Origin of the sequence: Streptomyces sp. NPDC099050, assembly GCF_044759865.1 — a bacterium.
Taxonomy (GTDB): Bacteria; Actinomycetota; Actinomycetes; order Streptomycetales; family Streptomycetaceae; genus Streptomyces.
Genome location: NZ_JBIWAE010000033.1, coordinates 1 through 53,786, shown reverse-complemented (window position 1 = coordinate 53,786; position 53,786 = coordinate 1). Strand labels below are relative to the sequence as shown.

Below are 53,786 nucleotides of genomic sequence, written 5' to 3'. Positions count from 1 at the left end.
GGCTAGCCGGTGATGCTGGCGAGCATGCCGGCCAGGCGCCGGGCGCCCAGGGCCTCGGGCCATGTTGGCTCCTGCGGGGTCGTTTCCGGCGCGGCCGCCGTCTCGGTGAGGGTGTCCGTCATCAGTGCACCTCCGTGGTCTGCGGGTTCGTGGGGTCGGCGGCCGGCGCCGTGCGCTGCCAAGTGGGCCAGATGAGCGTCAGGAACTCCATGCCGAAGATCCAGACCCCGGTATGCACGACCAGAGAGGCGTCACCGACCTCGGCGGATGCCGGGTGTGCGGACTCTTGTCTGGCCGGGCAAGGGTGCCTCACACTCCTCGAGTTGACACTCGTCAACTCTTGATGGGGGTGGTTTCGTCATGCCCGAGAGCACTGACTCCAAGGATCAAGTCCCGCACTGGGTTACACGCGCCCAGGGAGTGGCGGATCGCCTGGCGGATGAACTGGTGGAAGAACTGCAGAACGGGGGAAAGCAGACCCGCGACGAACTCCAGCACGGCCTTGCCCACGGGGCACGGGAACTGACCCGGCCTTCACCGGCCCTGGCCGCGTTTCTGCACGACCTTGAGCATCCGCCCGCACACCTCGATCCAGACGTACTTGACCGCGGGTCCCAAGCCTGGTTCATCCATCCCGGATGGGTTCACGCGATCGCGCTGTCGGCCGGATCGCTCGTCAAGATCTACCGGTGCCCCTCGATTGCGGCCGCCTTGACAGCCACCGGCTCCCTCGTGAACACCGCGGGGACCCGTTTGGACGCGACGGGCCTGTGGGTCAACTCCGCGCTGCTCCCCGGCGCGCTGCACCCGGGGAAGCCCGGCTACATCGCCACCGCTCACGTGCGGCTCGTGCATGCCCGGGCCCGACTGGCCGCCCTCGCAAACGGCTACGACCCGGCAGTACACGGATCACCGATCAACCAGGCCGATCTCCTGCGTACCTGGCTGGCCTTCACCCACACCTCGTTCCGGGCCGAGGCCATGATCGGCTACACCTGGACCGAATCCCAACTGGCAGTCCTCTACCGGTATTGGCAGCACATCGCGCACCTGATGGGAATCGAACCCCACCTCGTAGCGCACCTGACAGGTCCGGCCGCGGCCGCCGAGGCCGACCGTCAGCTCGCCGGACGGAGCCAGTCGCCGCCTGCTCCCGAGGCCGACGTCCTCACCCACCAGACGATCGAGGCCGTAGCCGAAACCCTGCAGGCCCAGGTGAGGCTGTCGGCAGCCGTGGGCCGTCCCCTGCTTCGGGCACTCGTCACCCGGTTCCACGCCGGCTCCCCGGACCGGTCGCTTCCCGCACGTCCGCTCCAGTCGGCCCTGGCCGCGCTACGCCCCGTCGTCGGCCTCGGATACCGCTGGCAGAGCCGGCCCGCACGCCGGGCCGCTCTCATCACCGAGAACCTCGCCCTCACACGCGCCTACATCCATTCCCTCGACGCCCACCGGCCCAATCCGTGAACCCGCCCCGCTGGGCACACACCCCAGCGGCGTGAAGCACGGCCCACGACGAACGAGTCCCCATGGTTTCCATGCCGTTCCCTCCCCCGCCTCCACGACCTCCACATGACCTTCGGCGAGTGAACTGTTACGGCCTCCAGGGACCCCGCGACGGCCCGCCAGGCCGACAAGTGCGCCGGATAGCCTGACCCCATGCAGCATGCCCCAGCCGAAAACGCCTTCAGGACCCGGCGCCTGGTCCCCGAAGGCGAAGTCCTCCAAGCCGCGCTGACGGCCTTCTCCCGCCACGGATTCGAGGGGGTATCGCTGCGATCCCTCAACGCGGAGCTCAACGTCAGCCACAACATGCTCACCAAGCGGTACGGCTCCAAAGAGGCCCTGTGGAAGGCCGCCGTCGACGACGCCTGCGCGCGCCTGACCGAGGCACTCGACCGCGCCGAGGACCCGGCCGGCCCGCCGCTCGACCGCCTCCACGACATGATCGTCGACTTCATCCAGGCCGCGGCACACCAGCCGGACCTGCTCCGCCTGGTCACCGCCGAAGCCACCCACGACTCCGACCGCGTCACCCACCTGTGGACCCGCCACATCCAGCCCACCATCAACCGCTTCGCGCCCCTGTATGCCCAACTCGTCGCCGACGGCACCCTGAAGGACGTTCCCCTGCCCGCGGTCTACTTCATGATCACCTCAGGCGGCACCGCACCCTGGGTCAGCCCGGCGCTGAGCACCCGCCTCGGCCACCCATCCGACTCCTCCACCACCATCCGCGCCCACGCCCACCACATCGCCGACCTCATCCTGAGCGGCCTTCGGACCCACCACTGAAGCCGGAGCCACTCGAGCACCCCGCGGCCTCAGGACTGGTACCCGGCCGCCGCGGACCGCGATCCTCCCTGCAGTGGCTTTGACCCGGATCAGCCGTCCCCAGAACCGAAGGCGATGGGGCGGACTCGGAATGTCATGCCCGGGAGGCAGACGACAGCGCGGTCGGATCGACTCCGGAAAGCTCGATGATCCGGTGGGCCGGCACACCCGCGGCGAGCACTCGTCGCAACAGGACGTCCCTGTTGTCCTCACCCTCGCAGAAAGTAAGCAGTTCCTCCTCGACGCCCGCCACATGGTCCGTGGCCGCCGCACGACGGAGCCGCCGGCGAACAGTCAGAATGCCAAGCCGGACACCTCGCGGAAGCCGAGCGGGTAGACGGTTCCGGCCGGCGGAATCAGGCCCCGCCTCACCCTCCCAGCCGGGGGTGTCACCCACATGGTCAACGACGCGGACGATCCGCGAAGACGGCATGTGTGGCCGTCAGGAAGCCTCGCACGGTGTCTTGTTCGGCGGGGGCGAGGCCGTCGAGCACTTGGAGCACCCCGTCGATCAGCGGACCGAAGAACTCCCGGCCCAGTCGCGTCGCCGCCGGCTCCACGCGCAGCAAAATCCGCCTCCGGTCGCGCCCGTCGCGGATCCGCGCCACGTAGCCGAGCCGTTCCAGCCTGTCGATCACGGCAGTGGTGCCGGCCGAGTTGAGGCCCAGCCGGGCGCCCAGCAGCCCGGCTGTGGCCGGCTCGTCCGCGCGGGCCGCGTCGAGCAGGCAGATCAGGGCCCGTACGTCGGTGGCGTGCATCCCGTTGCGGACGGCGAACTCCGCCTGGCGCAGGCCGAACTCGACGGTCACCGCCCGCAGGAGGTGCACCAGCTGCAGGTTGTCGGGTTCCTGGTTGTCGTCCACAATGCCTCCGCCCACGATTTCTCGCTGAGCGAGATTATCGCCGATCGAAACATCGGAGCCCCGCCATGTCACCCGCCGCGTTCCGGACACGCTCCTTCCGCGCCGCCTACGACGCGGCGCTCGGCGAGTGGCCCAGGCCCGTCGAGTCCGTCGACCTACCCACCCCGTACGGGACCACCCGCGTCAACAGCTGCGGCCCGGCCGACGCCCCGCCGCTAGTACTGCTGCCCGGCGGCGGAGCCACCTCCCTCGTGTGGGGCGCCGTCGCCGCCGGGACCGCCCGCACGCACCGGATGCACGCCCTGGACCTGGTGGGCGACCCCGGACTCAGCGTCCCGGCACCCGGGCGGCCAATCCGCTCCGTGACGGACCTGGTCGACTGGCTCGACGCTGTCCTTGACGGGCTCGGCGCGCAGGGACCACTGACTCTCGGCGGCCATTCGTACGGGGCCTGGATCGCAGCCCACTACGCCGCCAGGGGCGCGGCCCGGCTCAGCCGCCTCATGCTGATCGACCCCACCCAGGTCTTCGCCGGCCTCCGCCCCGAGTATGTGCTGCGCGCACTACCCGTGCTGGTGCGGCCCACCCCGATGCGGCTCCGCTCATTCCTCGACTGGGAGACCCGCGGAGCCGCTCTCGACCCTGCCTGGCTGCGGTTGCAGGACGAGAGCGCCCACTTCCCCGCCCTCCGCCCCGTCACCGGACCGCGCCCCAACCTCACCGCGCTCGCGGCAGCGCCGGGCACGCGGATCGACGTCCTGTTCGCGGAGCGCGCCCGCTGCCACAACGCCGCCCGGGCAGCCCGGACCACCCGGGCGGCACTGCCGGATGCGCGCGTCGAAGTACTGCCGGGTGTCGGGCACCATGCGCTGCCACTGACGGCCGCCGGGGAGATCACCCCCCGGTTGTAACGGGGTGGCTCGTACGACGACGTGCCCAAGCTGCACCGCAGACCGCCCGCGCCCGCGCCGCCGGTAACGGCCGTGGTCGGGCTGTGGATCGGGGATCGGATACAGACCCGGTCCAGGCCGGGGCAGCGCAGGGCAGGGCAGGGCCAGTTGTTGGACGACGCTCTGCATGAGCACGTACGTGAAGGCTCGCGACGTTCCTGGTGGACATGAGCGTTGACCTTGGTATGCCATCTGATCCTGCTTCGTGTGCGACGACACGTTGAGCACGAAGGTCGTCGTACTCGTTGAAGTGGTCAGACGCGCTCGGTGGCGTGGCTGCAGCTCTTCTGGCCAATCACGTCATGAACCTTCGGTATCCAAGCGTTCCGCTGCGTCGAGCAGGTGGCTGGGCAGCTTCGAACTGGCTGCCAGCACCTCGATTCCGATGAGACGCCCGTCCTCGTCGAAGTCAAGGTTGATCATGCCCCCGACCTGCACGGGATCGCATGGGTACATGTGCGAGACCTTCGGTCGGGCTTGTGGATCGGTGAAGTACACATACGCTGCATTCACTGATTTGTCGTAGGTGACTCTGACATCCGCCATGGTCGGCACGCTCCCTATGATGTGGTTGATGTAGGTCATGTTGGCTGGGGCTCGCCCGGACTTACCTGAAGTCGCGAGCGGCCTTGACCATGTCGGTGATCCGGGTGGTGCTGCAACGGAGTTTGCGCGAGAGGCGCCGGTCCACGGACCGAAGATCGGTGGACGCAAGACGTACTTGTTCGCGTTCATCGACGACCACAGCCGGGCGATCGTGGGCCACCGGTTCGGGTTCGCCGAGGACACCGTCCGCCTGGCCGCAGCCCTGCGGCCCGCACTGTCTGCCCGCGGAGTCCCCGAATCGATCTACGTCGACAACGGGAGTGCCTTCGTCGACACGTGGCTGCTGCGAGCGTGCGCGTCGCTGGCCATCCGCCTCACGCACTCCAAGCCGGGACGCCCTCAGGGCAGGGGGAAAATCGAACGGTTCTTCCGCACCGTCCGTGATCAGTTCCTGGTCGAGCTCGATGAGGAACGTGTCGGTCAGATTGAGCATCTCGCCGAGCTGAACAGGCTTTTCACCGCGTGGGTGGAGACGGTCTATCACCGCACGGTGCACTCGGAGACGGGGCAGCCCCGATCGAACGGTGGCTGGGTTCGATTCCCCGGCCGCTGCCGCTGCCCAGCCCCGCTGATCTTCGGGAGGCGTTTCTGTGGTAGGAGTTCCGGACCGTGACGAAGACCGCGACGGTCAGCCTGCACGGCAACACCTACGAAGTCGACCCGATGCTGGTCGGGATGAAGGTCGAGCTGGTCTTCGACCCGTTCGACCTGACCGAGATCGAGGTCAGGACCTCGGGCAAGAGCGCGGGCAAAGCCGTCCCGCACCGGGTGGGCCGGCACACCCATCCGAAGGCGAGGCCGGAGACACCGCCGGAGTCGGCCCCGCCGACTGGAATCGACTACCTGAAGATCCTCGACGAGACGCACAAGGCGAACACCGCGAAGGGCATCAACTACTCGTCACTGATGGACGACGGGCGGGGACCGCGATGATCGACCGCGTTCAGGGGTATTTCGGTTTCACCCGTGTCCCCTTCGGCCGCAACCTGGCCCCGTCCATGCTCCACCAGCACCAGGGCCTTGACCCCGAATCCTGAACACGGGTTATGCGGCTGATGCCAGCGTAGTTGGTGGTGCTTCGAGTGCGGCTTCGTAGGTGATGGGGCTGCGGTGTCCGAGGCGGGAGTGTCGGCGTCGGGTGTTGTAGCGGTGGAGCCATCGGAAGGCGTCGAGTCGGGCCTGGCGCTCGTCCGGCCAGCTCTTTCGGCCCTGGAGCGTCTCTCGTTTGAAGGTCGCGTTGAAGGACTCCGCGAGTGCGTTGTCCGCGCTGGACCCGACCGCGCTCATGCTCCGTCGGACCCCTGCTGACCTGCAGGCTTCGGCGAAGGCCCTGCTCGTGTACTGGGCTCCGTGATCGGTGTGCATGATCGATCCGGCGAGACTGCCGCGGGTGCGGACCGCTGCCGCCAGGGCGTCGGTGACGCGGTCCGCGCGCATGGGGTCGGCGATCGCCCATCCGGCCAGTCGGCGGGATGCGAGGTCGATAACGGTCGCGAGATAGCAGAACTTTCCGCCGTCGATGGGCAGGTAGGTGATGTCGCCGACGTACTTCGTGTTCGGGCTTTCGGCGGTGAAGTCGCGGCCGATCAGGTCCGGTGCCTTGGCCGCGGCCGGGTCGGGGACGGTGGTGCGATGCCGGCGGCGCAGACGGACCCCTTCGATTCCGAACGTCCGCATGATCCTGGCGACACGCTTGTGGTTGACCGGCTCACCGCTGTCCTCACGGAGCTCGGCGGTGATCCGCGGGGCCCCGTAGGTGCCGTCCGATTCCCGGTGCACGGCCCGTATCCGGATGGCGAGGCGGGCGTCGGCTGCTTGGCGGCCTGCGCGGTCCACAGCCGTCCGGCGCCAGTAGGGCCTTGACCCAAGGCCGGGTAGTTAACGTTTTCGCAGGTCACGCAAGCCAGTTGAAAGATTTTTGACGCAGAGCAACGGAGCTCGTTGGTACAGGCAGTCGACCAAGACAGCTTGTCCCGAAGGAGCTCCGTTGCCCCACCATTGTGTCCTGCCATCTGCTCTGACGGCCATCACCCGAACGGTCACCGTGGCAGCGGGCCGGTTCGCTCCGGGCCATCTGGGGGAGCTGACCGCCGTCGTGCCGTTCGAGCTCGTGGACGCCGTCCTTGCGGAGACTCGGACGGTTCAGCGGAGGCTGCGTGATCTTCCATCGCGGGTCGGGGTCTACTTCCTGCTCGCGATGTGCCTGTTCCCCGAGGTCGGCTACCGGCTCGTCTGGGACAAGCTGACCGCCAGCCTGACCGGGATGCCGGTGCTCTGTCCATCGGCGAAGGCGTTGCGTGACCTGCGCCGGAGGCTGGGCAGCGCGCCGGTGCGGGCGTTGTTCGAGGTGCTGGCCGGGCCACTGGCCCAGCCGACGACCCCAGGGGTGCGGTTCGGTCCGTACCGGACGGTGTCGTTCGACGGCTGCAGTTCACTGAGGACTCCGGACTCGGAGGGGAACCGGGCCTGGCTGGGCAGGACCTCCCATCACGGCTACCCGACAGTGGAGTTGATGACGCTGATCGAGACCGGCACCCGTGCCCTGATCGGCGCGGTGTTCGGCCCCACCTCCGAGGGCGAGACAAGCTACGCCGGCCGACTGCTGCATCTGCTGCGGCCGCACATGCTCGTGCTGTGGGACAAAGGCTTCGACAGCAACGCCTTCCTCACAAAGGTGACCGAGACCGGCGCCCAGGTCCTGGGCCGGCTCCGCAGCAACCGGCGCACGCCGATCCTCACCCGCCTCGTCGATGGCTCCTACCTGTCGGTGATCGGCACCGTGAAATTACGGGTCATCGACGCTCAGATTGCCGTGACCTGCGCGGATGGCACATCCTTCACCGGGTCCTACCGATTGATCACAACCTTGACCGACGCCCGCCGCTACCCCGCCACCGCGCTGGTGGGCCTCTATCACCAGCGGTGGGAACACGAATCCGCCTACTACGCGCTCCGCCACACGATCATGAACGGCCGCAACTTGCGCTCGGGTGACCCCACAGGCATCGAGCAGGAGATGTGGTCCCTGCTCACCCTCTACCAGGCCCTGCGCACGGTGATGGTCGACGCCGCCGAATCCCTCCCCGGCACCGACCCCGACCGCTGCTCTTTCAGCATCGCGCTCCACACCGCCCGGGGCCAGGTGATCCAGGCCCCCGGCATCGTCACCACCGACGCCGATCGAGACGCCATCCTCGGGACGATCGGCCGCCGGATTCTGACTGGCCTGCTCCCTCACAGGCGGCAACGGCTCAGCACCCGGAAGGTCAAATCGCCGATGTCTCGCTACAGCACCCGCCACGACGACGGCAGGCCCGACACCAGCCGCACCGTCACCGGTCTCGACATCACCATCCTCGAGCCTTCGGAATCCCACCCTCAGCTCCCCGCCACCTCTCGCGACGACCGGAACACCGCCCCCACCGACCGCCGCCGTCACCGGATCCTGGCTCTGCTCGAAAAGGACCCGACCCGCCTCTGGCGCCCCCGTGACATCGCCTCCCACTTCGGCGACATCACCATGGAAACCATGTATCGGCAGCTCTCCAGATGGGCCGAGACCGGCCTCATCCACAAACTCGGCCCCGGCCTCTACGCCACCACGGCATGGACCCCGACACCCACTACGTGACCTGCGAAAACGTTAACTACCCGGCCTTGGGCCTTGACCCCGAATCCTGGACACGGGTTATGCGCCTGATGGCAGCGTAGTGGGTGGTGTTTCGAGTGCGGCTTCGTAGCTGGGACGATGCGCTCGCGGAATCGTTCTTCTCGACCCTGAAGATCGAGCTGGCCGACACCGACCCCTGGCTGAGCCGGGCTGCCGCACGCACCGCGATATTCGAGTGGATCGAGAGCTGGTACAACTTGCACCGGCTCCACAGCAGCCTTGGCTACCGCAGTCCCGCCGAATACGAGACCGCCCTCGCTGCCTGACCACCACACCAGAGGTGTCCGTCAGAGCGGAACAAGCTCAGGTGCTGGGTCAAGACGCCTGGCGTGCCACCGGGCTCGGATCCCCCGCCGACGTCAACGCCCCCCAACAAAAGATCGCTGACCTCGAACAGGGAATCGCCGGCCTCTCGGCGCGGCTCGGTCAACGAGACGATGATCTGGCAGCCTCGCGGGCCGCCAACCGCGAGCTGATGACCCAGCTCAACAACATCCACTCCCGACCCCGCTGAGCCCTAGGTTCCTTGCGGACGGGCCGCGTTGATGCGCAGGGGGCGCGGCTCTCAGGTGGTGATCTGCGGGCGCGCCGGGCTGAGGTAGTGGACGGTGCTCTGGGCGGAGTGCGCGCCCAGCAGGTCCTGCAGTTCGCTGGCTGCGGCCTTGAGGAGGTGTCCGTCGCGGGTGGCGTGGAGGGTTTCGAGGACGAAGGCGACGTGGGTGGAGTCTTCGGTGACGCGGGTGCGGTGGGCATCGCGGTGGTTCCAGTGCCGTGTGAGGACGTCGGTGGTATCGGTGTAGATGATCTCGCCAGGCTTGGGGTTCTCGACGGTGTCGGGTTCGCCGAGCGGCGTGAAGGTCTCGGTGCCGTCGGCGTAGCGGATTTCTACGTCGCCGGTGACGTGGTCGAGGTCGAAGGCGCCAGAGGGCAGGCCGTGGCGGACGGAGACGGTGTTGTAGGAGTCGACTGCCGGGTTGATCCGGGGCAGGGTGCCCTTCTTCGCTAGGCGGCGGCCGAGGGCGTCGACACTGGGTCGGATACGGCGGGGGTTGGTGCCGAACGAGCGGTAGGCGGCGTGCCATGCCTCGATGCGCGGATCGCTCTCATCGGCCGGCTGCCAGGCGCCGTCGGCGAGCTGCTGCTCCAGGTCCTGCTGGGCGGCGGCCGTGGCCGGCCAGGGCTCGTGGCCACGCAGGCCGGTGGCGGTAACGACGCCGATCAGGGTGTCCGGGAATGCTCCCGCGACGGCGGAACTGAGGCGGAAGGTGGTCATAGAGGGGGTCCTTTCCAGGATGGTGCGGGCGCGGGCGGGAAGGCGCGGGCGGGAAGGCGTGGTCGGGTCAGGCTTTCCAGGTGCCGAGGCGGTCCAGGCGGCGCAGTTGCTGGGTGGCGGTGGGCACGTCCAGGCGATTGCCGCGCTCGGTGAGCCGGCGGGCGATGTCGGAGCGCTGCTCGGCGGGTTTGTGGTCGTCGTACTTGAACTTCGCCCGGACGTCGATGACGTTCAGGCGCAGGCCGCGGATGCCGGGCAGCATCCGGCCGTAGGGGGTCTGGTCGGGGTCGATGGGTGCGTGGTCGCCGTCAGGCTGGAAGTGGGCCATCTGGCCGCGCAGCAGGGCGGCCTTGGCCTGGGGGTCGTCGATGATCGCGGCGTGGCAGGCGAACTGGATGGCCGTGTAGTAGCTGGTGGGGACGCCGTCGGTGGGCGGGACGTCGGGCTTGGCGCGCCAGGGGCCGGGGATGAAGGCGTAGTCGCTGGTGACGGTGAAGGTGACGTGCGGGTCGGTGTCGATCGCCGTCCAGACGGGGTTGGGGCGGGCGAGGTGGATCAGCAGGGTGCTGCCCTCCGCCGTGAAGTGGGTGGGCACGACGACGGGCGGCTGGCCGGGCAGGCCATTGACGCTGAGGATGCCGAAGTCATGGCCGTCGGCGATCCAGGTCTGCCATTCGGCGTCGTCGAGGGCGGCGTCCCAGGGCTGGATGAACATGCCGGGCTCCTTCCGGGGTGAGGGGTCAGGTGAGGGCGAGAAGGCTGACGGCGACGGCTGCCGTGCCAAGGCCGATCAGCTGCCCGCGGTGGATCCGCTCCGCGAGGACGCTGCGGGCGAGCAGCACGGTGCCGGCCGGGTAGAGGGCGGTGATCACGGCGACGACGGCCAGGTCGCCGCTGCGGGCGGCGAGCAGGAACAGCAGGTTCGCCACCGAGTCCAGCACGCCGGCCGTGGCCGACATCGCGTACGCGGGCTTCTCCGAGCCCAGGTGCCGGTGCATCAGCCCGGCCGCGGCCAGGATGACCGCGGAGGAAATGGCACGTCCGACGATCAGCGGGCCGACGCCGCTGTCCGCGGGCGCCTGGTGCAGGAAGACGAGCTGCAGCGCAATGGCGCCCCCGGCTCCGAGGGCCATCAGCAGCGCGGTGCGCGACGGGCGCGCGCTGCCGGCGCCGTGTCCGGCGCTGACCAGCACCACCGCCGCCAATGCCAGCGGCAGCCCGATCAGCCCGGCCACGCCCAGGTGCTCGCCCTGGAGCAGCCCGACGCCGACCGGCAGCATCGCCGAGATCAGCGCCGTGACCGGGGACAGCACGTTCATCGGGCCGATCGCCAGCGTGCGGTAGAGCAGGGCGAACGCGGCGGCCGACGCAACGCCGGACGCCGCGCCCCAGGCGAGGGTCGCGGGTGCGAAGGAGGCGCCGAGGAGGGGCCACAGCAGCAGTTCTACGGTCAGCGAGGCAGGGGCGGCGATCATCACGGTGCGCAGGACGTGGGCCTTGCGGGAACCGAGGCCGCCGAGGAAGTCGGCGCATCCGTAGGCCAGGGAACTGCCCAGGGCCAGCAGCAGAGCTATCACGTACATCCCTTACTATCAATGGAACGACTACACCGTACAACGCACCGACCGGAAGTTGTCAACCAAACGACCGGGTGGTGCATTGCACTGATCCATCCCTGGAGGGGTTACGTGATGGCCGAGACCGAGGCGGCGCTGCGAACGCTCGCGCACAACGTCCGCGCGGCCCGAACCCGCGCCGGACTCTCCCTGGACGAACTCTGCCGCCGCGCCAAGGTCAGCAAGGGGGCCTTGGCCGGGCTGGAGAAGGCGCAGGGCAACCCGAACTTCGCCACCCTGGTCCGCCTCGCCGACACCCTCGGCATCTCAGTGTCCGCACTGATGGAAGGGCCCGCCGAAGGCCGCGTCCGGGTTGTGACCGCAGATGCCGTCATGCCCCTGTGGAAAGGCGAACGGGGCAGCGAAGCCCGGCTCATGCTGACCACCTCGGGATCAGCCCCGGTCGAGGTCTGGCGCTGGACCCTGGAACCCGGCGAGGAATACCCCAGCCACCCCCACCAGGCCGGCGTCGTGGAGACCGTCAGCGTCACCGCCGGACAGATGGTGCTCGTCGTCGACGCCACCGAGCATCCCGTTACGGCTGGACAAACTGCCACCTTCGACGGCGACACCACCCACACCTACCGCGGCGCGGGCACCGAAACCTGCCACCTGATCATGACCGTCCACATCCCACCCGGCCCCGCGTAGCACTCCATCGTCCACGACACCTGTCGCGCATCGAACCGACCGCTGCCAAGCAGTTGGCCAGCACAAACGTCGCTTGGCCAGCGAGCACTTACCTTGCCAGCCCAACAGAAACGGCGTGGCAGCAGGCGGCCGGAGGTCCGCCGAGCGAGACCCGCGAGCAGCAGGCCCAGCTGAAGGACCTGAAGGAGATCCCGGACTCCCGCCGGTGGCAGGAGGGGCGAAGACGTGGAACTGGACGGCGCCATCGACTACTCCCTCAAACTGGACCTCAACGCCCCCGACCAGATCGCCGCCCTGCCCGCCCCGGCCCTGCTGGAGGGCCTTCGTGTGCGCATCGATCCGCGGCGGTCGGCCGAGGCGATGCGGATTCTCGGTGTGCGGCTGACGGACAGCGGACAGGACCTGGCCCTGCACGTGCGCCGAGGCGTCCTGGAAGCCGTCGAAGGCGTCCCTGAAGAGGCGGACGTGGTGATCGAGCTGACCAAGCCGGTCGTGCTGGGCATGGTCTACCGCAGCCTCTACGGCGCCTTCGCCCAAGCCGAACGGGCTGGCCAGGCCGCCGTCACCAAGGGCACCCTTCAGGAGGTCCAGGAGTTCCTCGCCTACTTCGACGACATCGACCCCGCCCCCATCCGCCTCTCCGACCGCTGACAGCAACGCGTAGCAGGCTGGTGACGGCAGTCCCTCAATCGCTGGGCGAGGCCGCCCTCGACATGCCCCGCCCACGCGCCAACTGGTTCGCCTGCTCCTGGCCTTCCTGAAGATCGGCCGACGGTTCACACAGCGGTCTGCGCCCGGCTCCGGGCGGGCGCAGGAACGCATAGCGGCCCAGGAAGTTGATGTGGTCGAACTGAAGCGGTGACAGGCGGGCCAGGAGGTCGTCGGTGACGGGGAAGCCATCGCCAGCGAGCTGCTTGGCCGCACGGTCGAGGTAGAGGCTGTTCCATAGGACGACAGTGTTCAGGGCGAGGTCGAGCGCCCCTGGCTGGTCCTCCATCCCTTCGCGGTAGTGCTGGCGCAGTTCGCCGCGCTGCCCGAAGAAGATCTTCCGGGCGAGGCGGTGGCGGGCCTCGGTGATGCCCCAGTGGGCATGGACGCGGTCCAGGCGCACAGTGTGCCGGGAGGCTTTCGGCGGTGGTGTGGGTGCGCCACAAGCGGGCGTCGCCGATATCGGCGATCCGGGGGAGAACTGGTAGCCGCAGATCGCGAAGAGCCCGAACACGATGTCGGAGTACGGAGCAGTATCCGTGATCGCGGTATGCGGCCTCGGGCCACCGTCCCGGTTGTGGAGCGCGTCCAGGATGAACAGGGAGTCCCGCAACGTACCCGGGACGACGACGCCACCGAGGCCCATGACCTGGTCGTTCACTGGCGAAGTGCCGGTATTTGAGAGTTGCGGTATTCGCCCGTCCGGCGAGGTCCAGGGCGGTGCCCCCTTTGGCTGCGGTTCCTCACGAAAGCAGCTGCGCGCCGCTTCACGGTGACGGGGCAGGTCCGGGTCATGAGTCGTGCATCCCACCGGCCCCGCACGCTTGCGGGCGGTCACCACTACATCCGTCGCGATCCTCACCGACTCGACCACGACCGCGTCGAGCTGCGGTAACAACCCCTAACCTCGCCGTTTCTTCACCGATAACGTCCCCGGTCCAGGTCACCGGTCGCCGAGAACCCGCACCACGCGGACGTCGACCGTGAACGGGCTCCGCCGGCTCTCGGTGAACTCACCGGCGTCCCCAAGCGCCGGGGCCTGCCAGCGCACGGTCGAGGTGGCCGTCGCCGTACCGGCGTGCCGACCAGAACGTGGAACCCCGCCGAAACGGCTACGGCAAGATGGCTCAAGTGAGCGAATCAACTGAGCAGGTGCAGACCACAGATCGTCTCTGGCAGGAATTCCGCCAAGAGCCGTTCCCCGACAGCCTGCGACATGCCGCCTTCGGCGTCACAGACGTGTGGCTCCTCGAGTTTGGCATCGCCGGCTGCGTTGTTCGCTGGCTCGACAACAGCGGCCCTCTCGACTCGAAGAACAGCAAGGACCTGGTCACCGCCCAGTAGGGCATCGCGGGCGTCTGCGGGGCGCAGGCTCGTTTCTGCAATCCGGCGGCCCGCGCGGGTGAGTTATCCGCCGAAGGCCTTTCGGGGCGGGTGTCGGGCCCGCTATACCCCAGTACGGTTGATCACGATGGCCGCTCGGACCTCGCCATCGTCGCCACCATCCGCTCCAGGCGGGCCAGCCGGGTCTTCGAGGTGCGGGCGGTGACGAGGCTGAGATACAGGGCGAACTGGTCGGACTTGCCGAGCGTCTCGTAGAACGCCCGCGCCACCGGGTTCACCTCGAGGGCCTCGACGAGATCCGGCGGTGCGGTGGCGTTCTTCTGCGAGGCGTACGCCGTCGCCCAGCGACCGTCCGCACGCGCCGCCTCGACCTCCGCGAGGCCGCGGGGGCGCATCCGGCCCTCGGCGATCAGGGCCTCGGCCTTGTCGACATTCACCTGCGACCAGGGCGAGCGGGGGCGGCGGGGTGTCGTGCGCTGCAGGAAGTACGTGTCGTCGAAGCCGCGCCGCAGACCGTCGATCCAGCCGAAGCAGAGCACCGTGTCGACCATCTCTTCCCAGGTGAGCGACGGGATGCCGGTATGCTTCTTGGCGATCTTCACCCAGAGCACGGTCCGCTCCCCGTGATGCTCGTCGAGCCATGCCTCCAGCTCGGCCGGGCTCGCGGGGACAAGAATCTCGACGCCGTCCTCGTATTTCTGCATAGACCACAGGCTAGAGGCCATATAGGACAGATTCCGACCTACTACCGACCTGCACAAACACCCGAAACCGCGAAATGACGCCTCGGTGGTTTTAGACCCAGACGTCATCCGCATCACTCAGACAATTCCCCAACCAACCCACAACAACCCCAGGCCAAGCAGCACCTGACGCCGCGCAGCCGTTCTCACATAGACCTTCAACATCCCAGCTCACCGAAATTTCCGATACCCCGACCACCCTCCCCCTCGGCGACACCAAGGCCCCAGGCAATCCCAGATCCCGCGCCGATCACCGCATGCCGAAACGATCACTGAACCCGCACGTCAAGGCCCCTCCATCGACCACTAACCCCACAGCCTCAAATCCCAAAAGCTCACTAGATCCCCAGTTCAGCGCCTCACCCAGCCAGTGAGCTTCTTCGATGTGGCCACCGATCGGGTGACGGTCCGTGAAGCGAAACGAGCGAGGCCCCCGGGCTGTCGATCGAGATGTCTCACGTCTCAATTACGTTGATCCAGCGTCTTACGGACTCCCCCGGAACCGGCCACTTCCCCCGTTCCGGTTGAGGAGTTCTCGTGGGTCAGGCGGCTGATCCGCCCCGATGGCGCTAACGTCGTGCGCGGCTCCGGTGCCTTTGAGCGGTGACACCGCTCGGCCGGCCGGGCCTGCGCCTACGTACGTGTTCCGCACCCAGAACCGACGACGCAAGGGGAATCGATTCCATGACCGTCACAGCAGCACGCCGCACCATGTCACCGCGTCGCTCCGCCGCCCGCACGGTGGCCGTGGCGGCCCTGTCCGCCGCCGCGCTCCTCGGCGGCGGCCTCACGGCCCAGGCCGCCGCACCCGCCCGCACGACGGGCGCGGCCGTGGAGCTCGCGCCGGCCGGTGCGCTTGCCACCCAGTGCTACTACAGGGTCAACGCCAGCGGCGGTCTGCTGATCCGCAGCGGTCCCAGCACCAGCTACTCGGTCGTCGGGTCCTACGCCAACGGCTCCACGATCCTCGCGTCGGCGTCCACCACCAACGGCTTCCGCAAGGTGGGCACCAACCGCTGGGTCTCCTCGGCGTACACCGTCCGCATCACCAGCTATCCCTGCGAGTGACAGGGACCCGCGCCGAGGACACCGTTCCCCAGCCCTTCAACGGGCCGCCGGCCGCCGGAAATCCCTCCGGCGGCCGGCGGCCTGTCCGCTACCTCCGACCGGCCTCCGACCGGCCTCCGGATTCATCACTGAGCTGCTTCAGCGTTGCAGCTCCAGTGTGAGGACGGCCTTGGCGATTGTCGTCATGCGGTTGGGACGACATCGGGACCTGTGGAAGATCCGCCAGGACTTCAGGCGGGCGACGCCGCGTTCGACGGGTGCCCGTGTGGCGGCCAGGGCACGGTTGCGGGTCTTCTCAGTGGGGGTCAGTTCCTGCAGGGGCCTGCGTTCGATGCCCGTGGTCAGCCACGGACCGGCGCCCTGGTGGGCGACATCGGCCACGATGGGAACGTCTTGGCGTTCGCATATGCGGATGATCCAGTGGGTGCGGGCGGCGGTCAGGTCGTGAGTGCGGCCCAGCAGGGCGGGCGAGAGCCACAGCAGCCGGCCGCCGGGATCGGTGACGACCTGCACGCTCACGCCGTGGCGCCGGTGCTTGTGAGAGTAGTCGGCCCGGCCGTCGCCGACCCAGTGCCACCATCGCGCGATGCGACGGACGGAGCTTGCAGCGCCGGTCACCCTCACGGGTGACGATCAGCATGGTGACTCACTCTACGAGTGCGTGCGGCAGGTCGATTGCGGCAGGATGGACGACCAACGAGGCCCCCGAGCAGAGTAATTGAGACGTCAGACATCCCGATCAACAGCCCGGGGGCCTCGCTCGTTTCGTTTCACGGACCGTCACCCGATCGGTGGCCACATCGAAGAAGCTCAGTGATCACCAACGGATTTGGCACAGTGGGCGCGCAGTTGCGCGAGGGGGCGGGGCCTTCTGCTTGGGCGGCCGGGTCGTGTGGGCTGCTACTGAACTTGATCGGGTGAAGTCGGAGCTGTTCGCCTGACAGTTGGGTGTCCGCACCGGTAGCCCTGGGGTGTGAGGTACGCGCAGGGTGGCGGGCTTACCGACGCCGAGAGCTACGCGGGAGCGGTTACGGCTCCAGGCCGTGAAGCGTTTCGAGGGCGGGCAGAAGAACCCGGAAATCGCCGCCGCCCTGCGGATCAGCGTGCGGTCGGTCGAGCGGTGGCGCCGGGCCTGGCGCGAGCTGGGTGAGACGGGAGTTCTGTCGAAGGGATCCCCGGGAAGAGCTCGGCTCAGTGAAGCCCAGATGGCCAGGCTGGCCCGGGAGTTGGAGCGTGGCCCGCTTGCCCACGGCTGGGCAGACCAGCGGTGGACGCTCGCACGGATCAAATCGCTGATCGGTCGGCTGTTCCATGTCTCCTACACAGTCGAGGGCACCTGGCGACTGCTGAAGCGGCACGGCTGGAGCTGGCAGCAGCCCGCTCGGCGGGCGATTGAGCGCGACGACGCTGCGGTCGAGGTGTGGAAGAAGGAGACCTGGCCGCGGGCAAGAGGACCGCGGCGGAGCGCGGTGCCTGGATCGTCTTCGTGGACGAGGCTGGGCAATCGATGACTCCGCCGCGTGCCAGGACCTGGGGGCGGATCGGACAGACCCCGGTCGTGAGAGTCCGGGGCCGGGGCTCGGGGCGGGTGTCGATGGCGGGCATGGCCTGCTACAAGCGGAGCGAACGGTCCCGGCTGATCTACACGATCCGCGAGTGCCGGGGCCGCAAAGACGAACCGAAAGGCTTCAGCTGGCGTGACTTCCGCGACCTAACCGTCCGCGCCCGCAGCAAGCTCGGCGGCCCGATCGTGCTCGTGTGGGACAACGTCCGCCTGCACCTGACTGCGGGCATGCGGGAGTTCATTGCCGCGAGCGCCGATTGGCTCACCGTGTTCCAGTTGCCCACCTACACGCCGGACCTCAACCCGACCGAGGGCGTCTGGTCGCTGGTCAAGCGCGACATCGGCAACCTCGCCGCGGCCGACCTCGGCCAGATCACCCGCCCGGTGTAACGCAGGCTGAAGATGCTGCAGTATCGACCAGAAATCATCGACGGCTGCCTCGCCGGCGCCTGTCTGCCTCTCAACGCGTGATCGGCAAGAAGATGCCGTGCCCTTGGCCGTACCTTGGAATTCGATTGCCGCAGGCCCATCGGGTGCGCAGATACTGAGGCATGAGCAGACTCGCTGAGGTCATCGTGCTGGCACGGTTCGCGGACGAGGTGATGGAACCCCTAACACGGCCGGACGACTCGCGCGACTGGGGAGGCCACTTCGAGCGGCTCTACCAGGTCGACGGGTGGGTGAAGGAGTTCAACCGTTCGCGATCCGGCCTGTTTCGACACCTGGAGTCCCTGGCGTGGCCGAACCCGGCGAGCGTGCAGGTACTCATCCATGACGAGGAAGACGACTGCTTCGGGCTGTGGATGATCCAAGACGGCGTGCTGACCGAGGTGCCCCTTCCTGGCCATAGGCGTCTACACCCTCCCGCGCCGACCACTGAGGAGTACCCACCCGCGCCGAGCCTGCTGTGGCGAACGGAAACGACCGTTCCGCCCGGCTTCTCCACCGAGCGCCAGGATCCACGCCCGGTCTGGTAGGGCTCACTCATCCACCCAGATCTCCGGTCATGACCCGAAGACAGCCGACATCACGGATTCAAGTTCAGTATCCGCATCAGTTCCACCCGGGCCCGCTCGGAGACCGCGGGCAGGTACTTCAGCTCTCCGTCATCGTTCACGGCGGTGACGTACTCGGTCTCCCACTCGATGCCGTCCTTGCCGTACCGGATGACCGCAATCTCGTCCTCGATCCACTCCAGCCCCCGCTCGATCGCGCGCTCGTGCGCGGGCTCGATCCCCCGGCCGGGTCTCGTCATCACCCAGCGCCCACAACAAGTAGATCGCCGGCTGCGGCCGGAAGACGAGAGCGAACCCGGTGACCGTCACCCGGCGTCCGAGAGCGCCGGCCCTCGCTGCCGCCTTCGGGGACTTCCCCGCGGCGAGCTCTTGGGCGTCGATCTGGTCCGCGTAGGGGTGTCGTCCTCGCTCCCCGAAGAGATTCCGCAGCTGCTGCTCGGTGACCGCCTCCCCCGCCGACAGACCGAATACGGTCAGGCCGCGGCCCATCCATCGCCCTGGCCGGGACACCCGCCTCCTCCTGCGCCTTGCGGAGGGGTGTACGCGTTGGACTGCGGCCGTCACCGACGACGACCTGGCGCAGGTAGCAGCGGTATATCTGACCGGCTCGAATGATCGCGATATCCATCATGGAGACCACGCCACACGGCCCTGATCTGCAAGAAGAGACCGATCAGCCCTATGTCCCGCCAGGCGGGAGCAGCGGCCGAACTTTGTTCACCGGCGCCCGCCAGACGGGAAGCGGCCCCGAGCCGGAAGCATCGGGTGGGGCCAGGCCCGCACCATGCTGCTCGAGGCCGTCGCACGCCACCACCATGCTCAGCTGCTCGCCGCCATCGTCGAGCTCGGCGGTGAGCTGGAGTTCCCAGCTACCCGTAGCGGGTGCTTCAGGGGCGCGGTCATCCCAGAAGGCTGCGCGGTCAGCGCCGGCCGCCGCCGATGCGGCGGTCGTCGGCCAGTGCGGTCAGCGGGCCGAACTCGCGGGCAAGCTCGTTCCACGTCAGAACCTCGCCACAGCGGGCCGGGAACTCCTTCGGGTTGAACTCGGGCATGCTCCAGGTGCCAGTGCCCCGGTCCCGCAGCCACAGGTCCCCGTCACCGTCGACCACAGTCGGCGGGACCGGTACGGGCTCGGCCTGATCTGTGGGCTCCCAAGTGACCCGGCCCGGGTGGGAAGCGCGGCGCAGCTCGGTGGTGGCCAGCCGCGCGGCCAAGTCACGGGTTGACTCTTCGGCGTCTTTGACCGACGCGAGTCGGAATGCGTCGTCAAGTACGGGCAGGGCTGGATTCTTGCTGCGCTTCGAACTCATACGCTGACTACCTCCGGTGGGGGGCGTCACATCCGATATGGCACCCCGTAGAGAACACGATATCCGAGGCGGGAGCCGGGCCGGCCACTACCACTGCCCAGGTGGAGGCGCTGGCACACCGGGCGGTGGGGGTAGGCGGTGAGCTGGTCCTGGACGTGGCGCAATCCGTGGTGGTAGCGCTCAGATATGGCGGTCCGGGTCTGAGAAGGTGATTCCGCCGGGGGCGAGCGGACGTCGGGCCGGGGCGGCTACGGGCTCGGGCTCGGTCTCGCCGGGCGGCTGGCGGAAGTCGGCGCCCTGCTCGAGCGGCATCAGCCGGCGCCCACCCGCCTGGGCGGGTACGGGAGCGTCGGATGCGGGTTCGGAGAAGACGGGCAGCGAGAGCGGTCGATGGTCGTTCATGATCCCTAGTCTCCCAGGTCCGGCCCTGCGGGTAGGGCCAGGCCGCTATGGCCAGGCCGCTATCAGCGGTGACAGTGCTCAGGCCCGGCCAGCAGGGCCAGGCTGGTTGTTTCAGGTCACCAGAACAGAGCGGTTAAGCCACTGCCACCGCCGGTGAACCGGCCCGTTCCGCCGAGGCCGGGCGGCACACTGCGCGGGTGACCACGACCCCGCCTGAACCGGGTTCTCCGTGCCATCCCAGGCACCCGGGACCCCGGAAGGAGTCAAGCGGCAGGTCCTCTCGCCTGGGGCCCAAACATATACGAAGATCCCGAAGGTCAGCCAATGCGCTCACCTGAGCCGAAGCTCAGTAGTTGTCAGCGGGAGAGCCGGATGACGTGGCGCGCGGGACCGAATGAAGCAGCGTGGTTGTCACCAACAAGGCACGCGGCTTGTCACACATGCTCATGCAGCAGCCCCTCTGCCGCGAGTACCGCGGCTGGCTCCGGTCACGAGAGACACTGCCCGTCGACTACGGCACCAGTGATCATTCCACTGTCCGTAAGAAGATCACTGTGCCCAGGCAGAGGAAGATCCCGCACAGGAAGACCGCGATGAAGAGCGTGATGGCGACACGAGGAACCCGGGTCCGCCGGCGGCACTGACATCAGCAGCGCCTGCTCCCTTCGTGCGCGGGGATGATCCCGCTGATGCCCGGTTCCACGAACCGCTCGCAGGCTGCGTCCGATCGCCGACGAGGCCATCCATCGCTGGTGCGCCTGGCGGACTACGGCGAGGGGGCTTCTGCGTCCCTTGGCCGCAAGCCGCAGGCCCGCAAGCCGCAGGCCCGCAAGCCGTGGGCCGCGGGCCGCAAGCCGCCGACCAGCGCACGGCGGCGGGCTCCCTCTGCGAGCAGGGTCGGCGCGGACGCACGGCCCATGAGGCTGCTTGGGGGGAGCCCGTCCGGCGGGCCGAGGGTCCGTTCGAGCGGATTCCGTTGCTGCCGGGTAGCGCCCCAGCGCCCTTTTCGTCCTCTTGACGATATGGACACATCCCATTATCGTCGCATTGACGAAATGAAGGGGGTTCGCCATGGCCGACATCACCCGGCGCTTCGGCTGGCGTCATCTGCGCTCCGCGCCCACCACCCACATCCGCCACCACAAGCGCGGAAAACTCGTCCACGACGGGCTGGGGCTCAGTTTCTGGTACCGGTCACTCTCAGCGGCGCTATCTGAAGTCCCGGTCGACGACCGGGAGCTGGCCATGGCATTCCACGCCCGTACGTCCGACTTTCAGGACGTCACCGTGCAGGCCACAGTCACCTACCGGATCAGCGACCCGGCCGAAGCCGCGGCCCGACTCGACTTCTCCGTCGACCCTGACACCGGGAGCTGGCGCGGAGCCCCCTTGGAACAGATCGCCACCCTCCTCACCGAAACCGCTCAGCAGCACACGCTGGACGTACTGGCCCGGACTCCGCTGGCGGTCGCTCTGGTGGACGGCGTCGCCTCCGTGCGGGGGAGCGTCACCGCCGGTCTCACCGCCGAGCCCAGACTCCCGGCCACCGGCATCGATGTGGTGGCCGTGCGGGTCGTGGCGATCCGCCCCGAGGCCGAGGTGGAGCGCGCCCTGCGCACCCCGGCCCGCGAGCAGATCCAGCAGGAGGCGGACAGGGCCACCTATCAACGGCGAGCCGTCGCCGTCGAGCGTGAGCGTGCCATCGCCGAGAACGAGCTGGCCAGTCAGATCGAACTGGCCAGGCGCGAAGAGCAGCTGATCGACCAGCGCGGCACCAACGCCCGCCGCGAGGCCGAGGAGAAGGCGGTGGCTGACGGCATCCGGACCGATACCGAGGCCACCCGCAAGGTCTGCCTGGCCCGCGCGGACGCCGAGGCGGCGCGCGAGACGGGCGCGGCGCGCGCCGACGTTCAGGCAGCCTGGCTGCGCGTGCACGACGAAGCCGGCCCGGGCACGCTGCACGCCCTGGCAGCGACCCGGTTGGCGGAGAACCTGCCGCGGATCGAGAGCATCACTCTCTCTCCTGACGTCCTCACCGGGCTCCTCGCCAGGCTCGGACGCCCGGAAGGCGGCACGGGCGCGTGAGCCTGGCCCCAAGGGCGGTGCTCGTGCACCGAAGAACCGAGTACGAGGAACTGCTCGCCCGGCACGGGACACACGGGCAGGCCGCGTTCTTCCTTTCCGGCCGGGGCCGGTCGATCGACGAGGTGGTCCGCCGCCACGAACGCACGCGGCAGGCGCTGCGGGAGGTAGGGGCGGCGGTGCCGCTTACCTGGCGCAGCTCCCGGGTCGAGCGAGCGGACCTGGACCGCTTCCTGTTCGCCCCGGAGGACGTGGTGGTCGTGGTTGGCCAAGACGGCCTGGTCGCCAATGCCGCGAAGTATCTGCGCGGACAGCCGGTAGTGGGCATCGACACCGACCCGGGGCGAAACCCGGGAGTCCTGGTCCGTCACCGCTGCGCCGACGCGGCTGCGCTGCTGCGCGCGGCAATCGCTGGAGGCCGGGCAGAGGAGCTGACCATGGTCGAGGCCGTCGCCGACGACACCCAGCGTCTCCTGGCACTGAACGAGATCTACCTGGGCTCGCATGGTCACCAGACGGCCCGCTACCGCCTGGGTTCCGACGGCGACAGCGGCCCTGGTGAGGCCCAGGCATCTTCCGGGGTGCTGGTGGGCACAGGCACCGGCGCCACCGGCTGGCTGCGTTCCCTGTGGCTGGAGCGCGGCAGCTCCGCAGGGCTGCCCGCACCCTGCGAGCGGCGGCTCCTGTGGTTCGTGCGGGAGGCCTGGCCCTCTCCCGCGACCGGTACGACGAGGGTCGCCGGGGAGCTGGGGCGGGGTCAGGGGTTGCAGCTGACCGTGGAGTCGGACCGGATCGTGGTATTCGGCGATGGGATGGAGAGCGATGCGCTGGAGCTGACCTGGGGCCAGAGCGTACGGCTGGGCATCGCTGGAACATCGCTGCACTTGGTGACGTGAGCGTCCTGCCCCAACCGGCTGTCGCCACCGCAGACCCCACCAACGCTGTCGTCCGCACGAGGTTGGAGGTGCTGGAAGACGTTGCCCCACCGATCCAGACGGTGACGGCGACGAACGACCGGGACCCCGCCCTGGTCTGGTACGAGGCTCTCCAAGAGCAACGCATTGAGGGTCGGTGGCCGAGACCGTGGTGCTGTACGCGCGGTCGGCATGACCGTGACCTCGCCATGGATGGACCTCGCCGTGGATGGACCTCACCCTGACCGCGCGGCGGGACCTGCCGCCGGTCAGGGTGCTGGCAGGGGACGCGGTGATCAGGACCGTCTACGGATACTTCGCCGCCCGGCAGAAAGACGGCGTATTCGACCAGCTCAACGACCTGCTCCGCCGTCTGGTCCGCGAGGCCGCAGGCCGGGACGCCGAACCGGGCGCGTGCGTGCTGGACGCCCAGAGCGTCAAGACATCCGCCAACGTCCCGGCCACCGGCCAGGGCATCGACGCTGGCAGAAGATCGCAGGCTCCGAAGCCCTGATCCGCATCGCGATGATCGACCTCATGAGCCACAGACTCACACGAGAATCGACTCCGAACTGGAAGGACTCATAGCCGACGGGCCACGCTGACACGCGCGTCCTCGCCCCTCATTGCCTGCGGCCAGCGGCCATCGATGGCACCCGCCGCTTCCCGGCAGGCGCCGCAAGCGTTCTCCCGCGCCGGCTCCCGCTTGTGGTCGAATGACGGCGACATGCCGTCTTCCTGGAGCCCGCACAGCGCTCTGTCGGAGCTGGCGAAGGCGTGGGACAAGTCGGTGGGAACGCTGCTGTCCGTGACCGCCAGGTCCCATCGCATCTCCACGGGTGAGTAAGGCGGCCGCGCAACCTCGAACCACTCAGCACCCAAATAGGTGGTGGCGTGGCACCAGGAACAGGACCAGATCTCCGAATAGGTCACTGCTGGCAGCGCCCGCCATCTCCACATCGCCCGTTCACACACATCGCAGTCCACCGGCGCATCCTCACACGCCTCCGTACGTGGACCCAGTCCGCTGACACCGTGCGGCTTACCCAACACTCCGGCCGGGACAGAGCGCTCTTTACGGGATAAAACACTCTTTGAGCGAGAAGCGGGTCGCACGGGCGGTTCCGCCGCTCGCCCTACGCACCAGTGGGCTGTCACACTCGGACCCCAAGGGAAGTTGGCGCGAGGGGGGCGCGTTGTTCATAGCCGGGGGGCTGCCACCGTTGTGGCTGTGGGTTGTCACTGTGCCCTCCTTGGTGTTGTTCCTCATCGTGCTGATTTTGGTCCGCGCTGTGATCCGCGCTGTGATCGAAGCCACGGACCCTCCGCGCTCGGCACCGGCCCACAGGTCCACGCGCCCTCCCCGCCCGGTTCACGCCCCCAAGGCCGTCAGCCAGGTCTCTGCCTGGGAGAAGGCAGAACGCGCTAGGCGGAACGAGGACAGGGACAGACGGAAAGACGCCGCTCAGCGCATGTATGCGCACCCGGACTGGCCCGATCTGCTGTACCGCTCGGTCCTTGAATGCCTGCTGAGCGAGAAGAACCCGCAGCGCGTTCACCGATTCTCGTTCGAACTCGACGGCTTCAGCATCGGCCCGACCAGGGATCAGGTCAACGAGGCCCTGGAGCGGTGCCGGCGCGAGGGACAGGCCATCTACGACAACAGCCGCAGGCACCAGCCCGGCGACCTGGACTTCACCTGCTGGCGGCTCACCACCCGTGGGCGCCGCTTGGCCGAGGAACACGGAGGGGACATGGAGCGGATGAACGAAGCCGAAAAGCAGCGGCCCACGATCGACGCTCGCGGAGCTGGGATCGTCGCCGGAACGATCTCCGGTGGCATTCAGCACGCGACGGTGAACAACAGAATCGGCAAGCCACTGCCCGACGGCGTCGACCTCGCCGCCGTACAGGAGCTCCTCGCGCATCTGTACCAGGCCCTCGCTGCCACCGACAACGAAACGCTGACACAGCTCACCCGCGAGCGCGCCGAGGACGATGTACGGCAGGTCTCCCGCGAACTCGAAGCACCCGAGAACCAGCGTGACCCGGGCCGCGTGGCCCAAGCACTGAGCCGGCTGAGCCTCACCCTGGCCGGAGTCGACGGCCTACTCGGAGTCGTAAACGAGATTGCCGACCGCCTCAAGGACTGGTTCTGACCAGCCACACCTGAGCTTGGCCAGGCGGACCGACCTGTCGTCCGCCGGCCGGCGGACGACCTCTCGCGGTACCGGTGCGGCGGTCTCTGTCGGGCCGTGACTGTGGCAAGACCACCAGCTCCTCCCCCAGCTAGGCCCCTGACTCGGGAAGAGCTCTTGCGAGCCGCGGACCCACAGCGTCGGAGAAGTTGGCGGCGGATTGATCTCGGCTGGGAGAGACAAGCACGGGGGCGCGCGGCGCGCCCCCGTGATGGTTGCAGCGCTGCTGGAGTATCAGGTCAGGGACACCCCCTGGTCAGCGAAGAACTCTGCGAACTCTGCGAACTCGGCCGCGGGCAGGGTCGCGGTTCGGGCCTGTTCGGTGTGGCCGGAGGGGTCGCGGAAGTACTGCGTGTCGCCATGTCGGCCGGTGACGAGGACGAGATGCCCGCCCTTGCCGGGGGCCGGGCTTTCGGGGCGGCGGATCTCCTTGTGGACGGAGGTCATCACGAGCCGTCCGGAGTCGAGCATGGCAAGGAGGTCGGGCACCGTAAGGGACGGGTGCACCTCGGCTTCAACCCGGGGGTGGGCGTCTGCGACGTACTGGGCGAACGGGGCGTAGATCCCGTCCGCGGATCGCGCCGGTGTCCGCGTCCTCGGTGTAGGCGCCGCACTTCCGGGCGCCGCAGGTCGCGACGGTCACGGCCGGGGCTCCGTCGCAGTAAATCCGGCATTTACTGCGGCAGTTGCGAATGCGTCCCCGGGGAGGGGACTGCCAGCGCCCGTCGCGGACCAAACCCGGCGCCAGGCTTTTTGCCTGGGTCATGCCCCAGGTCCTCCGTCACGGGCAGGCACTCGGCGAGCAGGTCGACGACGTCGAGCCAGGCTCGCCGCGCGTGCTGTGGGTGGTAGGCGACACCGGGGACCGTGGGGTGGTCGACCGGTGGGTGGTGGAAGGCGTGCGAGGCGCCGCCGTAGACCGTGAGGCGCCAGTCGACGCCCGCGGCCTGCATCTCGGCGGTGAACGCGTTCCGTTGCGCGGGCGGCATGATCGGATCTTCCGACCCGACCCCCGCCCACACCGGGCAGCGAATGCGCGCCGCCTCGCCCGGTCGGCCCGTGGTAGTTGCGTTGACTGTCCCGATGGCGAGCAGGTTGACGCCGCCGCGCCCGAGTTCCAGCGCGATGGCACCCCCGGTGCCGTAGCCGATGGCGGCGATCCGGTCGGGGTCGGTCCGCGGTTCGGTGCGCAACACATCGAGTGCCGCATGGCCGATGCCCCGCATCCGGTCGGGGTCGGCGAGCAGCGGCAGGCAACGGGCCAGCATCTCCTCGGGGTCGCCCAGATAGCGCCCGCCGTGAAGGTCGAAGGCCAGCGCTACGTATCCCAGCTCGGCGAGAGCATCGGCCCGGCGGCGCTCGACGTCGCTGAGTCCCATGCCCTCTGGTCCGAGCAGCACCGCGGGCCGGCGGTCGACGCCGGCCGGCAGCGCGAGGTGCCCGATCATCGTCAAACCGTCGGCCTGGTACTCGACCGTACATGTCGCGATCGTCGTCATGAGACTGGACTGTAATGATCGTCGAGCCCTGTTCGGCCGGTGTTCTGCCGCTGGCAGAACGGCGCGACGTGTGCGCCCGCGTACCTCAGTCTCGCCCCATGCCCGTCGGTGCCGACACGCCCCAGCCGAGCCCGCTGGGCACTGCCCATCCGCTCTCCGCTCTCCGTTCGCACCTACGAAGCCACGGACCCGGCTGACGCCCAGTGACTGCAGTCCCCGCAACACCCCCTGAACAGCAACAACACCAGGGCACAGTCTCTCTCGCACCACTGCCACCAAACCGAGAGATCGCACACTGGATGCCGGATGACGGCCCGGTATGAACAGGCACGCCTAAGGCAGCCAGCCGTGCCCACGGGGGGGCGTTGGGCGTCAGCTGCTCGGTCACCTCGTGACAGCCATGACCACTACGGGTCGGCAGCCTGAGCAGGGACACCCGTCGCGTCCTGGCTGCCACCCACCCAGTGTCAACGCCGTACCCATTCACAGTGAGCGCGGACCAAGGCGGCAGGAAGGAACCCAAGGAGAAGGCGGCGAGTAGGACACCCACACCGCGCCACGCGCCTCTGGTTCCCGTAATCGCGGGTGCCGGACAGAGACCATGGCAGGCATGACCACTGAGCATCCTGCCGAGCGGGGCGGCACCGGGCGCGACTTGTTCGCCGCCTTCTCCGAGCGGGCATCGAACGTCACCAGTTCACCGCTGTTCTCCGCCCTGTGCGTACTCCTGCTCCTCGGCATGCTCGCCATGCACCTTCTGCACCTGCCAACGCCCTGGCTGATCTTCGCGGGAGACGTCGTAGCGGCCGGCAGCCTGCTGCTGCTGGCTCTGCTGACCAACACCGAACGGCGTGACGCGCGCGCGGTGCAGCGCAAACTAGACGCCATCGCGGCGGCAATGCTCGAACAACGCGAGGGCACGACCCACACAGCAGCCGACGAACTGCGGCGAGTCATCGGCATGGAAGAACAGCAGTAGCCGGGCCCGGGCCACCGAAGACGCCCGCGGCACCCGCTTCCGGGCAAGGAGCAGCCGGCTCTCCAGACCGGTACGCAGGCCCTTGGCTTTGACGGTCTGATTCGATTCAGGCACGGACTCCGTGAAGGTGACCAAGAACCGGTTACGTTCTGCAGTCGGGCGGATTGAGCCGCAGTTGGTCGTCGTCGCGTAGATGGTCGGGGTGGCTCGTGATCCAGTGGGTGGCCTCGCGGCGAGAGGGGGGCCGGGCCATCAGCGGCCGGTTGGCTGCCGACCGGCGTCTGGGACGCAGCGGATGGACATGGCAGCGCAGGGTGCGTAGGCGCAGCGGGCCCCACGTTCTCGCAGCTCGAGGTGGAGGGTCGACCGATTCCCCGGCACCATCAAAGTGGCCGTCGTCGACGCCGGCCCCCGGCTCCCCGACCTGCGGCACGGCACGGCACGGCGCCGGAGGGTTCGGCTGGCACGAGATGTTGAGGATGTTCTTGCCGCAGCTCGGCAAGGTTGCGGTCGAGTCGGTTGTGGTCGAGGCGAATGTGATGGTGGTGACCGCACGTACTCGTGCGGGGCCTGTGGGATGTTCGGGGTGCGGGCAGCGGTCGGCATGGGAGCACAGCCGCTCTGCAGCACGTGGCTGAGGCCGTCGCGGTCGCCCTGGCCGGCAGTGCGGGAGCCCGCCTGCTGGTCCGCCTGCATCAGAGGGCCGCTGGAGCGCCCTGCTGGGTTGCGTCATGGCGCTGCCCGACCCTCCGGCGGCGGTGCCCCGGTTCCTGGGTGTCGACGACTTCGCCCTGCTCCGGGGGCAGAGCTATGGAACGATTTTGGTCGACACACCGACCCGGTTGCCGATCGAGGTGTGCAAGGGCCGTACCGCCGAGGCGCTGTCCGAATGACTGCGCGCGCACCCTGGTGTGCAGGTGGTGTGCCGCGACGATTCGGAGGTCTGGCGTGCGGGGATCACGGCGGACGCGCCCGAAGCGGTGCAGGTCAGTGACCGTTTCCACCTGTGGAAAGGGCTGACCCGACGGGTCCGGGACGCGGTCGCGGCCCACCGCGCCTGTCTGGCGCCCCCGCCAGTTGGCACCGTACCGATGGCATACCCCGGTCCAGGAACCGTGGCTCACAGTGCCGTACTGCCCGAGCCCGCCGGCCGGGCCGCGGACCGGACGCGTGCCACCCACACCGCCTTCCACGGCCGCCTCGCCCAGGGCGTGGGCCTACACGGGCGGCGGCCCGTCAACTGGGCCTCAAGTGCAAGACGGTCCAACGTTACGCACGGTTGGACCACGGGCACGACACGCTCCCGCTCTGGCCCAGAAGGCCGAGCCTGCTGGACCCGCACCGCGACTACCTGCTGCGGCGATGGGGCGAGGGCGAACACAGCAGCACCGCCCTGTGCCGCGAGATCACCGGGCGCGGCTACACCGGCGGCCATGGCACCGTCCGCGACTTCCTTGCCCCGCACCTCGCCGCCGACCTCGATGCTGTCCGAGCAGGACTCCCCCTCACCTTCAACTCCGGCGTCAACGAAGGCCGCGTCACCGGCCTCACACTGATCAAACGCCAGATCGGAGGCCGAGCTCGGACCCTTCTGTTGCTCAAACGCGGCCTGCTCGTCGCAGCCTCCCGCCGCACCGCCCCACCAGCCGCAGACAATCTCAGCGCCGACCCGTGGCTGATCCGCCCAGAGGCTGGTGGCGTGCGGGAACTCACCCACTCGGACAGTACTTTCATCAACTCTCGCGACCATGGCTACCGCTGGATCGACATCAAGAGGTTCAGCCTGCCGGCTGACGCGCCCGGCGATCTCGACGTGATCGCGGCCTTGATCGCCAGGAGTCGTCCCATGACCCTGCTCGTCGCCGCCGACGACTGACATCACGGACGCCCTCGAAGCACCACCGACGGCACCTGATCAACGCCTAAGAAGATCCTGTAAGAACCCAGTTGTCACTGACACGGCCAGCGGGGCGCAGGTTGGCGGGGACAGTCTGGATGCGGCTCGCAGCGTCCATGTCCGGGTGCCGGCGCTGTCACCGCGTACGCCCCGCGCTTGGCGGGCGTGGCCTACTGCCAGTGGGAAGGAGCCGCGGCCTTGTCGGGGGACGCCTGGCCGGCAGCGGCCCGCCACAGCAAGGCACCATACGGTGTTCCAGGCCGGATACCGCTGTCGGTGGTACCTGCCGGTCGACGTGGCGCGACGCCGCGTTGTCGATGTTTTCGGCCTGCCCGCAGCGATGATGGCGGTGTTCCTCACGGGCAATGCGAACGGGCCCCCGTTGGCGGCCGTCCTCATGGCCGGAACCGCTCTGTTGATGGCGTGCGTAGCGGGACTGATCAGCGGAACCTTCCTCTCCAGCCGGGACGGAACAGGTGCGGGGGATACCGGATCCACCGGTCACGGCGGCGACGTGAACGTCGGAGACTTCGGTGACGGCGACTGAGCCATGGAGCTGTTCCGACCCTCCTGCCGGATCGCCTCCCACCTCCGTTGGGGTGGTGGGGGCCCGGGCCGGACGCGGCGTACGCGACTGTGGCAGGCAGGCCGCTCAGTGCGATCTCCCGTGTTCCTGTCAGTAGGCGACCCGCATGTGTGCCGGTGTGTGCCGGTATGTGCCGGCCCATGACAGTGACAGCCACCCCGGACACCACCCCCTGTCAGTGATGTGTGAACTGGCACGACCATGGCAGCCAGCCGTCCTCGTGATGGGCGCCCGACGGCAGCAGCTTGGTCATCCAGTGACAGCCATGTTCTCGGCCTGGCACTGCGAGCAGTGGATCGGGGATGCGCACCCGGCACGTCGCGGTTCAGGCGCTGCGCGGCTCGCGGCCCGCCTCTTGGGGGGAGGTCGTGGACGGTGGCGTCCGGGCCGGGCGGCGAGCCGGGAGTACGGCTCGGCGAACATCCGGCGGGGACAGTCCGCCACTCCGCAGATGAAACGCCGGATCGTCAATCGGATCACGAAGCCCTGTTCAACGAGCGGAAGGTCCTTCAGCCTGCGTTGGTACCGGTCGTGGACTCGGTCCGAGAAGCGACCGCAGTCCGGACACGCCGCCCCCTCCGCGCGGCCTCTCGCCATCACCTCGGCTGTGCCGAACGCGGCCGTAACCGCCTCGACATCCACCACATCGATCCCGTCGACACCAGCGAGTCCCAGAGCGGTGCATCGGTCTGCATGACCTGCACCATCACGGTAAACAACCGACCACGGCAGCCGTCAGCCCGCACCTGAGGGAGCGTCAATTCCGATGGTCGGGCGACAAGGCGTACGCGATCTCACGCGACGATCCAGTCTCCTCGCAATCGAACAGCGAGGTATTACTCCGCGACGACTCCCCAAGTTATGTGCCAGAGCCCAGTTTTGATGTCGATAGCGTGTGCGGTCGAGGGCTGCGGTCTGGTTCATAATCCAGCTGTGGACATATCCGATGAGGGACAGCCGCTCGCTCCCGTCTGGCATGAGATCAACAACAACGTGTGTGGTGGCCTCGCAGGTGCCCCGAGTGCTTCGTTGGTGGCCGAGCGGTTCATCGGGGCAGGATGGAGTTCCAGATCGGCGTCGTGGGAGTCGTATGAGGTCGAGACTGGTTGGTGCCGCATTGAGGTGGACCCGGCCGAGGGCGGCACGCTCTTGAACGGAGTCGTCGATCCTCAACGGTTCGAAGACCTGGCAGCGCTGCTGACCAGGTTCGGCCTGCGGTTCAGTCTTGAGCTCTATGACGATGGAGGCGAACTGCTGAGGAAGATCGAAGCTGGAGCTCCGTCAGCGCCACAGGACGCAGTTCCTCGGCCGTTCAGCCGACTGCTCGCTCCGCTTGGGCTTGGGTCGCAGCGAGGCGGTAGGACTCGGTTCCGGTCTGGATGATGTTGCCGCCGCAGGTCAGGCGGTCGACGATGGCCGCGCAGAGCCGAGGGTCGGTGAAGGTCTTGGTCCACCCTCCGAACGATTCGTTCGAGGCGATCGCCACACTGTTCTTTTCCTCGCGTTCGGTCAGAACCTGGAAGAGGAGTTCGGCGCCGCGGCGGTCGAGTTCCATGTAGCCGAGTTCGTCGATGCAGAGCGGGTCGACGCGGCCGTAGCGGGTGATGGTCTTGGTCAGCTGCTTCTCGTCGGCCGCCTCGACGAGCTCGTTCACGAGCTTCGTGGCGGGGATGTAGCGGACTCGGTGGCCCTTCATCGCGGCCTCCCTGCCCAGCGCGATCAGCAGGTGGGACTTGCCGGTCCCGGAAGCCCCGATCAAGCAGAGCGGCTGGCTTTTGCGGACTCACTCGCACCTGGCCAGCGTGTGGATGGCAGCGGGGTCGACGTTGGGGTTGGGGTTGGGGTCGAAGTCGAAGGCCCGCAGGGACTTGTCGCGGGGAAAGGCGGCGGCTTTGATGCGGCGCTCGGACCAACGTCGGGACCGGTCGTCGCACTCGGACATCAGCAGCTCGGCCAGGAAACCCCGGTAGGACATCTGCTCTCGGGAGGCCGCGGCCGCGAGCTCTTCCGCGCCGTCCTGGAGGAGATGCAGCGGGAAGTGAGCCGACGCGTGGCCGCGGCCGCTGACGCCCACGACGATCCCTGGACCCAGCTGACCGTCGGCTGCCAGGAGTTCCCCACCGCGACCACCGATCCGGACATCCAACGGGTCATGCTGGTCGACGGGCCTGCCGTACTGGGGTGGAGCCAATGGCGGGCGATGGACGAAGCCGCCTCGGCCCGCCACCTCACCGACGCGTTGTCCTCCCTCATCGACGCAAGGATCACCACCCCGCAACCGGTCGCACCACTGGTCCACCTGCTGTCGGGGGCAATGAACGAGGCCGCCCTGTGGCTCGCGTCCTCTTCCGACCCGGAAGACCTGGATCACACCAAAGCCGCACTGACGCAACTGCTGCAGGCATTGCGCGCCGCCTGACTTGACGACCACATCACAGGGCGCAATCACTCCGCTATCGGCGCGGGCTGCCCGGCTGCGGGCGCGGGAGGCTGCCCGGCTGCGGGCTGGGGTCCGGGCGGCGCCTGGGTTCCGGCCGGTGCGGCCGGGCCGTCCCCCTGCGGGGCCTCCTCCGGAGCTGCTTCCACGATGCGGCCGTGGACCGCCGTGAGGCCGCGGCCCGGCTCCATGCCCTGCTCCTCGATCAGGGTGCGGCGCACCCGCGGGAACAGGGCGCGGGTCTCGGCGCGCCGTCCGGTGGCGTGCAGGGCGCGCGCGCATCAGCACCCCGTGCAGCCGCTCGCGGCCCGGGTGCTCGGCCGCGAGGGCGGTCAGGTCGGGGTTGACGGCCCGATGGCGGCCCTGTGCCAGCTCCAGGTCGTACTGCTCCTCCAGCAGGGCGGTGCAGCTCGCCCCACCGCTCGCGCTGCTGGTCGGCGAACGGCCCCGGCACCTTGGCCAGCGGTTCTCCGCGCCACAGCCCCAGGGCGGTGGCGACGAGCGAGCTGGCCTCCGCGAGCCGGCCCGCGCCGCGTGCCACACCCGCCCGTTTTGCCAGCCCGGCCGCTTACGGGGCGTCCACGGAGCAGCCCGTACGTCGAAGCGGTAGCCGTCGCCGGCCGAGACCACGATCCGCGGCGCGGAGGGGTCGGGGGCCTGCCCCCGGGTCGTTTCGGCCGTCGTTGCGGTGACGCCGCCGGGTGGTCAGTCCCGGCGGGTCGGACGTGGCGGCGCGGGGGTGGCTCGTCGCCGCCCCTCCCCCGCGCCCTCGACGCTTCTCGGGCGCGCGGCCGGGCGCGGATGATCCGCCACGGAGCCCGCCGTGGTACCCAGAACGGATCTTCCCCTTCCGCCTCGAACGGGATCGGGGGTCGAGTACAAGCCATGCAGAGGGCGTTGTCACGTTGTCGGCAGCATGGTCGTTCCATGGTGGGTCAGGGTGTGCCGGGGCCCGGTGGGGGTGTGGTTCAGGCAATGACGGGCACGCCGGTGCTGCTGGTGCTGTGGCTCCAGACGCGGGGTGCTGGCGGTGGCGGATGGAGAGCAACAGGCCGTAGGCAAGAGTGCGGCCGGAGAACGGCTGGCTCCCGCCATCGGCGCGGTCTCCGGTCGGCGCCACCGCGTACCCGATGCCGTTCCGGCCTCACGGAGGGGATTTCCGGTTGACTCCGACGGGTTTGGTCACCACGCAGGCGATGTCATCCGCCCACTCACGGAGTGCGGTCTCCGAGCCAGGTCAGGACCGGCCCGACCGAGTCAGCGGGAATCCGTTGCGTCGCCCTCGGCCGGGCCGGGGGCTGCCGTGCTGTCGGCGGCCTGGCCGGCGGCGCGTTCCGCGCGGAGTTCTTCGGCGACGTCGTAGGCCCGGCCCGGGTCGTAGACGGTGACCGAAGTGGCAGGGCTGAACATCGCGTCTGCCCGGGGCGTGTACCGGTAGCTTTCGACGCCGCGTTGGGCGGCTATGCCGTCGACCTCGCCGACGGGTACCGCCACCGCTCGGCGGTGTGGGACGGGGTCCACCACTCGTCCGGACGCAGGAAGTCCCGCTTGACCTCAGTCTGACGCTCCACCGCGACTTGGACCTGGCCGAGTTGCTCGGTCAACCAGCCGGTCAGCGCCTGTGCGTCGACCCGAGAGAGCGGTGCGGACTTCGCCGGTTCGCACTCCACCGTCTCGCTGCCGGTATGCAACACCACCTTGATCGACTGTCGCTGCCCCAGCCTGAGCCGCTCGATGACGACGACCCTGCAAAGGAGTTCGTAAGGCCACAGCGCGCTGTACCTGCTCGAGGACGGGAACGGCAGTCGAAGCCGTCACCGACCGTGCCCGAGCCCGGTACGGGCCCGGGCCCTCCGCACTGCCGCCCTCGCCGGGCCGGATATCCGACCCGTGCCGGGCAAGACGGCGCCCATGCCCGGCAGACCGGGCCGGAAGGAAACGACGCAATGACCCTGCCCAAGCCTCCCGCGAGCCATTCGGCGCCGTCCCCAAGGAACCCGTCGCCCCTTGAGGCGGGAGGCCGACGATCGCCCCGGGGGCTGAGGGTAGATTCCTCGTATGTCTCCTCACCTCAGTTCTGGCGCTTCGGGAGCCCTGCGACGCTTCGCCGGATGGCTCGCCCGGGGGTCGGTAGGCCACCCGATGCTGGAGGGGATCGAGTACTGGGAAGAACTGCGCGAGTCGCCCTCTCAGATGGAGGTCTGCGTCGCGATCTTCGCCAACGTCCTCGAGTTGGATGAGCACGGAGAACCGCTCAACGAGGAGCACGCGGCGCGGCGGGCTGCGGCCTGGCTCCACCGATACTGCACGGGGGAACTGCCTGCGGGGGAACCGGATTTCGAGCCCTGGGAGTGCCAACTTCATTGACCGCTGACGTGCGGCGTAGGACCGCGCTCTCGATCCCCTTCGTAGTGGGGCTATCCGGTGAAGGCGAGGTTGTGCAGACGTGCGATGCCGAGCATCGCGTGGTGTGTTCCGTCGCCTCGACGCCGGCAGTCGCGCAAGATCTTCCAGATCTTCATTTGGGCGAAGGCGTGCTCGACGCGGGCGCGGACCTGCTGGTGGAACTTGTCCTGGGCCTGTTCCCAGTCGGGCAGGCCCTCTCCCTTGCGGCGGCGGGGCGGCATCACGAGCCCCGTGCTCGGGTAGCCGCCATCGGCGATGGTCATCGGGGTGCCGACGGCGGCCTTCGCACCGGATTCCGCCCAGGCCCGGTAGTCGTTGCGGTTGCCCGGTGGCGAACCGACGACGGGGTTGCAGCGCGAGCTTCGGGCCGAGGTCGGCGATCACCCGGCCCGGGGAGTCGACACCCTCAGGGCGCGCGCCGGTCAGGTGCGCGCCGGCCACCAGCTTGCCGAAGGTACGGGGCCCACCAGCAGCCTTCCACTGGAGCCAAAACCCATCAACACGAACGCACTGAAGCCACGCAGTCACTTGCCTCAGGAATGATCTTCATTCATGGGGCGGGGTGATCTCACTGATGAACAGTGGGCGGTGTTGGAGCCGTTGTTGCCGATGGGGACGAAGGCGGGGCGGCCGCCTGTCTGGCTCCGTCGGCAGTTGATCGACGGCATACGGTTCAGGTTACGAACGGGCGTTCCGTGGCGGGACGCGCCCGTCGAGTACGGCCCGTGGGGCAGGATCTCCGACTTGTTCCGCCTATGGCAGCGAAACGGTACCTGGCACCGGGTCTTCAGCCTGCTCCGGTCCCTGGCCGATGCGAAGGGTGCGATCGTGTGGGCTCCGAGCATCGATTCCACGGTGTGCCGCGCCCATCAGCAGGCGGCTGGAACCCGGAAGCAGGGGGACCTTCAGAAGGAACCGCCGGGTGGTGTCTTCACCGAGCTCCGTGATCACGGACTGGGACGCTCTCGTGGCGGGTTCACCACCAAGGTGCACCTGACCGTCGAGCAGAGCCAGAAGCCCATGTCGATCGTGGTCACGGCCGGGCAGCGCAGCGCAGCGACTCGCCGCAGTTCGAACCCGTGCTGCGGAAGGTCCGCGTGACCCGCATCGGGCCGGGCCGGGCGCGCGTCCGCCCCGATCGGGTGCGTGCTGATAGGGCGTACGCCTCCCGCAAGAACCGCGCGCTTACCCGCGTCGCCGAGGGATCCGCTGCACCATCCCGGACAAGGTCGGCCAGGCGCGCCACCGCGTACAGCGCGGCTCTCGCGGCGGCCGGCCGCCGAAGTTCGACCCGGTCGACCCGGTCGACTACCGTGACGCCACGTGGTCGCGTGTGGGATCAACCGCCTCAAGAGGCACCGCGTCGTCGCCGCGCGATAGGACAAGCTAGCGGTCCGCTATGAGGCGACCGTCCTCATAGCGGTCATCGGCGAATGGCTGTGACCAGCACGCATCAAGCGCGTCCAAAACCAGCCCGCAGGCATGGAGGTGCTCTCACTCCACGGCAGCATCGAGGAGAATCCGCGCCAGCTCGCGCGGCTGGGAGAACATCGGCCAATGGCCGGTGTCCATCTTGACCAGCCGCCAGCGCTTGCTGTTCAGCAGCTCGGCCACATCTTCGTCGGGCTCCGCGTCGTCAGGCTCGGCCCCCGGCATCACGCACAGGATGTATGTCGCCGGCAGTTCACCCAGCGGCCCCGACAGCACAGCGGGCTCGGTGAGCGTGGCACCTGGGTGAGGCGTCGAGCCACGCACGAGCCGTGCGATCTGCTCATCGGTGAGACCTTCGCCGTCGTAATGAGCAGCTGGCGCGAGCGGCCAGAACCCTCCGCTCTCGGCGATCGATGCCTCCACCGCCGCCCCGCCGTCCGGCCAGGCGGAGACGAACGACTCGCCGTCAGTTGGAACACTTGAGTCGACGAATACTACGCGGGCCAGTCGGTCACCGATCCGCTCCGCGGCCTGACCTACCGGGATACCCGAGTAGCTGTGACCCACCAGGACTACGTCACGCAGACCCTGGCGTTCTACCTCGGCAACGATGTCCTGGACGTGAGTTGCTTGCCCCGCCGGAACACCCTGCTTGTCAGCAAGACCGGACAGCGTCAACGGATAGACGTCGTGGTCGGCCGCGCGCAGATAGGGTACGACCTCGCCCCACGCCCACGCCCCGAGCCGTGCACCTGCAACCAGCACGAAGTTCACCATGCCCGCACCGTAGCCGGGCAGCCTGACGATCTCCTGGGAAATACTTTCGATACACGCCCTAGATGCGGATGAGCCGCTCCGTGCCCCGCAGCTCCTGGCCGAACCCGAGGAAGAAGCCTCCGCCATGGCTGCCGACCTCGGAGGGTCGCGGTCGTGGCTGAGCCTACGAGAGTTCCTTCCGCATCAAAGTGCACATCGTTTCGTAGCGGCGCAACGATCCATCAGGGGCTTGTTCGTCCCACGAGTCCGGCTGGCGGTCGTACTCGACATAGCCCAGTCGTTCGTATAGTGCACGTGCCCGGGGGTTGCTTTCCTCCACAGCCAGTTCGGCCTGCCGCAGACCGCGGTCCCTGATCCGCAGTTCTGCGGCTTCGACGAGGAACGTGCCGATCCCACACGACCGCAATGCGGGGTGGACTGCCAGCTGCCACAAAGTGCCGACGCCCTCCTTGACCTGGTAGTCGACAGCGCCCTTCGCCACAGGGATGTCCGTTGCAGGGCAGACCGCCAGGTAGTCGACCTCACCCGTCCGGGCAAGTTCCAACTGCTCGGCGACGCCGGCCAAGTGATGGTCAGACCCTGCCCACCCGCACAACGCCAGGTCCACATGCACCAAATCACGGGCTGACAGCTTCAGCACAACATCGATCATCTTCAGTACCTCCGGTCAGTCAGCATCCACGCCGATCACACGGGGTGCAAAGCCGTTTCCTCAGCCCGCACTCCTGGCTCACCGCCACTCAAGCAACCACACGAACGCTGCTGCTGAAAGCGAACGAAGCCAGCCGCTCGAGGCCACCCCTCGAACGGCGCCGGCAGCTGAGATGCTCTCTCGCTGTGGCTGGCGTGATCACGGCGTCGGAGCCGTCCCGGATAGCCCGGTTCGCCGGGTTGAGCCCGCGCTGCTTCGGGAAGCTGGTGGCCATGATGCGGCGCGAGGGTGCGGACGCGGTCCGCAAGGGCCGGCCGTGGAGCCTTCCGCTGGAGGACCGGGTGCTGCTGGTCGCGGTCCGTCGGGTCGGCTCCGTGGGAGTGCGCGTAGCGTGCGGCCGTGCGCGTACGCCAGAACACCGAGCACCGAACACCGGGGACGTCACCGGCAGGCGTCGGCCGGCCTCCGCCGGGGAAGGGCCCGCCGTCAGCCGCGGGTGGACCTCCCGGTCCACCCGCAACCGCAGATCAGACGCGGAAGACCGATCCCACGAACTCCGCCAGGAGGCGTTCCTTCAAAGGCCGCGGCAGTGCGTCCAGCAGCATGAGGACGGGGGCCGTCCGGGCGGGCAGCTTCCCGTCGCCGCCGAGGCCCGCGAAGGCCAGGACGCCGGCGATCTCGTCGGGCCCGAGGGTCTCCGGGTCGAGCCCGACGGCCAGCTCGACGAGACCCGGGTCCACCGTCACCGGTGGGAGGGTACGGCTCGCGGCGAGGGCGGCAGTGAGGTCCGCGACCAGGGCATCCACCTGGCCGACGGTGGCCGGGGTCAGAGTGAGGTGCAGGTTGGGCGGCAGCCCGTCGAAGGAGAGCTGGGGCTGCAGGTACCAACCGCGCTCCCGCATCTCGTCGGCGAAGTGCAGCAGGAGGCTGAGGTCGGGGGCCGCCTCGTACTCCGGGCCGACACCGTGCCTGCCGGCGCCCTCGACGGCGTCGCCCCGGGGAAATCCGGTCGTGAACGCCACCAGTCCGGCGGCCGGTTCGCCCAGGACGCGCAGGCCGTCGATCCCGCGCAGCCCTGCCAGCAGCCGGTCCGACGCCTCGGCCACCCGGGCGGCCAGCGCCGTGTAGCCGTCCTCACCGACGTACTGGAGCACCGCCCATGCCTGGGCCAGCAGGCCGCCGGACTTCGTGCCCTGGACCGTCGGGTTGACCACCGGGTAGCCGGGCCAGCCCGCGTGGGCGAAGTACTGGTACCGGCACAGTTCGGCATCCCGGTACAGGACGACGGAGGCTCCCTTGTCCGCGTACCCGTACTTGTGCAGGTCCACGGAGAGCGAGGTGACCCCGGGCACGGACAGATCGAACGGCGGGACCTCCCGTCCGGCCCGCCGCAGGTGGGGCAGGAGCCAGCCGCCGATGCAGGCGTCGACGTGGCAGAGCACGCCGCGCCGGGCGGCGGCCGCGGCGATCTCGGGCACCGGGTCGATGACCCCGTGGGCGTACGAGGGCGTCGAGGCGACCACGAGCGCCGTGCGGTCCGTGAGGGCGGCGGCCATGGCGTCGGCGTCGGCGCGGAAGGTGACCGGATCCACGGGGACGACGACGGTCTCCAGGCCCAGGTAATGGGCGGCTTTGTGGAAGGCGGCGTGCGCGGTGGACGGGAGCACGAGCTGCGGCGCGCTGATCCCCCGCACGGCCCGCGCGTGATCCCGTGCGGTCTTCACCGCGAGCAGGATGCTCTCCGTCCCGCCGCTGGTGAAGGTGCCCTGGGCGCCGGGCGCGCCGAGGACCGACGTGACGGCGCCCACCAGGTCGTTCTCCGGTCGGGCGACGCTCGGGAAGACGGTCGGGTCGAGCCCGTTGACGGTGGCGTACGCGGTGTACGCGGCGGCGGCCAACTCGTCGAGGCCCTCCAGGCCGGCGTCGTAGACGTAGGCGAAGGTCCGGCCGCCCCGGGTGGGCGCGTCGCCCTCCCGCAGGGAGCGCAGTTCGGCGAGCACGTCGTCCGGGGTACGGCCGCCCGGCAGGGCGCGGGTGGGTTCAGTCGACACGGGTGTTGTTCTCTTCCTGCCGGGGCGATTCGGACGGTACGGGTACGGATAGGGGTGCGGGTGCGGGTGCGGGCGAGGAGTCGGGCTCGGTGGCCCCGGCGGGGTCCTCGCGGTAACGGTGCAGCAGCCACAGGCTGGCGGCGGTGAGGACGGCGGGGAGCACGCTCATGCCCGCCGTGATGCCGGTGAGGGCCGCCTCGGGCTGGGCCACTTGGTGGTCCGCGTCGGAAGAGCGGAACCCGGTCACCGCGAGGACGAGGGCGAAGACGCCCGCGCCGAGCGCGAACGCCAGGGTTTCGGCGGCCGTCCACAGCCCGGTGAATGTCCCGGCACGGCGCTTGCCGGTGCGGGCCGCGTCCGCGGCGAGGGTGTCCGCCAGCATGGTCAGCGGGAGCAACTGCAGTCCGGCGTAGGCCACTCCGACGACCGCGACCGCCGCGTAGCCGAGCCCGGGACCGGCCGTCGGGGTGAGGGCGAGCAGCAGGGCGCCGGCGAGGAACAGCAGCGAGGCGGCCCACTGCGCGTTCTTCACGCCCCACCGCCGGGACAGCCCGCTCCACAGCGGCATGTAGAGGACGAGAGGGCCGATCAGACAGGCGAAGAGCGGGGTGACGGCGGTGGGCGAGCCGAGGGTGTACGTGGCGAAGTACTGCACGCCGGCGAGCATCACGCCGACGGCGAGGGCCTGGAGCGTCCACATGCCGGCCAGGTAGAGGAAGGGCCGGTGGGACCGGGCGGTCGCCAACTGGGCGCGCAACGAAGGCTCGGACTCGCTGCGGGCGGCCCGCGGTGCCCACCGGGTGGTGAACCAGGCGCCGAACATGCCGAGGGCCAGCAGTACGGCGACGGCGGCCCCCATCAGCCGGTAGCTGGCCGGACTGCCCCCGTCGGCCTGCGCGAGGGCCGGGGCGAGCGCTCCGGACAGCAGGATCGCGACGCCCAGGAAGCCCACCCGCCACCCGAGGATCCGGCCGCGTTCGGCGGGGTCCTCGGTCATCTCGGCGGGCATCGTCACGTAGGGCACCTGGAAGACGGCGTACGCGGTGGCGGCCAGCAGGAAGACCACGGCCACGTACCCGGCGGCGGCCGCACCGCGCAGCGGAGGCGCCGCGAACAGCAGGACGAACAGTGGGGGGTTGCAGCGGTAGGACTGCGCGTCCGCTTCGGGCATGACCTGGAGGAACATCTTCCGTCTCGGGCAGTCACCCGGCCGTGTCGAAGTTTCACGCCCGGAAGGTCCGCGATCCCGTCGGCGCGCCGGCTCATGATCCGGCCCTGGCGGGGAACACGGCCGTCACCAACCGAAAGGGGCATGGACATGCTCGGCATTACCGCCGCAGTGCTGTTTTTCATCGCGTTCCTGATCAACGCGGCCGACATAGCCACCAACGACGTTCTGAGTTCCACCAACCTGATGCTGCTCGGTCTCGCCGCTCTGGCACTGCACGTCGCCGGCATCGGCACCGGTTGGGCCTCGCGCCGTCGCGGACGCAGACGCTGACGCTGACGCTGACCTGCGACAACGAGGAAGGGGCCGGGCGGGAGGCCCTCACGGCGCGGCATTCGCCGGACCTGCTCGCCGGACCCGCTCGTCGGGGTCCGGCGAGTGCCGCGCCGTGGTGGGACGGTGCTTCGCCCTCCCGATGACCGCATGATGGCGTCCGCGGCCCACCTCCAGCCGGGGACTCCCCGTGCGAACGGCCCGATCAGGTCACTGCGGCAGGTCCGGGGAGATCTTCGCTGCGTGCATGGTGAGCCGCCCGATCCTCGTTTCGCGACTGGTCGCCGTCGTGCTGTCGTCGGTGACCGCGTCCGGCCTGGCGTCGCTGAGGTACCACGTGGTGATCGGGACCTCCAAGCCGGGCCGGAATTCCTCGATCTTGATGTGGCTCGGCTCGGCCGGGGCGTCCACGGACAGGGCCCACTCCCGCGCCCCGGGGACGTCGGTGAGTACGCAGTCGTCGAGGACGACCGTGAGTTCCTGGCCTGGCAGGCCGAGGTCTCCTTGGGGCCCCAGGCCGGTGACTCCGCCACAGGTGAACCGCTCTCCGCGGACGGTGACGTGGTAGCTGCTCGCGGTGTTCGCAATGGATTCGTTCATGCTCCCCGCCTGCCCCGCACGCTCCCTCCCAGACATCGTGGCGGGGCGCCGCGTGGCCGTCGGTCCGCGCGATCCGGCTCCGGACCTACGGCTGACACCTGCCCAGGCGGAGCACGGCGAGGTCGCCGGAGCGGCGCCCGGAACTCGCTTGGCGCGGCTCGGCCTCAGCGGCGCTGTTGACGTTGTTGATCGAGCCGTAGCGTGCGGCGGCGTAGTGGGCTGCCGCGACGATGTTGGCGACCGGGTTGTACTGGGACTTCGCCGTGCCGGGTAGGCGGTAGGCCAGAAAGGTCGGGCGGATGACCTGGAGCAGGCCGATCGAGGGCGAGGGCGGCGGCGCTCAGGGCCGGCACACCGGCGATGGAGAGCTTGTACGTCTTCGCCGAACGCGGTCGGGAGTACTGGTCTCGGGCATCCGGCAACCTCATCGCATCTGCTAGGCAGCTTCGTAAGTGACCTTCGGCCCTGTGCCCGGTGTCACGTATCCGGGCCCCCTGAGGCCCTGAGGCCCTGAGACGGGCGCCGAGGAGGGGTCGGGCACCGCACGGGTGACGGCCTGGCTGTACATCCTGCCCCGGTCGCATCGGATCACCTGGCAGACCCCGTCCAGCTGGTCTTCAGACAAGCGCGCTGGCCTTCCGGTGGTCGAGGCGGCGGAAGGCGTACTGCGCGTGCAGCCGCGTGACGATGACGGAGGGCTGGGGCTCTCCCCCTCACTCCACAGGGGATCACAAGCCGCTGTCGATACCGGTCACGGCCGGCGGGCCGAGCGGGGCTTCAGACTCCGAGAGGCCTGCCTCCTTCAGCGCCGCCGTGACGATCCGCATGGCGTCGAGCTCCGCCTCGTACTTGTCCGGGGCCTCGACCTCGAGCCGGATGGAAAAGGTGCCGTCGTCGTTCACGGCGAGAAGGCGCAGCCCCTCGTTCTCGCTGACCTCCGTATGCCGTGATGCCAACTTCCGTTCGACGACGAAGCGCACGGAATCGGCAACGTCCGACACGAACGTGCCGGGGACAGTGATGACAAAGCTGGTCACGGCAACTCCTCACATAGGGCGAACTCCAGTGACACCCGGCTACCCCCGATTCTTCATGCCGAACTCGCACCACGCGATCCCGGCCACGCGCGGGCCTGCCGCTCCGCTCCCCCGGCCACTTCCTGGCGCATGCCCGGCCGGCGGCGCCGGGGCCGGGCGGCACATGGACCCACCCGCATCCCGCCAGTAGGAGTTCCGGCCTGGCTCTAAGGGACGCGCCAGACGTTGGCGAAGGCCGCGTTCTCGATGGAACGCCGCTGTCTTACGGCCTCCAGCTCCGTCACCGCGTCGTTGACGATCGCCAGCACGGTGATCACCGCTTCGTCCTCGTGGACCGGCTCGCTCGCGTGCTCGCTCGCGTCCTCGTGGCGGGTGTCCGCGATGCCCACGGCTGTGGCGAGGGCGATGAGGGTGGGCTCGCCGGCCTCCCAGCGGCTTCGGGCCCGGCGCCGAGCGGGTGTCTCGGCCACTGCCAGGCGATCGTTTCCGAAGGGCAGCAGGGCGCGCCGTCCCCGGGTCAGCTGACCGCCGGCTTCCAGGGCTGCCTGGTAGGTCGCGGAAAGGTCCCGGCCGCGGCGCCACAGCCAGTCTTCGACGCTTTCGTACGGCGTCTGCCGGATGAGCGCCGACAAGGCCTCCGCCACGAGTTCGTCATGCGGCTCGTACGGGCCGCCCGGCACGATGGAGTCGCCGTCCAGGGAAGCAGCCTGCACGGCGAGGAGATCGATCAGTTCGGCGCCTGCGAGCGCGAGCGACAAGTCACCCTGCCCGACACCGGCCCCCGGCCGTTCGTCCATGGCGATGATGTACAAGTCCTTCGCCGTACTCATGGGCGCTCCCCTCGAAAGCTTCGGACCTCGGATCCGCCGGGCCGGCCGCGCTGCCTTCGGCCCACTCCCGGCGTTGTGGCAACGCCCACGGGGACACCATCGTTCCCCTGTCGGCGCTGACGAACCAGGGACGGCGGCTTGGCTTTTCGCCGCCCCGTGGGACCAGGGGCCGGTCCCTACGGGTACACCTCTGGGTCCGGTGGAAGCCAGACGCGTTCGGCCGGCTTGCTGGGCCTCGTCACAGCTGGGGGATGTAAGGGGCGAGGCCGACGATGAGGACTGACCGTTCGCCCGGCCCCGGCTCGGATCCTGTGCTGACCGGGCCGACGTAGTGGCTGACTCGGTGGTCGTGGACGGCGTAGCCCTCCAGTGGGTCGGTGAGGGTGAAGCTGGCGTGGATGTCCGCCCACGGGTCCTCGGGTTGCAGGCCCGCGCTGCCCGGCGTGGCGATGACGTTCCGCCCACCCGTGACGTTGGTGCGGCTTATCAGGTGGGCGAATGTGAACGTGCTGGCTGAACTTCCGTCCTGATGAAGGCAGTTCGGGGAAGAAACGGCATTCTGGCCCGGACCGTCGACGCCGAGTCTGATCAGGTGGACCCCCGCCCACAACGGCCTTCTGCTCAAGTCCCTCAGGGACAGGACCTGCTCGATGTCCCAGCGCAGGAGCCGCAGCAGCAGGGGGTTGGAGCGCAGCGCCTCGGGGATGGCGGGGAGCACACGGAGTTTTCGCGGGTTCTCAGGGTCGTCCTCGCCCTGAGAGAAGTTGGTGACCGTGCCGTGTACGGGGTCGGGAGTCCCGGGGATCCAGGACAGTTCGTCCTTCCACGGCAGGTACACGGCGTGGGAGTACCGGCGGAACCGATTCGTTCCCGGAGCGTACGGGTCGGGCGGCAGAGCCGCGAAAACCTCCTTGATCCGGGCCAGGTCCCTCGCCCCGGAGCCGGCCAGGGCGACGCCGAGTTGCTCGGCGCCGTAGCGGGCAAACCCACGCTCACGCAGCCCGGTCACTCCTCCTGCGCCGGCCACTTGCGCATCACGGTGCGGCCGGCCCTGGGCCTCGGTATTTCCCACGTGTCCTCCAACAGGTCGCCACCGCGGCCGGCCATGACGGCGGCAGCCCGTTCCGACCTTACGCACAGCTCCCCCTGGTCCCCGCACACGGTTCCCCTCCCACGCGGGCCCCACCGACGAGCAGGCCCGAACCGGCGCCCGGTTCACGCTCTCGGCCGGCCGTGCCGAGGGTGCTCCACCCCCGTGGCGCGGCGTCGCCAGGAGGGCGAGCGCCAGGGCCGCGATGTCCTCGACCGGGCGCTGCTTGACCGCCGTGTGCAGGAGCCGCTCGGCAAGGGCGGATCCACCCCCGGCCTCCAGCCGGGCCACGAGCACCGCCGTCTCGGCCGGGGGCCGGGTCACGGCGGCCTCGATCAGGACGTCCGGCGGTGCCAACCCGTCCGCATCCGCACGGCGTTCACCCTCGCGGGTCTCGGTCTTCGGCCCCCGGAGAGCGGGGCCGGCACCCCACGGATGGCCACGACGCGGACCGGATCCTCCCCGCTGGCGCAGAGGGTGCTGCGAGCGGCACGGGTCCACGGGCCCGCCTCTCCGCCGCACGCCTTGGCGATGGCCCCACCACGCGCGGCTGCGGGGGCCGCGGAGAGCTCAGGGCGTTGCCGAGCGTGCTCCCGGGCACGCCGGAGAGGTAGGACAGTTCACGGACCGACAGCCCTGACTTGGCCACCAGCGCCATCAAGCTGTCCTGCAGGCGCTCCACATCGGCGTCCGGCTTGTGTGCCCGGCCGTCGACCGGCCGTGGCCTGCGCTCCAGCGCCCAGGGCCGCTCGCGCTGCCACGCCCTCCTCGCCCGGTCGTACAACCCGCCGACCGCTTGGGCCCCGTTCTCGTCGGTCAGCGCCCGTCCGTGGCCGGCACGGCGCCCGCGGACGGCAGGATCTTGCCCGGGAACAAGCAGCGACCACCTACTCATATCGCGCGCACTTCTCCCGTTTCTTCTCTTTTGCTGGCACAGATGCTTTGCCGGGAAAACAGGAAGGGAGAGCTGGCAACCCCCCATCGACTTCCACGATTACTACATACGCATGGGGGCCGCGGCAAGTTCTTATGGAACGCCCCCGAGCCCCTCACGCCAAAGCGCGAGGGGCCGAGAAGAGCGGAGCTATTCATTCCACGCTTACGCCTACCAGCGGAGGCGGTATTTTCCCGGCGATCTGGACCGACGGAAGCCATGGGACCTGTACGGAGACATAGGGGCGGGGCCAAATGTGGGCTCCAATAGGAGGAAGCGAGTCACGTCAACGCCTTGGTGCAGACGGTCCGCGGCGGCGGCCATGTTGGGCCAGGCCCGCCACGCGGGCGTACTTCAGGCCACTCAAATTGGGCCAATAAGTTCCATGAAGCGGAATTGCCGCACCCCCTTTTGACCGCCCGGCTCAAGTGTCACTTTCCGGAGCAATTGGATAATGCCTTGCGCCCTGCTGACGGTGAGGCAGACTAGGTGGGTGAAAATCCATTTCAAGCGCGGTTCCCTCATAGCCTCCGTAATCGTGCTGCTCGGCACACTGTTCACGGCGAGCCCGGCCGGGGCCAACACGGCCTACGAAAACTGTGACGACAACCGCCTCTGCCTCTACACCGCCGAGTCGGGCCAGATGAAACCGGACGGCTCGGGCTCGGCGCCCCTCCCCCGCACCTACGAGGCGCACATCAGCCCCCCGGGCTACCCCGCCGACTTCGAGAACGCGACCATTTCGTTCTGGAACAGAACCGGTTACTGGGCCTGCCTCTACTCGGAATCCAAGTGGGGTGGCACCGTGCAGGCGGTGCCGCCCCTGTCGAAGGCCGACGGCGAGAACGAGCTGAGCCCGGCGATGAAGGCGGCGGGCGTCAGCTCCCACAAGTTCGCCCCCAGCATGGCGCTCTGCTTCACCGGCTACGAACGGTGCGCAGACGGCTACCTGTGCCTGTTCAAGGAGAAGAACGGCAGGGGCGAGATGGTCATGCTGGCGAACGACGTCACAACATATGCCCCGACCTGGGACAACCAGGTGGAGTCCGTCCGCAACCGCACCGACAAGATCGCCTGCTTCCGGCCCGGAACAGCCTCCTCGACCGAGAAGTGGACGACGGCAGCACCGGCCGCCACGTACAGCAGGTACCTGGTGCACGCCGGGGACCTCACCAACCTGACGGCCCCGTACGCGGACTCGATCAGCTCCCACCACCTCGACCCCAACTCTGACTTCGACGAGGACTGCAAGCCGTGACCCTGAACCGAAACATGCGCAGGCTGACCGGCACCGCAGCGGCCCTCGGCGGCCTGTTCCTGCTCGCCCCCGCACCCGCGTCGAGCGCCGCGGAACCGGCGGTTCTGCTGGAACGCTGGACGTACGACGCCGACAGCGCGCGGCTCGCCGATGGTGTCGCCTACTTCAAGTACGTCGAGGACCCGAGCAAGCTCGTCGGCAGGACGACCCCCCGCGTGCTCAACATCGTCCGCGTCGCCCCGGACGCCGGCGCGACACGCCTGGAGACCTCCTTCGGCCAGAAGGGCTCCGGGGTCCCCGAGACCGTACGGGAACAGTTGGACACCAGCACCCCGCCGCTGGCCGGCATCAACGCCGGCTTCGGCTCGTACGACGTCCGCAACGACGACGTCCGGTCGATGATGTTCAACGGAATCTCCGTCCGCGACGGCGTGATCAACGGCGTCAGCTGTGTCTTCCCCAAGGGCCAGAAGGACCCCGCCTCCGGGAAGTACACCCAGGTCAAGGAGGGGATGCGGGCCGCCGTGCTCCAGTACGGCGTCCCGTACATGTCCCTCCTCAAGACCGAGCTGAACATGGAGATCTTCGAGAAGAACGCGGACGGCACCGACAGGACCGTGGCCTCCCACCGTCTGGACGACGTGAACCGGACACCGGGCCGGGCCACCGGCTGCGCCCGGGACCTGGACGACCTCAACGGCGAGGGGAAGGTGACGTACGGCACGAACGTGCCCCTGCCGCTCTTCCAGGATCCGGACGAGCTGGTCGTGTTCAACGGTGACTACGGCATCATGACCCCGTCCAGGAACCTCGACGCGAATGCCGAGGTCCCCGGAGACAACGACACCGGCGTCGAGATTCCCGTCGACGGCAGCGGTGTCATCGGTGCCGCCAGGACCGCGCGGGGAGGCCACCCCGTGGACAGGGGCGCTTACGCGATCCAGGCCATCGGCACGGACGCGACCTGGCTCACGACCAACGCCACCGCCGGCCGCCACCTGCGGGTCGTGCAGAAGGTCGTCGACCTGGGCGCGCCGCCGGTCAAGTCAGCGGCATCGCCGAACGTCGAGCAGCCCCGTCTCGTCGCTCTCGACGAGTCGACCGACATCGTCAGCAACGTGCACTGGCTCGTCGAGGACGGCAAGTCCAACCCGAACCTGACCACTTGCAAGCGGGTCTACAGCGTCAACAACATCGCCGTGAAGCCGGAGGACGAGCGTCAGCCCGGCGACTTCTGCCGCGACTCCCGCACCGCGATCGGCGTTGACCGGGCGGGCGCCACCCTGTTCGTCACGATCACCGGACCGCGCGACGCCGCCGCTCCCCCGGCCGACGACAAGGAGGCGGAGAAGCTGGTCGACGGTGCCTTCATGTGGGAGATGCGAGACGTCCTCCTCGCCCTCCATGCGCAGGACGCCATGAACCTCGACGGCGGCGGCTCCACCACCCTGATCACCAACGGCTACCGCAGGACGGGACTCACCGACACCACGACCGCGGGCGGCAAGAAGGAGTGGACCGAACGCGAGGTCGGCGACTCCGTTTACGTGGGCAAGGGCGGCACCCCGCTCCCGTAACCCGGGCCCGTCGCCCGCGGTCCTAGGACCCGTCTTCAAAGGGATCTTGCCCAGAGCAGGAACGACACCAGGCTGACCGCCGCTTCGTAGGAGGCGGTGGTCTTGTCATACCTGGTGGCAATGCCGCGGAAGTGCTTCATCTGGTTGAAGCACCGCTCCACGGTGTTGCGGCGACGGTAAGTTTCACGGTCGAAGGCGGGGGGCCGGCCTCACAGGCGGCCGCGGTTGTGTCGGTGTCGCTGTTGATCGGACTTCTCCGGGATGGTGTGGCCGATCCCGCGTCTGCGCAGGTAGGCGCGGAATCCGCGGGAGCTGTAGGCCTTGTCTGCGATCACATGATCGGGACGGCAACGTGGGCGGCCGGGACCAAGGCGTGGGACGCGGATGCCGTTCAGCAAGGGTTGCGCGCAGACACCGTCATGGCGTTGGCCGGGAGTGATCAACAGAGCCAGGGGCCTGCCGAGGCCGTCGCAGGCGAGGTGGATCTTGGTGGTCAGACCTCCGCGGGATCGTCCGAGGGCCTGATCGTCCGGTTCGTCCGGTGAACGCACCCCCCTTTTCGGCCGTTGGCGGCGGCATGCTGGTGAGCTCGCACGATGGTGGAGTCGATCTGGACGAGCCAGTCGATGTCGCCGGCCGCATCGGCTTGGGCCTGGATCTGCTGAAGGGCCTGGGCGAAGACACCGCTCAGCGCGTAGCGGCGGAAGCGGGTGTAGACCGTTTGCCACGGCCCGTATCGGTGGGGCAGGTCACGCCACGGCACGCCCGTGCGGATCTTGTAGACCATCCCGTTGATGACCCGTCGGTCGTCCACCCTGGGCCGGCCAGTCACAGCCGCGGGTATGAGCGGAGCGAGTAAATCCCACTCCTTGTCGGTGAGTTCATGCCTCTGCATCAGACCAGGACCCACTGGCAGGTGATCTTTGATATCAGGGTCGTAGAGGACCCGACACAATCGCGGTATGACCAACAGCGTCGACGCAGCCTGGCACAAGATCCTGACCACTCACGGCGAACCTTCCCGGTCGGACGAATCACCGCTTCTGAAGCCGTTTGGCCATCTGGTGCGGGTAGCGCATGCCGAACCGCTGCTTCGTCAGCTCTCCCCGTGGACCGGTATGTGGGAGCTGCACTTCAGCAGGTGCACGGAGATGAACTACACCTGGGACATCCCATACATCGGCACGCTGAGGGACGGCCGGTACTACGTCGAAGGACCGAGCCGAAGCAGCCCGCGGATCGCTGAGACGGACAGTGCGCAGGACGCAGTGGCGATGGTCATCGATCGCCTGCCGCCAGGCTGCGGCGCGGCCTTCATCGGCAACGCAGGTGAACTGGCCGCTTACGAGAAGGCACGAGACAGCAGGTAGGGCCGGCCCACAGTCTTAGCGGAAGCAGAAACCGGGCCCATAGCGGCTTTGAAGACGGGCCCTGGTCAAGAGGGAATACGGGGCCGGTGGACACGTAGGCGGTGGTCTCAGCCGAGGCGGACGGAGCCGTCATCGCCGGGAGGCCTCCGATGACTAGAGCCGAGAGCCGCCGCAGTACTCGTTGCCGTCGTCGTCGAGGTCGGCCCGTACGGGCCGGAGGCCGGTGTTCCCGCGTGTGCGGGAACACCGGCCTCCGGGTGTGTCATGGATGCTGAACGGGGTGGGGTTACACGTACCAGCTCTGACCCGGGTGGGTGGGGTCGGGCGAGTGCGTCCACTGCTGGGCGGGGGCACCGTTGTCGAGGCTGGAGTTGCTGATCTCCAGGGTCTTGCCGCTGTTCACATTGCTGATGTCCAGGCTGACGGTGCTGCCGGCCTGCTTGATCTTCCACTGCATGGTGGGAATGTTGGCGCAGGTCCACTGCTGGACGAGGGCTCCGTTGTCCAGGCTGGAGTTGCTGATCTCCAGGCACTTGCCACTGTTCACGTTGACGATCTGGTACACGCCGGCGGTGGTGGTGGGGCGGAATTCCCACTTCGCGCCTGCCTGCGTCCCGCAGGTCCACTGCTGGACGGCCGCCCCGTTGTTCAGGCCGGAGTTGCTGACTTCCAGGCACTTGTCACTGTTGACGTTGCGGATCTGTCCGCTGCTGGGCACGGGGACGGGCGAGGGCCAGGCGGAGGTGCCGCCGGCGAGGGCGCCCTGACCGTTGCCCTTGTAGAAGTTGAAGCGCTGCTGCTCGTTCCACAGCCCGCCGAGGTCCGTCTTGCCGTCACCGTTGAAGTCTCCGGCCAGCACGATCGCCATGTTGTTCCAGGACTTGTCGCCCCACAGGGCGACGCCGCCGTCGAGGCCACCGGCGGCGTTGCCGCTGTAACGGAGCAGGGATCCATCGGAGGTGAGGGCTGCGACGTCGTCGCGCCCGTCGCTGTTGAAGTCACCCGCGGCGATCTTCTGCATGTTCAGCCAGCTGGTGTCCGGCCACATCTTGGTGCTCTGCCCGTTCAGCACCCCATCGGCGCCGGCGGAGTACGCGTACAGAGAACCCTGAGCGCTGCCGGTGCCCCAGACGGCCAGAATCGAGTCGCGGGTCGAGCCCACCGGCCGGAACCGCTCGAGCTGGCGCATCGCGTTCCAGTTGGTGGCGTCAGGCCACATCGTCTTGGCGCCGGCCAGGCTTCCGTCAGACTTCCCCGCGTACAGACGCAAGGCTCCGGTGGACCACACGGAAGCGATGTCGGTGAGGCCGTCACCGTTGAAGTCACCACCGATGATCTTCGTGGCGCCGCTCCAGCTGGCGTCCGGCCACAGGGAGCGTCCGTACTCGAAGGTGCCGTCCGCACGCCCCGCGAAGGTGTGCAGCTTCCCGTCCGAGGTGACGGCGGCGACATCGCTGCGCCCGTCGTCGTTGAAGTCACCCGAGGTCATCACCTTGGTGACGTTCGGCACCACGGACTGGAGGCGTACCGCGGGAGTGGTCCCGCGGACCTGGTCCACCCAGGCCGTCACGTCGTCGACACGGACGTCGAGCGCACTGGTGCGCGTCTCGGCCGCATTGGTGCCCAGGCAGCCGCCCTGCCAGGAACGAGAGTTGACGGCCACGAGTTCCAGGCCGCCGTCCTTCTGGCGCAGAGCCGGACCACCGGTGTCGCCCTTGCAGATCACCGAGTCACCCGAGGCGTTCAGACCGAGCACACCGCCGTTGACGGAGCTCACGGTGAAGGCGCCGGTGTGCGCCTTGTTCGGCACCCACTCCGTCTTCGTCCGCCCGAACCCCAGCACCGTGAGCTGCTCTCCGACCACCGGGGCCGTGGTGGCGACCTTGACCGGAGCCACACCGACGACACGCCAAGCGAGCTTGACCATGACGAGGTCGCGGTTCGCGTGGGGTATCAGGTCCACGGCCTCGACCACCGAGCCGGTGGACTGCGAGAGGTCGGTCCGCCCCACCGTGACGCTCGTCTTCACGGCGGGCTTCCCGCTGGGCAGCGTCGCGCCGGAGGGGCTGAAGCACGACGCGGCGGTGATCACCCACTGTGCGTCGACCAGCGCGCCCGAACACGCCGCCTGATCACCCACGTTCACCTTCGCCGCGAAGTTGTAGCCGGTGCTCGTGGCATCGCTGCCGTTGAGAGCGGCGGCGGGGCCGGCCGTCAGGAGCCCTGCCCCCACCGTGACGGTGAGCAGGGGGGTAGCCCACGCTCTGCGCGAACTCATTGCGGACATGTCGATCCTTTGGAGATATGTGGATGAGGTTTCTTGGTGCCCGGGCCTGTGCCGGGCCGATCGGGAACCGCCGTGGTGGTGCTACTGGGCGGAAGTGGTCCTGATCTCCATGAGCATGAAGTCGCGGCCCTCCGCGTCCGCGCTCTCGCCAACCCCGGTCCACTTGTTCTTGGCGATGTCGAACGTCTTGCTGTCCGCACCGGCGGTCATGTCGATCTGCGTCTCGTAGTTGTTGCCCTTGACCGCGTGGACTGCGGGGATCTCCAAGGCGAGGTAGCCGCTGGTACCGGTGACGCGGAAGCAGACCACTTCTCCGCGCTCCCGGGACATGACCTGAAGCAGGTCGGTCCCGCTCGCGCAGTCGGCGAGGAGGATGTGGCCGTCGCCGCGCTTGAGGGTGATGCCCTGCTCCGTGAGGATCTTGTCGGCGTCCGGGTAGCCGAAGTCCTCGACCGCGTACCCCGGGCCCTCGTCGGCGATCGCCTTCATCACCGTGGCTCCGCCCGGGGTGGACCCGGCCGTCAGGCCCCCCGTTGTCGCAAGCCATGCCAAAGCGCCCGCGCCAATGGCCACACCAACAGTTCGCGCAATTGCGCTACGTACCTTCATCAATGTCCCAGTCGTCAGTTCCGGCGCAAATTCCGGAAGGTGCGTCAGCGGGAGCGAAGGCCTTAATTCGACCAGCAGGATATGCACTCACATATGAGGCAAATATCCCCGAGAGCCCCCCGCCCCCAGCGAAATCACCACCATCCACCCCATGCGGAACCGCACCTATTCGGGGTGTCCAGGTGACTCAATCGGCGACCGGAAGCCGCCGTTGATCGACCCCATAGAAACACCCCATCGAGGCGCCTGTCCAATGATTAAGTTCCGGTCAAGAAGGACAAACACGCAGGTAAGAGCGTGACGCAGGTCACATTTCAAAAGAGGTGCAGGGAATTCCGGAAAGGATGGGGATGCAAATGAGCCACTCTTCTGCGTGTCGAATCTGGCGGGTTTTCGATGGTGTTCAACGCGCCATTTTCTATATAAGGTCACGGAACGCATTCTCGTGCTCCCACTCGACTCTCTTGCAGTCCAGCGAGCAACCGCGCAACCCAAATGTCTCTCTTTAGCCTGGCGATATGCCGTTCCCTGTCCGGTGGTAGGCGGCCGGAATTCGAGCCTCCGCCAGGCACCTCTTCCGAAGGAATGTTGTGGACACCACCTATTGGAGTAGGCGGCGCGTTCTTGCCGCCGTCGCGGCCACCACGGCCGCCGTCACCACGTCCAGCC

56 protein-coding genes and 11 pseudogenes are annotated in these 53,786 nt (G+C 68.6%); 31 read left to right on the top strand and 36 right to left on the bottom strand.

Features of this window, described 5'->3' with window-relative positions; all coding sequences use genetic code 11:
• The first annotated feature begins 447 nt into the window (after positions 1-447).
• On the top strand, positions 448-1,464 hold the full coding sequence (locus ACIQV3_RS36425; RefSeq protein WP_403720382.1) for an oxygenase MpaB family protein: 1,017 nt from the start codon (positions 448-450) through the stop codon (positions 1,462-1,464).
• A gap of 192 nt (positions 1,465-1,656) precedes the next feature.
• On the top strand, positions 1,657-2,292 hold the full coding sequence (locus tag ACIQV3_RS36420; protein ID WP_403720379.1) for a TetR/AcrR family transcriptional regulator: 636 nt from the start codon (positions 1,657-1,659) through the stop codon (positions 2,290-2,292).
• A 133-nt stretch (positions 2,293-2,425) separates the two neighbouring features.
• Here ACIQV3_RS36420 and ACIQV3_RS36415 read toward each other — a convergent pair whose 3' ends face one another.
• Together ACIQV3_RS36415 and ACIQV3_RS36410 are read right to left on the bottom strand one after the other, a co-directional pair.
• On the bottom strand, positions 2,426-2,764 hold the full coding sequence (locus ACIQV3_RS36415; RefSeq protein ID WP_403720377.1) for a DUF6003 family protein: 339 nt from the start codon (positions 2,762-2,764) through the stop codon (positions 2,426-2,428).
• Positions 2,733-3,194: a MarR family winged helix-turn-helix transcriptional regulator gene (locus ACIQV3_RS36410; RefSeq protein ID WP_403720375.1), complete on the bottom strand. Its 462-nt coding sequence runs from the start codon at positions 3,192-3,194 to the stop codon at positions 2,733-2,735. Before ACIQV3_RS36410 ends, ACIQV3_RS36415 begins: the two co-directional genes overlap by 32 nt.
• 65 nt (positions 3,195-3,259) lie before the next feature.
• On the opposite strand from ACIQV3_RS36410, the gene ACIQV3_RS36405 reads away from it, so the two are divergent.
• Positions 3,260-4,105, top strand: a complete 846-nt coding sequence (locus ACIQV3_RS36405) for an alpha/beta fold hydrolase (protein WP_403720373.1) — start codon at positions 3,260-3,262, stop codon at positions 4,103-4,105.
• Positions 4,106-4,444: 339 nt separating this feature from the next.
• Here ACIQV3_RS36405 and ACIQV3_RS36400 read toward each other — a convergent pair whose 3' ends face one another.
• Positions 4,445-4,729 (bottom strand): DUF2283 domain-containing protein, encoded by a 285-nt coding sequence (locus ACIQV3_RS36400; RefSeq protein ID WP_403720372.1) that lies wholly within the window; start codon positions 4,727-4,729, stop codon positions 4,445-4,447.
• Here ACIQV3_RS36400 and ACIQV3_RS36395 point away from each other — a divergent pair.
• The gene (locus tag ACIQV3_RS36395; RefSeq protein ID WP_403720370.1) at positions 4,728-5,363 is read left to right on the top strand and encodes a DDE-type integrase/transposase/recombinase; all 636 of its coding nucleotides are present in this window, start codon (positions 4,728-4,730) and stop codon (positions 5,361-5,363) included. The genes ACIQV3_RS36400 and ACIQV3_RS36395 overlap by 2 nt on opposite strands.
• A complete protein-coding gene (locus ACIQV3_RS36390; RefSeq protein ID WP_328965548.1) occupies positions 5,360-5,683 on the top strand; it encodes a Mu transposase C-terminal domain-containing protein in 324 nt (107 codons plus the stop codon). The genes ACIQV3_RS36395 and ACIQV3_RS36390 overlap by 4 nt, the downstream gene beginning before the upstream one ends.
• A gap of 111 nt (positions 5,684-5,794) precedes the next feature.
• Here the strand turns inward: ACIQV3_RS36390 and ACIQV3_RS36385 are convergent.
• Positions 5,795-6,601: pseudogene (locus ACIQV3_RS36385) on the bottom strand (IS3 family transposase); the annotation flags it as partial.
• 193 nt (positions 6,602-6,794) lie between these two features.
• Between ACIQV3_RS36385 and ACIQV3_RS36380 the strand changes: the two are divergent.
• The 3 genes from ACIQV3_RS36380 (at position 6,795) to ACIQV3_RS36370 (ending at position 8,934) form a co-directional block, all read left to right on the top strand.
• Positions 6,795-8,381 (top strand): IS4 family transposase, encoded by a 1,587-nt coding sequence (locus ACIQV3_RS36380; RefSeq protein ID WP_403720366.1) that lies wholly within the window; start codon positions 6,795-6,797, stop codon positions 8,379-8,381.
• Positions 8,382-8,476: 95 nt separating this feature from the next.
• Positions 8,477-8,686 carry an integrase core domain-containing protein gene (locus ACIQV3_RS36375; protein ID WP_403720363.1) on the top strand — a complete coding sequence of 70 codons (210 nt, stop codon included), beginning with the start codon at positions 8,477-8,479 and terminating at the stop codon, positions 8,684-8,686.
• Between the two features lie 41 nt (positions 8,687-8,727).
• The gene (locus tag ACIQV3_RS36370; RefSeq protein ID WP_403720360.1) at positions 8,728-8,934 is read left to right on the top strand and encodes a hypothetical protein; all 207 of its coding nucleotides are present in this window, start codon (positions 8,728-8,730) and stop codon (positions 8,932-8,934) included.
• Positions 8,935-8,985: 51 nt separating this feature from the next.
• Here the strand turns inward: ACIQV3_RS36370 and ACIQV3_RS36365 are convergent, their stop codons facing one another.
• The 3 genes from ACIQV3_RS36365 to ACIQV3_RS36355 form a co-directional block, all read right to left on the bottom strand.
• The gene (locus ACIQV3_RS36365; protein WP_403720358.1) at positions 8,986-9,693 is read right to left on the bottom strand and encodes a B3/4 domain-containing protein; all 708 of its coding nucleotides are present in this window, start codon (positions 9,691-9,693) and stop codon (positions 8,986-8,988) included.
• 67 nt (positions 9,694-9,760) lie between these two features.
• Positions 9,761-10,408, bottom strand: coding sequence for an FMN-binding negative transcriptional regulator (locus tag ACIQV3_RS36360; protein ID WP_403720356.1), 648 nt, complete (start codon positions 10,406-10,408; stop codon positions 9,761-9,763).
• Between the two features lie 25 nt (positions 10,409-10,433).
• On the bottom strand, positions 10,434-11,270 hold the full coding sequence (locus tag ACIQV3_RS36355; protein WP_403720404.1) for an EamA family transporter: 837 nt from the start codon (positions 11,268-11,270) through the stop codon (positions 10,434-10,436).
• A gap of 114 nt (positions 11,271-11,384) precedes the next feature.
• Between ACIQV3_RS36355 and ACIQV3_RS36350 the strand changes: the two genes are divergently transcribed.
• A complete protein-coding gene (locus ACIQV3_RS36350; RefSeq protein WP_403720354.1) occupies positions 11,385-11,960 on the top strand; it encodes a helix-turn-helix domain-containing protein in 576 nt (191 codons plus the stop codon).
• A 225-nt stretch (positions 11,961-12,185) separates the two neighbouring features.
• Entirely contained in the window at positions 12,186-12,611 is a 426-nt protein-coding gene (locus ACIQV3_RS36345; protein ID WP_403720350.1) for an alkyl sulfatase C-terminal domain-containing protein, read from the top strand.
• A 34-nt stretch (positions 12,612-12,645) separates the two neighbouring features.
• Here ACIQV3_RS36345 and ACIQV3_RS36340 read toward each other — a convergent pair whose 3' ends face one another.
• Entirely contained in the window at positions 12,646-13,329 is a 684-nt protein-coding gene (locus ACIQV3_RS36340; RefSeq protein ID WP_403720348.1) for a Tn3 family transposase, read from the bottom strand.
• Between the two features lie 470 nt (positions 13,330-13,799).
• Between ACIQV3_RS36340 and ACIQV3_RS36335 the strand changes: the two genes are divergently transcribed.
• On the top strand, positions 13,800-14,012 hold the full coding sequence (locus ACIQV3_RS36335) for a hypothetical protein (RefSeq protein WP_403720346.1): 213 nt from the start codon (positions 13,800-13,802) through the stop codon (positions 14,010-14,012).
• A gap of 122 nt (positions 14,013-14,134) precedes the next feature.
• Here ACIQV3_RS36335 and ACIQV3_RS36330 read toward each other — a convergent pair whose 3' ends face one another.
• A complete protein-coding gene (locus ACIQV3_RS36330; RefSeq protein WP_403720344.1) occupies positions 14,135-14,716 on the bottom strand; it encodes a YdeI family protein in 582 nt (193 codons plus the stop codon).
• 723 nt (positions 14,717-15,439) lie between these two features.
• On the opposite strand from ACIQV3_RS36330, the gene ACIQV3_RS36325 reads away from it, so the two are divergent.
• The gene (locus ACIQV3_RS36325; RefSeq protein WP_403720342.1) at positions 15,440-15,823 is read left to right on the top strand and encodes an SH3 domain-containing protein; all 384 of its coding nucleotides are present in this window, start codon (positions 15,440-15,442) and stop codon (positions 15,821-15,823) included.
• A gap of 138 nt (positions 15,824-15,961) precedes the next feature.
• Here the strand turns inward: ACIQV3_RS36325 and ACIQV3_RS36320 are convergent.
• Positions 15,962-16,463 (bottom strand): annotated as a pseudogene (locus tag ACIQV3_RS36320) (transposase family protein).
• A gap of 403 nt (positions 16,464-16,866) precedes the next feature.
• Between ACIQV3_RS36320 and ACIQV3_RS36315 the strand changes: the two are divergent.
• From ACIQV3_RS36315 to ACIQV3_RS36305, 3 genes are all read left to right on the top strand, one after another.
• Positions 16,867-17,334: a winged helix-turn-helix domain-containing protein gene (locus ACIQV3_RS36315; protein ID WP_403720340.1), complete on the top strand. Its 468-nt coding sequence runs from the start codon at positions 16,867-16,869 to the stop codon at positions 17,332-17,334.
• A complete protein-coding gene (locus ACIQV3_RS36310) occupies positions 17,331-17,777 on the top strand; it encodes a transposase (protein ID WP_403720338.1) in 447 nt (148 codons plus the stop codon). Before ACIQV3_RS36315 ends, ACIQV3_RS36310 begins: the two co-directional genes overlap by 4 nt.
• Positions 17,778-17,938: 161 nt before the next feature.
• Positions 17,939-18,364, top strand: coding sequence for a hypothetical protein (locus ACIQV3_RS36305; RefSeq protein WP_403720335.1), 426 nt, complete (start codon positions 17,939-17,941; stop codon positions 18,362-18,364).
• A 50-nt stretch (positions 18,365-18,414) separates the two neighbouring features.
• On the opposite strand, the gene ACIQV3_RS36300 is transcribed toward ACIQV3_RS36305, so the two are convergent.
• The 4 genes and pseudogenes from ACIQV3_RS36300 to ACIQV3_RS36285 form a co-directional block, all read right to left on the bottom strand.
• Positions 18,415-18,642: a hypothetical protein gene (locus ACIQV3_RS36300; protein ID WP_403720407.1), complete on the bottom strand. Its 228-nt coding sequence runs from the start codon at positions 18,640-18,642 to the stop codon at positions 18,415-18,417.
• Between the two features lie 46 nt (positions 18,643-18,688).
• Positions 18,689-18,892: pseudogene (locus ACIQV3_RS36295) on the bottom strand (hypothetical protein); the annotation flags it as partial.
• Between the two features lie 431 nt (positions 18,893-19,323).
• Entirely contained in the window at positions 19,324-19,713 is a 390-nt protein-coding gene (locus ACIQV3_RS36290) for a hypothetical protein (protein WP_403720333.1), read from the bottom strand.
• A gap of 180 nt (positions 19,714-19,893) precedes the next feature.
• Positions 19,894-20,115, bottom strand: coding sequence for a hypothetical protein (locus tag ACIQV3_RS36285; protein WP_403720331.1), 222 nt, complete (start codon positions 20,113-20,115; stop codon positions 19,894-19,896).
• A 1,071-nt stretch (positions 20,116-21,186) separates the two neighbouring features.
• Between ACIQV3_RS36285 and ACIQV3_RS36280 the strand changes: the two genes are divergently transcribed.
• From ACIQV3_RS36280 to ACIQV3_RS36265, 4 genes and pseudogenes are all read left to right on the top strand, one after another.
• Complete coding sequence (locus ACIQV3_RS36280; protein ID WP_403720328.1) at positions 21,187-22,200, top strand: SPFH domain-containing protein; 1,014 nt, start codon at positions 21,187-21,189, stop codon at positions 22,198-22,200.
• Positions 22,197-23,093 carry a hypothetical protein gene (locus tag ACIQV3_RS36275; protein WP_403720324.1) on the top strand — a complete coding sequence of 299 codons (897 nt, stop codon included), beginning with the start codon at positions 22,197-22,199 and terminating at the stop codon, positions 23,091-23,093. The genes ACIQV3_RS36280 and ACIQV3_RS36275 overlap by 4 nt, the downstream gene beginning before the upstream one ends.
• A gap of 247 nt (positions 23,094-23,340) precedes the next feature.
• Positions 23,341-23,604, top strand: a pseudogene (locus ACIQV3_RS36270) (IS5/IS1182 family transposase); the annotation flags it as partial.
• A 760-nt stretch (positions 23,605-24,364) separates the two neighbouring features.
• Complete coding sequence (locus tag ACIQV3_RS36265; protein ID WP_403720322.1) at positions 24,365-25,270, top strand: hypothetical protein; 906 nt, start codon at positions 24,365-24,367, stop codon at positions 25,268-25,270.
• Between the two features lie 273 nt (positions 25,271-25,543).
• On the opposite strand, the gene ACIQV3_RS36260 is transcribed toward ACIQV3_RS36265, so the two are convergent.
• Both ACIQV3_RS36260 and ACIQV3_RS36255 read right to left on the bottom strand, forming a co-directional pair.
• The gene (locus tag ACIQV3_RS36260) at positions 25,544-25,780 is read right to left on the bottom strand and encodes a hypothetical protein (RefSeq protein WP_403720320.1); all 237 of its coding nucleotides are present in this window, start codon (positions 25,778-25,780) and stop codon (positions 25,544-25,546) included.
• Positions 25,781-25,983: 203 nt separating this feature from the next.
• Positions 25,984-26,808 (bottom strand): dienelactone hydrolase family protein, encoded by an 825-nt coding sequence (locus ACIQV3_RS36255; protein WP_403720318.1) that lies wholly within the window; start codon positions 26,806-26,808, stop codon positions 25,984-25,986.
• A 610-nt stretch (positions 26,809-27,418) separates the two neighbouring features.
• Between ACIQV3_RS36255 and ACIQV3_RS36250 the strand changes: the two genes are divergently transcribed.
• The 4 genes from ACIQV3_RS36250 to ACIQV3_RS36235 all read left to right on the top strand — a co-directional run bounded on the left by ACIQV3_RS36250 (position 27,419) and on the right by ACIQV3_RS36235 (position 30,231).
• The gene (locus tag ACIQV3_RS36250; RefSeq protein WP_403720315.1) at positions 27,419-27,787 is read left to right on the top strand and encodes a hypothetical protein; all 369 of its coding nucleotides are present in this window, start codon (positions 27,419-27,421) and stop codon (positions 27,785-27,787) included.
• Positions 27,788-28,518: 731 nt separating this feature from the next.
• Positions 28,519-28,680, top strand: a complete 162-nt coding sequence (locus ACIQV3_RS36245) for a hypothetical protein (protein WP_403720313.1) — start codon at positions 28,519-28,521, stop codon at positions 28,678-28,680.
• Between the two features lie 386 nt (positions 28,681-29,066).
• A complete protein-coding gene (locus ACIQV3_RS36240) occupies positions 29,067-29,663 on the top strand; it encodes a hypothetical protein (protein WP_403720311.1) in 597 nt (198 codons plus the stop codon).
• 271 nt (positions 29,664-29,934) lie between these two features.
• Positions 29,935-30,231: a hypothetical protein gene (locus tag ACIQV3_RS36235; RefSeq protein ID WP_403720309.1), complete on the top strand. Its 297-nt coding sequence runs from the start codon at positions 29,935-29,937 to the stop codon at positions 30,229-30,231.
• A 288-nt stretch (positions 30,232-30,519) separates the two neighbouring features.
• Here ACIQV3_RS36235 and ACIQV3_RS36230 read toward each other — a convergent pair whose 3' ends face one another.
• Together ACIQV3_RS36230 and istB are read right to left on the bottom strand one after the other, a co-directional pair.
• Positions 30,520-30,867, bottom strand: a complete 348-nt coding sequence (locus ACIQV3_RS36230; protein WP_403720401.1) for a transposase family protein — start codon at positions 30,865-30,867, stop codon at positions 30,520-30,522.
• A gap of 715 nt (positions 30,868-31,582) precedes the next feature.
• Positions 31,583-32,260, bottom strand: a pseudogene (gene istB / locus ACIQV3_RS36225) (IS21-like element helper ATPase IstB); the annotation flags it as partial.
• A 60-nt stretch (positions 32,261-32,320) separates the two neighbouring features.
• Between istB and ACIQV3_RS36220 the strand changes: the two are divergent.
• Positions 32,321-32,689, top strand: a complete 369-nt coding sequence (locus ACIQV3_RS36220) for a hypothetical protein (protein ID WP_403720397.1) — start codon at positions 32,321-32,323, stop codon at positions 32,687-32,689.
• Between the two features lie 26 nt (positions 32,690-32,715).
• Here the strand turns inward: ACIQV3_RS36220 and ACIQV3_RS36215 are convergent, their stop codons facing one another.
• The 5 genes and pseudogenes from ACIQV3_RS36215 to ACIQV3_RS36195 all read right to left on the bottom strand — a co-directional run bounded on the left by ACIQV3_RS36215 (position 32,716) and on the right by ACIQV3_RS36195 (position 34,404).
• Positions 32,716-32,976 carry a BTAD domain-containing putative transcriptional regulator gene (locus tag ACIQV3_RS36215; RefSeq protein ID WP_403720394.1) on the bottom strand — a complete coding sequence of 87 codons (261 nt, stop codon included), beginning with the start codon at positions 32,974-32,976 and terminating at the stop codon, positions 32,716-32,718.
• Positions 32,977-32,998: 22 nt separating this feature from the next.
• Positions 32,999-33,103, bottom strand: a pseudogene (locus ACIQV3_RS36210) (BTAD domain-containing putative transcriptional regulator); the annotation flags it as partial.
• A gap of 22 nt (positions 33,104-33,125) precedes the next feature.
• Positions 33,126-33,266 (bottom strand): annotated as a pseudogene (locus tag ACIQV3_RS36205) (BTAD domain-containing putative transcriptional regulator); the annotation flags it as partial.
• 698 nt (positions 33,267-33,964) lie between these two features.
• Complete coding sequence (locus ACIQV3_RS36200; RefSeq protein ID WP_403720307.1) at positions 33,965-34,201, bottom strand: hypothetical protein; 237 nt, start codon at positions 34,199-34,201, stop codon at positions 33,965-33,967.
• Positions 34,168-34,404, bottom strand: a complete 237-nt coding sequence (locus ACIQV3_RS36195) for a hypothetical protein (RefSeq protein ID WP_403720305.1) — start codon at positions 34,402-34,404, stop codon at positions 34,168-34,170. Before ACIQV3_RS36195 ends, ACIQV3_RS36200 begins: the two co-directional genes overlap by 34 nt.
• 445 nt (positions 34,405-34,849) lie before the next feature.
• On the opposite strand from ACIQV3_RS36195, the gene ACIQV3_RS36190 reads away from it, so the two are divergent.
• Positions 34,850-35,074 (top strand): hypothetical protein, encoded by a 225-nt coding sequence (locus tag ACIQV3_RS36190; protein WP_403720303.1) that lies wholly within the window; start codon positions 34,850-34,852, stop codon positions 35,072-35,074.
• 50 nt (positions 35,075-35,124) lie between these two features.
• On the opposite strand, the pseudogene ACIQV3_RS36185 reads toward ACIQV3_RS36190, so the two are convergent.
• A pseudogene (locus ACIQV3_RS36185) lies at positions 35,125-35,457 on the bottom strand (transposase); the annotation flags it as partial.
• Between the two features lie 208 nt (positions 35,458-35,665).
• On the opposite strand from ACIQV3_RS36185, the gene ACIQV3_RS36180 reads away from it, so the two are divergent.
• Positions 35,666-36,214, top strand: a complete 549-nt coding sequence (locus ACIQV3_RS36180) for an IS5 family transposase (RefSeq protein ID WP_403720302.1) — start codon at positions 35,666-35,668, stop codon at positions 36,212-36,214.
• A gap of 393 nt (positions 36,215-36,607) precedes the next feature.
• On the opposite strand, the gene ACIQV3_RS36175 is transcribed toward ACIQV3_RS36180, so the two are convergent.
• Both ACIQV3_RS36175 and ACIQV3_RS36170 read right to left on the bottom strand, forming a co-directional pair.
• Complete coding sequence (locus ACIQV3_RS36175) at positions 36,608-37,321, bottom strand: alpha/beta fold hydrolase (protein ID WP_403720299.1); 714 nt, start codon at positions 37,319-37,321, stop codon at positions 36,608-36,610.
• Positions 37,322-37,484: 163 nt separating this feature from the next.
• Entirely contained in the window at positions 37,485-37,973 is a 489-nt protein-coding gene (locus tag ACIQV3_RS36170) for a GNAT family N-acetyltransferase (RefSeq protein WP_403720298.1), read from the bottom strand.
• 185 nt (positions 37,974-38,158) lie between these two features.
• On the opposite strand from ACIQV3_RS36170, the pseudogene ACIQV3_RS36165 reads away from it, so the two are divergent.
• A pseudogene (locus tag ACIQV3_RS36165) lies at positions 38,159-38,329 on the top strand (IS5/IS1182 family transposase); the annotation flags it as partial.
• A 171-nt stretch (positions 38,330-38,500) separates the two neighbouring features.
• Here ACIQV3_RS36165 and ACIQV3_RS36160 read toward each other — a convergent pair.
• Both ACIQV3_RS36160 and ACIQV3_RS36155 read right to left on the bottom strand, forming a co-directional pair.
• Positions 38,501-40,024, bottom strand: coding sequence for a pyridoxal phosphate-dependent decarboxylase family protein (locus ACIQV3_RS36160; RefSeq protein WP_403720297.1), 1,524 nt, complete (start codon positions 40,022-40,024; stop codon positions 38,501-38,503).
• Positions 40,014-41,195 (bottom strand): MFS transporter, encoded by a 1,182-nt coding sequence (locus ACIQV3_RS36155; RefSeq protein WP_403720296.1) that lies wholly within the window; start codon positions 41,193-41,195, stop codon positions 40,014-40,016. The genes ACIQV3_RS36160 and ACIQV3_RS36155 overlap by 11 nt, the downstream gene beginning before the upstream one ends.
• Before the next feature lie 147 nt (positions 41,196-41,342).
• Between ACIQV3_RS36155 and ACIQV3_RS36150 the strand changes: the two genes are divergently transcribed.
• Positions 41,343-41,525 carry a hypothetical protein gene (locus ACIQV3_RS36150; RefSeq protein ID WP_403720390.1) on the top strand — a complete coding sequence of 61 codons (183 nt, stop codon included), beginning with the start codon at positions 41,343-41,345 and terminating at the stop codon, positions 41,523-41,525.
• Positions 41,526-41,735: 210 nt separating this feature from the next.
• Here the strand turns inward: ACIQV3_RS36150 and ACIQV3_RS36145 are convergent, their stop codons facing one another.
• The 5 genes and pseudogenes from ACIQV3_RS36145 to ACIQV3_RS36125 all read right to left on the bottom strand — a co-directional run bounded on the left by ACIQV3_RS36145 (position 41,736) and on the right by ACIQV3_RS36125 (position 45,001).
• A complete protein-coding gene (locus ACIQV3_RS36145) occupies positions 41,736-42,125 on the bottom strand; it encodes a hypothetical protein (protein ID WP_403720294.1) in 390 nt (129 codons plus the stop codon).
• 169 nt (positions 42,126-42,294) lie between these two features.
• Positions 42,295-42,450, bottom strand: a pseudogene (locus tag ACIQV3_RS36140) (lytic transglycosylase); the annotation flags it as partial.
• Positions 42,451-42,853: 403 nt separating this feature from the next.
• Positions 42,854-43,162, bottom strand: coding sequence for a hypothetical protein (locus tag ACIQV3_RS36135; RefSeq protein ID WP_403720292.1), 309 nt, complete (start codon positions 43,160-43,162; stop codon positions 42,854-42,856).
• A gap of 206 nt (positions 43,163-43,368) precedes the next feature.
• Complete coding sequence (locus tag ACIQV3_RS36130; RefSeq protein ID WP_403720290.1) at positions 43,369-43,992, bottom strand: GPP34 family phosphoprotein; 624 nt, start codon at positions 43,990-43,992, stop codon at positions 43,369-43,371.
• A 238-nt stretch (positions 43,993-44,230) separates the two neighbouring features.
• The gene (locus ACIQV3_RS36125; protein ID WP_403720288.1) at positions 44,231-45,001 is read right to left on the bottom strand and encodes a 2OG-Fe dioxygenase family protein; all 771 of its coding nucleotides are present in this window, start codon (positions 44,999-45,001) and stop codon (positions 44,231-44,233) included.
• Positions 45,002-46,509: 1,508 nt separating this feature from the next.
• On the opposite strand from ACIQV3_RS36125, the gene ACIQV3_RS36120 reads away from it, so the two are divergent.
• Positions 46,510-47,274 (top strand): peptidase inhibitor family I36 protein, encoded by a 765-nt coding sequence (locus ACIQV3_RS36120; protein WP_403720285.1) that lies wholly within the window; start codon positions 46,510-46,512, stop codon positions 47,272-47,274.
• Positions 47,271-48,851 (top strand): phosphodiester glycosidase family protein, encoded by a 1,581-nt coding sequence (locus tag ACIQV3_RS36115; protein ID WP_403720283.1) that lies wholly within the window; start codon positions 47,271-47,273, stop codon positions 48,849-48,851. The genes ACIQV3_RS36120 and ACIQV3_RS36115 overlap by 4 nt, the downstream gene beginning before the upstream one ends.
• A gap of 35 nt (positions 48,852-48,886) precedes the next feature.
• Here the strand turns inward: ACIQV3_RS36115 and ACIQV3_RS36110 are convergent.
• Positions 48,887-49,746 (bottom strand): annotated as a pseudogene (locus ACIQV3_RS36110) (IS5 family transposase).
• A 67-nt stretch (positions 49,747-49,813) separates the two neighbouring features.
• On the opposite strand from ACIQV3_RS36110, the gene ACIQV3_RS36105 reads away from it, so the two are divergent.
• Complete coding sequence (locus tag ACIQV3_RS36105; protein WP_403720280.1) at positions 49,814-50,221, top strand: DUF6193 family natural product biosynthesis protein; 408 nt, start codon at positions 49,814-49,816, stop codon at positions 50,219-50,221.
• Positions 50,222-50,507: 286 nt separating this feature from the next.
• Here ACIQV3_RS36105 and ACIQV3_RS36100 read toward each other — a convergent pair whose 3' ends face one another.
• Both ACIQV3_RS36100 and ACIQV3_RS36095 read right to left on the bottom strand, forming a co-directional pair.
• Positions 50,508-52,499 (bottom strand): RICIN domain-containing protein, encoded by a 1,992-nt coding sequence (locus tag ACIQV3_RS36100; RefSeq protein ID WP_403720278.1) that lies wholly within the window; start codon positions 52,497-52,499, stop codon positions 50,508-50,510.
• 90 nt (positions 52,500-52,589) lie between these two features.
• On the bottom strand, positions 52,590-52,997 hold the full coding sequence (locus ACIQV3_RS36095) for a hypothetical protein (protein WP_403720276.1): 408 nt from the start codon (positions 52,995-52,997) through the stop codon (positions 52,590-52,592).
• Positions 52,998-53,786 lie beyond the last annotated feature (789 nt).

Excerpts from the sequence above, each read along its gene's own strand:
- ACIQV3_RS36420 (WP_403720379.1), top strand. The coding sequence starts at position 1,657 with ATGCAGCATGCCCCAGCCGAAAACGCCTTCAGGACCCGGCGCCTGGTC.
- ACIQV3_RS36415 (WP_403720377.1), bottom strand. The coding sequence starts at position 2,764 with ATGCCGTCTTCGCGGATCGTCCGCGTCGTTGACCATGTGGGTGACACC.
- ACIQV3_RS36405 (WP_403720373.1), top strand. The coding sequence starts at position 3,260 with ATGTCACCCGCCGCGTTCCGGACACGCTCCTTCCGCGCCGCCTACGAC.
- ACIQV3_RS36395 (WP_403720370.1), top strand. The coding sequence starts at position 4,728 with ATGTTGGCTGGGGCTCGCCCGGACTTACCTGAAGTCGCGAGCGGCCTT.
- ACIQV3_RS36400 (WP_403720372.1), bottom strand. The coding sequence starts at position 4,729 with ATGACCTACATCAACCACATCATAGGGAGCGTGCCGACCATGGCGGAT.
- ACIQV3_RS36365 (WP_403720358.1), bottom strand. The coding sequence starts at position 9,693 with ATGACCACCTTCCGCCTCAGTTCCGCCGTCGCGGGAGCATTCCCGGAC.
- ACIQV3_RS36360 (WP_403720356.1), bottom strand. The coding sequence starts at position 10,408 with ATGTTCATCCAGCCCTGGGACGCCGCCCTCGACGACGCCGAATGGCAG.
- ACIQV3_RS36350 (WP_403720354.1), top strand. The coding sequence starts at position 11,385 with ATGGCCGAGACCGAGGCGGCGCTGCGAACGCTCGCGCACAACGTCCGC.
- ACIQV3_RS36330 (WP_403720344.1), bottom strand. The coding sequence starts at position 14,716 with ATGCAGAAATACGAGGACGGCGTCGAGATTCTTGTCCCCGCGAGCCCG.
- ACIQV3_RS36325 (WP_403720342.1), top strand. The coding sequence starts at position 15,440 with ATGACCGTCACAGCAGCACGCCGCACCATGTCACCGCGTCGCTCCGCC.
- ACIQV3_RS36310 (WP_403720338.1), top strand. The coding sequence starts at position 17,331 with ATGACTCCGCCGCGTGCCAGGACCTGGGGGCGGATCGGACAGACCCCG.
- ACIQV3_RS36305 (WP_403720335.1), top strand. The coding sequence starts at position 17,939 with ATGAGCAGACTCGCTGAGGTCATCGTGCTGGCACGGTTCGCGGACGAG.
- ACIQV3_RS36300 (WP_403720407.1), bottom strand. The coding sequence starts at position 18,642 with ATGACGAGACCCGGCCGGGGGATCGAGCCCGCGCACGAGCGCGCGATC.
- ACIQV3_RS36290 (WP_403720333.1), bottom strand. The coding sequence starts at position 19,713 with ATGAGTTCGAAGCGCAGCAAGAATCCAGCCCTGCCCGTACTTGACGAC.
- ACIQV3_RS36285 (WP_403720331.1), bottom strand. The coding sequence starts at position 20,115 with ATGAACGACCATCGACCGCTCTCGCTGCCCGTCTTCTCCGAACCCGCA.
- ACIQV3_RS36280 (WP_403720328.1), top strand. The coding sequence starts at position 21,187 with ATGGCCGACATCACCCGGCGCTTCGGCTGGCGTCATCTGCGCTCCGCG.
- ACIQV3_RS36260 (WP_403720320.1), bottom strand. The coding sequence starts at position 25,780 with ATGCTCGACTCCGGACGGCTCGTGATGACCTCCGTCCACAAGGAGATC.
- ACIQV3_RS36255 (WP_403720318.1), bottom strand. The coding sequence starts at position 26,808 with ATGACGACGATCGCGACATGTACGGTCGAGTACCAGGCCGACGGTTTG.
- ACIQV3_RS36250 (WP_403720315.1), top strand. The coding sequence starts at position 27,419 with ATGACCACTGAGCATCCTGCCGAGCGGGGCGGCACCGGGCGCGACTTG.
- ACIQV3_RS36245 (WP_403720313.1), top strand. The coding sequence starts at position 28,519 with ATGGCGCTGCCCGACCCTCCGGCGGCGGTGCCCCGGTTCCTGGGTGTC.
- ACIQV3_RS36230 (WP_403720401.1), bottom strand. The coding sequence starts at position 30,867 with ATGGCGAGAGGCCGCGCGGAGGGGGCGGCGTGTCCGGACTGCGGTCGC.
- ACIQV3_RS36190 (WP_403720303.1), top strand. The coding sequence starts at position 34,850 with ATGCTGGAGGGGATCGAGTACTGGGAAGAACTGCGCGAGTCGCCCTCT.
- ACIQV3_RS36180 (WP_403720302.1), top strand. The coding sequence starts at position 35,666 with ATGGGGCGGGGTGATCTCACTGATGAACAGTGGGCGGTGTTGGAGCCG.
- ACIQV3_RS36175 (WP_403720299.1), bottom strand. The coding sequence starts at position 37,321 with ATGGTGAACTTCGTGCTGGTTGCAGGTGCACGGCTCGGGGCGTGGGCG.
- ACIQV3_RS36170 (WP_403720298.1), bottom strand. The coding sequence starts at position 37,973 with ATGATCGATGTTGTGCTGAAGCTGTCAGCCCGTGATTTGGTGCATGTG.
- ACIQV3_RS36155 (WP_403720296.1), bottom strand. The coding sequence starts at position 41,195 with ATGCCCGAAGCGGACGCGCAGTCCTACCGCTGCAACCCCCCACTGTTC.
- ACIQV3_RS36150 (WP_403720390.1), top strand. The coding sequence starts at position 41,343 with ATGCTCGGCATTACCGCCGCAGTGCTGTTTTTCATCGCGTTCCTGATC.
- ACIQV3_RS36145 (WP_403720294.1), bottom strand. The coding sequence starts at position 42,125 with ATGAACGAATCCATTGCGAACACCGCGAGCAGCTACCACGTCACCGTC.
- ACIQV3_RS36130 (WP_403720290.1), bottom strand. The coding sequence starts at position 43,992 with ATGAGTACGGCGAAGGACTTGTACATCATCGCCATGGACGAACGGCCG.
- ACIQV3_RS36105 (WP_403720280.1), top strand. The coding sequence starts at position 49,814 with ATGACCAACAGCGTCGACGCAGCCTGGCACAAGATCCTGACCACTCAC.
- ACIQV3_RS36100 (WP_403720278.1), bottom strand. The coding sequence starts at position 52,499 with ATGAGTTCGCGCAGAGCGTGGGCTACCCCCCTGCTCACCGTCACGGTG.
- ACIQV3_RS36095 (WP_403720276.1), bottom strand. The coding sequence starts at position 52,997 with ATGAAGGCGATCGCCGACGAGGGCCCGGGGTACGCGGTCGAGGACTTC.